The organism is Chryseobacterium sp. II3a, from assembly GCF_057815135.1.
The window spans coordinates 115,344-173,014 of sequence record NZ_JBYPZJ010000007.1; the positions used below are offsets into that span (position 1 = coordinate 115,344).

At 35.7% G+C, this 57,671-nt stretch carries 55 protein-coding genes (2 of these 55 cut by a window edge); 34 read left to right on the top strand and 21 right to left on the bottom strand.

Annotated elements, in window-relative coordinates:
- Positions 1-341, top strand: partial view of a Crp/Fnr family transcriptional regulator gene (locus AC3HD6_RS16895; RefSeq protein WP_488897391.1) — the 3' portion only. It extends 220 nt beyond the left edge of the window; 341 of the gene's 561 nt are visible here — the last part of the coding sequence; the start codon falls outside the window, past its left edge; it ends in the stop codon at positions 339-341.
- A 435-nt stretch (positions 342-776) separates the two neighbouring features.
- Positions 777-1,280 carry a GNAT family N-acetyltransferase gene (locus tag AC3HD6_RS16900; protein ID WP_488897392.1) on the top strand — a complete coding sequence of 168 codons (504 nt, stop codon included), beginning with the start codon at positions 777-779 and terminating at the stop codon, positions 1,278-1,280.
- A 338-nt stretch (positions 1,281-1,618) separates the two neighbouring features.
- Here the strand turns inward: AC3HD6_RS16900 and AC3HD6_RS16905 are convergent, their stop codons facing one another.
- The 9 genes from AC3HD6_RS16905 to AC3HD6_RS16945 form a co-directional block, all read right to left on the bottom strand.
- Complete coding sequence (locus tag AC3HD6_RS16905) at positions 1,619-2,980, bottom strand: MATE family efflux transporter (protein ID WP_488897393.1); 1,362 nt, start codon at positions 2,978-2,980, stop codon at positions 1,619-1,621.
- Between the two features lie 99 nt (positions 2,981-3,079).
- Complete coding sequence (locus AC3HD6_RS16910; RefSeq protein ID WP_488897394.1) at positions 3,080-4,264, bottom strand: sigma-54-dependent transcriptional regulator; 1,185 nt, start codon at positions 4,262-4,264, stop codon at positions 3,080-3,082.
- A 56-nt stretch (positions 4,265-4,320) separates the two neighbouring features.
- Positions 4,321-4,980, bottom strand: coding sequence for a YggS family pyridoxal phosphate-dependent enzyme (locus AC3HD6_RS16915; RefSeq protein WP_488897395.1), 660 nt, complete (start codon positions 4,978-4,980; stop codon positions 4,321-4,323).
- 91 nt (positions 4,981-5,071) lie between these two features.
- The gene (locus tag AC3HD6_RS16920; protein ID WP_488897396.1) at positions 5,072-5,932 is read right to left on the bottom strand and encodes a polysaccharide deacetylase family protein; all 861 of its coding nucleotides are present in this window, start codon (positions 5,930-5,932) and stop codon (positions 5,072-5,074) included.
- Positions 5,933-6,245: 313 nt separating this feature from the next.
- Entirely contained in the window at positions 6,246-6,974 is a 729-nt protein-coding gene (locus AC3HD6_RS16925; RefSeq protein WP_488897397.1) for a DUF72 domain-containing protein, read from the bottom strand.
- Between the two features lie 4 nt (positions 6,975-6,978).
- On the bottom strand, positions 6,979-9,840 hold the full coding sequence (locus tag AC3HD6_RS16930) for a heavy metal translocating P-type ATPase (protein ID WP_488897398.1): 2,862 nt from the start codon (positions 9,838-9,840) through the stop codon (positions 6,979-6,981).
- Between the two features lie 251 nt (positions 9,841-10,091).
- Positions 10,092-10,652 carry a helix-turn-helix domain-containing protein gene (locus tag AC3HD6_RS16935; protein ID WP_488897399.1) on the bottom strand — a complete coding sequence of 187 codons (561 nt, stop codon included), beginning with the start codon at positions 10,650-10,652 and terminating at the stop codon, positions 10,092-10,094.
- The gene (locus AC3HD6_RS16940; protein ID WP_068943083.1) at positions 10,649-11,044 is read right to left on the bottom strand and encodes an acyl-CoA thioesterase; all 396 of its coding nucleotides are present in this window, start codon (positions 11,042-11,044) and stop codon (positions 10,649-10,651) included. Before AC3HD6_RS16940 ends, AC3HD6_RS16935 begins: the two co-directional genes overlap by 4 nt.
- 96 nt (positions 11,045-11,140) lie before the next feature.
- Positions 11,141-11,554, bottom strand: a complete 414-nt coding sequence (locus AC3HD6_RS16945) for a DUF6157 family protein (protein WP_488897400.1) — start codon at positions 11,552-11,554, stop codon at positions 11,141-11,143.
- 421 nt (positions 11,555-11,975) lie between these two features.
- Between AC3HD6_RS16945 and rbp the strand changes: the two genes are divergently transcribed.
- Positions 11,976-12,341 carry an RNA-binding regulator gene (gene rbp / locus AC3HD6_RS16950; protein WP_488897401.1) on the top strand — a complete coding sequence of 122 codons (366 nt, stop codon included), beginning with the start codon at positions 11,976-11,978 and terminating at the stop codon, positions 12,339-12,341.
- A gap of 30 nt (positions 12,342-12,371) precedes the next feature.
- Here the strand turns inward: rbp and AC3HD6_RS16955 are convergent, their stop codons facing one another.
- On the bottom strand, positions 12,372-12,860 hold the full coding sequence (locus tag AC3HD6_RS16955; RefSeq protein WP_488897402.1) for a BlaI/MecI/CopY family transcriptional regulator: 489 nt from the start codon (positions 12,858-12,860) through the stop codon (positions 12,372-12,374).
- 8 nt (positions 12,861-12,868) lie between these two features.
- Entirely contained in the window at positions 12,869-13,471 is a 603-nt protein-coding gene (locus AC3HD6_RS16960; RefSeq protein WP_488897403.1) for a phosphatase PAP2 family protein, read from the bottom strand.
- Positions 13,472-14,007: 536 nt separating this feature from the next.
- On the opposite strand from AC3HD6_RS16960, the gene AC3HD6_RS16965 reads away from it, so the two are divergent.
- From AC3HD6_RS16965 to AC3HD6_RS17015, 11 genes are all read left to right on the top strand, one after another.
- Positions 14,008-14,184, top strand: a complete 177-nt coding sequence (locus AC3HD6_RS16965; RefSeq protein WP_488897496.1) for a hypothetical protein — start codon at positions 14,008-14,010, stop codon at positions 14,182-14,184.
- 317 nt (positions 14,185-14,501) lie between these two features.
- Positions 14,502-15,503: a pyruvate dehydrogenase (acetyl-transferring) E1 component subunit alpha gene (pdhA, locus tag AC3HD6_RS16970; RefSeq protein WP_160138323.1), complete on the top strand. Its 1,002-nt coding sequence runs from the start codon at positions 14,502-14,504 to the stop codon at positions 15,501-15,503.
- A 108-nt stretch (positions 15,504-15,611) separates the two neighbouring features.
- Positions 15,612-17,207: a dihydrolipoamide acetyltransferase family protein gene (locus AC3HD6_RS16975; RefSeq protein ID WP_488897404.1), complete on the top strand. Its 1,596-nt coding sequence runs from the start codon at positions 15,612-15,614 to the stop codon at positions 17,205-17,207.
- 112 nt (positions 17,208-17,319) lie between these two features.
- On the top strand, positions 17,320-17,988 hold the full coding sequence (locus AC3HD6_RS16980; protein WP_068943088.1) for an ABC transporter ATP-binding protein: 669 nt from the start codon (positions 17,320-17,322) through the stop codon (positions 17,986-17,988).
- A gap of 13 nt (positions 17,989-18,001) precedes the next feature.
- Positions 18,002-18,580, top strand: a complete 579-nt coding sequence (locus AC3HD6_RS16985; protein WP_488897405.1) for a murein L,D-transpeptidase catalytic domain-containing protein — start codon at positions 18,002-18,004, stop codon at positions 18,578-18,580.
- Between the two features lie 22 nt (positions 18,581-18,602).
- Positions 18,603-19,280, top strand: coding sequence for a RadC family protein (radC, locus tag AC3HD6_RS16990; protein ID WP_488897406.1), 678 nt, complete (start codon positions 18,603-18,605; stop codon positions 19,278-19,280).
- Entirely contained in the window at positions 19,277-20,191 is a 915-nt protein-coding gene (locus tag AC3HD6_RS16995; protein WP_488897407.1) for a hypothetical protein, read from the top strand. The genes radC and AC3HD6_RS16995 overlap by 4 nt, the downstream gene beginning before the upstream one ends.
- Before the next feature lie 71 nt (positions 20,192-20,262).
- Positions 20,263-21,195: a phytanoyl-CoA dioxygenase family protein gene (locus AC3HD6_RS17000; RefSeq protein ID WP_488897408.1), complete on the top strand. Its 933-nt coding sequence runs from the start codon at positions 20,263-20,265 to the stop codon at positions 21,193-21,195.
- 37 nt (positions 21,196-21,232) lie between these two features.
- On the top strand, positions 21,233-21,745 hold the full coding sequence (locus AC3HD6_RS17005) for a DUF7935 family protein (RefSeq protein ID WP_066699697.1): 513 nt from the start codon (positions 21,233-21,235) through the stop codon (positions 21,743-21,745).
- Between the two features lie 17 nt (positions 21,746-21,762).
- Positions 21,763-22,374: an inorganic pyrophosphatase gene (locus AC3HD6_RS17010; protein ID WP_488897409.1), complete on the top strand. Its 612-nt coding sequence runs from the start codon at positions 21,763-21,765 to the stop codon at positions 22,372-22,374.
- A gap of 374 nt (positions 22,375-22,748) precedes the next feature.
- Positions 22,749-25,475 (top strand): sodium-translocating pyrophosphatase, encoded by a 2,727-nt coding sequence (locus AC3HD6_RS17015; protein WP_488897410.1) that lies wholly within the window; start codon positions 22,749-22,751, stop codon positions 25,473-25,475.
- Positions 25,476-25,698: 223 nt separating this feature from the next.
- Here AC3HD6_RS17015 and AC3HD6_RS17020 read toward each other — a convergent pair whose 3' ends face one another.
- Positions 25,699-26,838: an aminotransferase class I/II-fold pyridoxal phosphate-dependent enzyme gene (locus AC3HD6_RS17020; RefSeq protein ID WP_488897411.1), complete on the bottom strand. Its 1,140-nt coding sequence runs from the start codon at positions 26,836-26,838 to the stop codon at positions 25,699-25,701.
- Positions 26,839-27,058: 220 nt separating this feature from the next.
- On the opposite strand from AC3HD6_RS17020, the gene AC3HD6_RS17025 reads away from it, so the two are divergent.
- From AC3HD6_RS17025 to AC3HD6_RS17050, 6 genes are all read left to right on the top strand, one after another.
- Positions 27,059-28,099, top strand: a complete 1,041-nt coding sequence (locus AC3HD6_RS17025) for a M28 family metallopeptidase (RefSeq protein WP_488897412.1) — start codon at positions 27,059-27,061, stop codon at positions 28,097-28,099.
- Between the two features lie 132 nt (positions 28,100-28,231).
- Positions 28,232-28,675, top strand: coding sequence for a GNAT family N-acetyltransferase (locus AC3HD6_RS17030; RefSeq protein ID WP_488897413.1), 444 nt, complete (start codon positions 28,232-28,234; stop codon positions 28,673-28,675).
- A 1-nt stretch (position 28,676) separates the two neighbouring features.
- Positions 28,677-29,039, top strand: coding sequence for a VOC family protein (locus tag AC3HD6_RS17035; RefSeq protein ID WP_488897414.1), 363 nt, complete (start codon positions 28,677-28,679; stop codon positions 29,037-29,039).
- A 116-nt stretch (positions 29,040-29,155) separates the two neighbouring features.
- Positions 29,156-29,656: an endonuclease V gene (locus tag AC3HD6_RS17040; protein WP_488897415.1), complete on the top strand. Its 501-nt coding sequence runs from the start codon at positions 29,156-29,158 to the stop codon at positions 29,654-29,656.
- Between the two features lie 157 nt (positions 29,657-29,813).
- The gene (locus AC3HD6_RS17045; protein ID WP_488897416.1) at positions 29,814-30,989 is read left to right on the top strand and encodes an acetyl-CoA C-acyltransferase; all 1,176 of its coding nucleotides are present in this window, start codon (positions 29,814-29,816) and stop codon (positions 30,987-30,989) included.
- 315 nt (positions 30,990-31,304) lie between these two features.
- Positions 31,305-32,609, top strand: a complete 1,305-nt coding sequence (locus tag AC3HD6_RS17050) for a T9SS type A sorting domain-containing protein (RefSeq protein ID WP_488897417.1) — start codon at positions 31,305-31,307, stop codon at positions 32,607-32,609.
- Positions 32,610-32,771: 162 nt separating this feature from the next.
- Here AC3HD6_RS17050 and AC3HD6_RS17055 read toward each other — a convergent pair whose 3' ends face one another.
- Positions 32,772-36,110, bottom strand: a complete 3,339-nt coding sequence (locus AC3HD6_RS17055) for a DEAD/DEAH box helicase (protein ID WP_488897418.1) — start codon at positions 36,108-36,110, stop codon at positions 32,772-32,774.
- A 213-nt stretch (positions 36,111-36,323) separates the two neighbouring features.
- Between AC3HD6_RS17055 and AC3HD6_RS17060 the strand changes: the two genes are divergently transcribed.
- The 3 genes from AC3HD6_RS17060 (at position 36,324) to AC3HD6_RS17070 (ending at position 39,250) form a co-directional block, all read left to right on the top strand.
- On the top strand, positions 36,324-37,121 hold the full coding sequence (locus AC3HD6_RS17060) for an SDR family oxidoreductase (RefSeq protein ID WP_488897419.1): 798 nt from the start codon (positions 36,324-36,326) through the stop codon (positions 37,119-37,121).
- A gap of 51 nt (positions 37,122-37,172) precedes the next feature.
- The gene (locus tag AC3HD6_RS17065; RefSeq protein WP_488897420.1) at positions 37,173-38,087 is read left to right on the top strand and encodes a helix-turn-helix domain-containing protein; all 915 of its coding nucleotides are present in this window, start codon (positions 37,173-37,175) and stop codon (positions 38,085-38,087) included.
- A gap of 155 nt (positions 38,088-38,242) precedes the next feature.
- Complete coding sequence (locus tag AC3HD6_RS17070; protein ID WP_488897421.1) at positions 38,243-39,250, top strand: T9SS type A sorting domain-containing protein; 1,008 nt, start codon at positions 38,243-38,245, stop codon at positions 39,248-39,250.
- 84 nt (positions 39,251-39,334) lie between these two features.
- Here AC3HD6_RS17070 and AC3HD6_RS17075 read toward each other — a convergent pair whose 3' ends face one another.
- Together AC3HD6_RS17075 and AC3HD6_RS17080 are read right to left on the bottom strand one after the other, a co-directional pair.
- The gene (locus AC3HD6_RS17075; RefSeq protein ID WP_488897422.1) at positions 39,335-39,952 is read right to left on the bottom strand and encodes a GNAT family N-acetyltransferase; all 618 of its coding nucleotides are present in this window, start codon (positions 39,950-39,952) and stop codon (positions 39,335-39,337) included.
- An 88-nt stretch (positions 39,953-40,040) separates the two neighbouring features.
- Positions 40,041-40,670, bottom strand: coding sequence for a hypothetical protein (locus AC3HD6_RS17080; RefSeq protein WP_488897423.1), 630 nt, complete (start codon positions 40,668-40,670; stop codon positions 40,041-40,043).
- A 274-nt stretch (positions 40,671-40,944) separates the two neighbouring features.
- On the opposite strand from AC3HD6_RS17080, the gene AC3HD6_RS17085 reads away from it, so the two are divergent.
- Positions 40,945-42,102 carry an MFS transporter gene (locus AC3HD6_RS17085; RefSeq protein WP_488897424.1) on the top strand — a complete coding sequence of 386 codons (1,158 nt, stop codon included), beginning with the start codon at positions 40,945-40,947 and terminating at the stop codon, positions 42,100-42,102.
- 50 nt (positions 42,103-42,152) lie between these two features.
- On the opposite strand, the gene AC3HD6_RS17090 is transcribed toward AC3HD6_RS17085, so the two are convergent.
- Together AC3HD6_RS17090 and AC3HD6_RS17095 are read right to left on the bottom strand one after the other, a co-directional pair.
- On the bottom strand, positions 42,153-42,542 hold the full coding sequence (locus tag AC3HD6_RS17090; RefSeq protein ID WP_488897425.1) for a hypothetical protein: 390 nt from the start codon (positions 42,540-42,542) through the stop codon (positions 42,153-42,155).
- Between the two features lie 28 nt (positions 42,543-42,570).
- Positions 42,571-43,950: an MFS transporter gene (locus tag AC3HD6_RS17095; RefSeq protein ID WP_488897426.1), complete on the bottom strand. Its 1,380-nt coding sequence runs from the start codon at positions 43,948-43,950 to the stop codon at positions 42,571-42,573.
- A gap of 74 nt (positions 43,951-44,024) precedes the next feature.
- Between AC3HD6_RS17095 and AC3HD6_RS17100 the strand changes: the two genes are divergently transcribed.
- From AC3HD6_RS17100 to AC3HD6_RS17110, 3 genes are all read left to right on the top strand, one after another.
- Positions 44,025-44,870, top strand: a complete 846-nt coding sequence (locus AC3HD6_RS17100; RefSeq protein ID WP_488897427.1) for an AraC family transcriptional regulator — start codon at positions 44,025-44,027, stop codon at positions 44,868-44,870.
- Between the two features lie 134 nt (positions 44,871-45,004).
- The gene (locus tag AC3HD6_RS17105) at positions 45,005-45,499 is read left to right on the top strand and encodes a MarR family winged helix-turn-helix transcriptional regulator (RefSeq protein ID WP_488897428.1); all 495 of its coding nucleotides are present in this window, start codon (positions 45,005-45,007) and stop codon (positions 45,497-45,499) included.
- Positions 45,496-46,260 (top strand): hypothetical protein, encoded by a 765-nt coding sequence (locus AC3HD6_RS17110; RefSeq protein ID WP_488897429.1) that lies wholly within the window; start codon positions 45,496-45,498, stop codon positions 46,258-46,260. Before AC3HD6_RS17105 ends, AC3HD6_RS17110 begins: the two co-directional genes overlap by 4 nt.
- A gap of 21 nt (positions 46,261-46,281) precedes the next feature.
- On the opposite strand, the gene AC3HD6_RS17115 is transcribed toward AC3HD6_RS17110, so the two are convergent.
- Positions 46,282-47,835 carry a serine hydrolase domain-containing protein gene (locus tag AC3HD6_RS17115; protein ID WP_488897430.1) on the bottom strand — a complete coding sequence of 518 codons (1,554 nt, stop codon included), beginning with the start codon at positions 47,833-47,835 and terminating at the stop codon, positions 46,282-46,284.
- Between the two features lie 404 nt (positions 47,836-48,239).
- Here AC3HD6_RS17115 and AC3HD6_RS17120 point away from each other — a divergent pair, with 404 nt between their 5' ends.
- A complete protein-coding gene (locus AC3HD6_RS17120) occupies positions 48,240-49,196 on the top strand; it encodes a hypothetical protein (protein WP_488897431.1) in 957 nt (318 codons plus the stop codon).
- A 3-nt stretch (positions 49,197-49,199) separates the two neighbouring features.
- On the opposite strand, the gene AC3HD6_RS17125 is transcribed toward AC3HD6_RS17120, so the two are convergent.
- Positions 49,200-49,781 carry an NAD(P)H-dependent oxidoreductase gene (locus AC3HD6_RS17125; protein WP_488897432.1) on the bottom strand — a complete coding sequence of 194 codons (582 nt, stop codon included), beginning with the start codon at positions 49,779-49,781 and terminating at the stop codon, positions 49,200-49,202.
- Positions 49,778-50,734 carry an alpha/beta hydrolase gene (locus AC3HD6_RS17130; protein ID WP_488897433.1) on the bottom strand — a complete coding sequence of 319 codons (957 nt, stop codon included), beginning with the start codon at positions 50,732-50,734 and terminating at the stop codon, positions 49,778-49,780. The genes AC3HD6_RS17125 and AC3HD6_RS17130 overlap by 4 nt, the downstream gene beginning before the upstream one ends.
- A gap of 86 nt (positions 50,735-50,820) precedes the next feature.
- On the opposite strand from AC3HD6_RS17130, the gene AC3HD6_RS17135 reads away from it, so the two are divergent.
- Positions 50,821-51,651 (top strand): helix-turn-helix domain-containing protein, encoded by an 831-nt coding sequence (locus tag AC3HD6_RS17135; RefSeq protein WP_488897434.1) that lies wholly within the window; start codon positions 50,821-50,823, stop codon positions 51,649-51,651.
- On the opposite strand, the gene AC3HD6_RS17140 is transcribed toward AC3HD6_RS17135, so the two are convergent.
- A complete protein-coding gene (locus AC3HD6_RS17140; RefSeq protein ID WP_488897435.1) occupies positions 51,648-51,881 on the bottom strand; it encodes a hypothetical protein in 234 nt (77 codons plus the stop codon). The genes AC3HD6_RS17135 and AC3HD6_RS17140 overlap by 4 nt on opposite strands.
- Positions 51,882-52,183: 302 nt before the next feature.
- On the opposite strand from AC3HD6_RS17140, the gene AC3HD6_RS17145 reads away from it, so the two are divergent.
- From AC3HD6_RS17145 to AC3HD6_RS17165, 5 genes are all read left to right on the top strand, one after another.
- Positions 52,184-53,467: a cryptochrome/photolyase family protein gene (locus tag AC3HD6_RS17145; RefSeq protein ID WP_488897436.1), complete on the top strand. Its 1,284-nt coding sequence runs from the start codon at positions 52,184-52,186 to the stop codon at positions 53,465-53,467.
- Between the two features lie 11 nt (positions 53,468-53,478).
- Positions 53,479-54,507: a ferrochelatase gene (gene hemH / locus AC3HD6_RS17150; protein WP_488897437.1), complete on the top strand. Its 1,029-nt coding sequence runs from the start codon at positions 53,479-53,481 to the stop codon at positions 54,505-54,507.
- Positions 54,508-54,569: 62 nt separating this feature from the next.
- A complete protein-coding gene (locus AC3HD6_RS17155) occupies positions 54,570-55,250 on the top strand; it encodes a MarR family winged helix-turn-helix transcriptional regulator (RefSeq protein WP_488897438.1) in 681 nt (226 codons plus the stop codon).
- A gap of 287 nt (positions 55,251-55,537) precedes the next feature.
- Positions 55,538-57,577 (top strand): hypothetical protein, encoded by a 2,040-nt coding sequence (locus AC3HD6_RS17160; protein ID WP_488897439.1) that lies wholly within the window; start codon positions 55,538-55,540, stop codon positions 57,575-57,577.
- A 68-nt stretch (positions 57,578-57,645) separates the two neighbouring features.
- On the top strand, positions 57,646-57,671 hold the 5' portion of the coding sequence (locus tag AC3HD6_RS17165) for a cupin domain-containing protein (protein ID WP_488897440.1). Its footprint extends 760 nt past the window's final position; only the first 26 of its 786 coding nucleotides appear in the window; the start codon lies at positions 57,646-57,648; the stop codon falls past the right edge of the window.

A 57,671-nucleotide genomic window follows, 5' to 3' on the forward strand; every position in this document is an offset into this window, starting at 1 on the left:
AAATCCTTGGTGAAGTGGAACTGATTAAAAATATACCTTGTTTATGCGGTATTGAAGCGCTGACGGAAGTTGTAGTGTATACTATAAACCTGTCATATTTTAATGAATTGGTGCAAAGAGATCTTATTCTGAATAACTTATTACTGAATTCCTTTGCAGAACGTATTATCAATACCACCAGCAGAGCTTCTTATCAACAGCTTTATACCGTAGAGCATACCTTGGCCCAGTTACTTAAAATGCAGGCTAAACAGAATATTCAGATTTCTAAAGAAGATATGGCTGCATATCTAGGAATTACCGTGAGAAGCTTGAATAGAATTTTGAAAGATTTGAAATAATGTTTGTTGGATAACGCAAGGAAGCAAAGAAATATGATGCTAGCTGTTTTTAAGACGCAAGAGAATCAAAGATTCTCAGCAAGAAAAATAACACTTTTAAACTAACTTTTATTCACATTATTCTATGTATCTATATGGTGAAAATTATTCTTTTTAACCCAATAATCACATAGGTTTTATACGCTGATAAATTATTAGTCCATTCGTAGCATTAGAAGTGGCATTCAAGATAAAATCTTTGCGCCTTAAACATATCCAGACTTATAATTTTATTGCGCCTTTGTGTATCCTAATATAGATTTTTTTATTGTTTTTGTTGTTTATTTAGGGGTGTGTCTAGATTTTTTATTTAAAAATTGATTTTTATTAGTCAAAATTAATAGGGTGATTTTAAAAAAATATTATTTTTGCATCATAAAGTTGAATGCAATACCAATGGAATTACTTAAGTTCAGAAATGCCGAATTAGCCGATCTCAATAAAATTGTAGCTATTTATAACTCAACCATTGCTTCAAGAATGGTGACGGCAGATGTAGAGGAAGTATCTGTAGAGAGTAAAGTGCAATGGTTTAATGAGCATAATGCTGAAACCAGACCGCTTTGGATTGTAGAAGATCTTGATGGATATATTGTAGGCTGGGTAAGTTTCAGTTCTTTCCATGAAAGGCCGGCTTATAACGGAACAGTAGAGGTAAGTATTTATCTTGATGAAAGCTGTAGAGGAAAAGGGTATGGTAAAACAATTCTTCAGTATTGTATTGATAATGCTGGAAAATTTGGGGTGAAAAATCTTGTCGCTCTTATCTTCCTTCATAATGAACCAAGTTTGAAGCTATTCAGATATTTTGGTTTTGAAGATTGGGGAACACTTCCGGATGTAGCTATATTAGATGGAATTGAACGAAGTCTGAAGATTTTAGGGAAAAGAATTCAATAAAATATAAAAGGGTATCTCATTTGGGATAGCCTTTTTCTTTGCTATTGTTTAAAATTCTCTCGCAGATTTAACGGATAATGCAGATGCTTATGGTGAATGTAAATTTGTGTAAGTATGAATTGTTATAAAGCCTAAGTGTATAAGACTCAATAGTGATAGGCTTTAGCTCATTCATCATAAAAGGTTTTCCTTTCATTGGCTTTAGCCAAAACTTATTTAGAAGGCATTGAAACCATTTCTAAAAAACTTTTCTTACTTATTATATTAAAATCTGTGTAATCTGTCAAATCTGCGAGAAAAATAAAAAAGGCTGCTTCAATTGAAACAGCCTTTAAATATTATGAATTCTGCTTAATTCGCTTAGCAGACATATTCAGGAATCGTTTAACCAGGAATACGGCAGAAACCGTTAATCCTAGCCCTAGAGCGATCCACATTCCAAAAGCTCCCATTTCCAATGTTACACAGAAGAAATAGCCTAATGGAATGGTAATCACCCAATAAGCAATAAAGGTATAAATAGAAGGAATCTTTACATCCTGTATTCCTCTTAAAGTACCTAGAGCTGTTACTTGGATTCCGTCAGAAAGCTGGAATAAAGCAGCAATAATCATTAGTTTTGAAGCTAATGTAATGACTTCTACTTCTTCTTTTTTCGTGAAGAAGGTAGGCAGAATATTTCGTCCCAGGATGAAAACCAATCCGCAGATACACATAAAGATAAAAGCAATCTTTAGGTTGTTGATCCCGACTTTTCTTAATTCGACAAAATTCTGTTCACCCAGTTTTCTGCCGATCATTACGGTGGAAGCCACACTAAAGCCAACGCAAAGGTTGAAAGTAAATGAGGCCATACTCAAAGCAATCTGGTGAGAGGCAATGTCATGGGCTGAAATTAATCCGCAAATAAATGCAGCTCCGGCAAAAGCAGTTACCTCAAAGAACATCTGTAATGCTGTAGGCAATCCTAATCTTACCATTTTATCAAACATGGCTTTTGAGAAGTTTTGAATTTTTAATGAAAAATCCTTGATATAACGTCTCGTTCTCTTTTCTTTCAACAATACAAAATAAAGGAAAACTACCATGAAAACTCTGGAAATTAAGGTTGCTAAAGCTGACCCTTTTACGCCCATCGGAGGGAATCCCCAAAGTCCTTTGATAAACACGTAGTTTAAAGCAATATTAATGATGTTGGCAATAATGGTTGCTTTAGTTACTCCGATAGTGTATGAAAGCCCTTCAGATACCTCACGAAGCGTCTGAAATGCCATAAATGGAATCATACTGATCACCATAATACTTAAGAAGTCTACCGTATCAGGAATGATCTTGGCTGGCTGGCCGGAATGATAGAGCAGAGGCATTCCCAGTAAAAGAATAACCATCAGAAGAACTCCAACTGTCATATTAATGATAAAACCATGGCTGAACACGGAATTGATTGTATCATGATCCTGCTTAGAATGAGCTTCAGAAACCAATGGCGGTATCGCAAATGAAAATCCAAGCGCCAATACAAATATGGAGAAAAACACAGCATTACCTAATGAAACAGACGCCAATGCATCAGCGCCTAAAAGTTTTCCGACAATAATATTATCGAATAAATTCACTGAAACTTGCCCTACCTGGGTAAGCATTACAGGTAGAGCCAAAGTCAGGCATTCTTTTGTGTAGTTTTTGTTTAAAAATTTCATAGTATTTTAAGATTCATATAGTTTATATTCAAAATAGTCCAAAAAAAAATTTGCAGTAGTGGTACTGCAAATTTTTATAATATTGTAATAATAGTTGTATTATTTCCTTACAAAACTTGCAACGTCACTTTCAGAAACAGTATTTCCACCAAGAATAATTAATCTTTCCACAACATTCCTTAGCTCCCTGATATTTCCAGTCCATGAAAGCGCTTTTAAAGCATCAATAGCCTTATCATCAAACTTTTTCACAGCAGTACCATGCTCATCAGCAATCATACCGGAGAAGTGTTCAACCAATAACTTGATATCATCTTTTCTGTCATCCAATGGCGGAACATAAATTTCAATCACAGAAAGTCTGTGGTAAAGGTCTTCTCTGAATTTCCCTTCCTCAATCTCTTTCTGCATATTTTTATTTGTTGCTGCAATTACTCTTACATCAACTTTTATTTCTTTATCACTTCCTACAGGAGATACTTTGCTTTCTTGTAAAGCTCTTAATACTTTAGCTTGCGCGATAAGGCTCATGTCTCCAATCTCGTCAAGGAAGATAGTTCCTCCGTTAGCTTGTTCAAATTTTCCCTGCTTATCTTTAATAGCACCGGTAAATGAACCTTTTACGTGTCCGAAAAGTTCAGATTCAATAAGTTCAGATGGGATTGCAGCACAGTTTACCTCTACCATTGGCCCTCTTGCACGCTCACTTTGGTTATGAATCGCATGAGCTACCAATTCCTTTCCAGCTCCGTTTGGACCTGTAATCAGAACTCTGGCATCAGAAACAGCTACCTTTTCGATCATATCCTGAATCTTCTGCAGGGCAGGAGAATTCCCGATCATCTGGTATTTTTTATTGACTTTTCTCTTTAACGTTTTATTTTCTGTTTGAAGGTTTTTGTTTTCTTTCTTCAGTGTTTCTTTAGCTAAAGCATTTTTTACACTGGTAATAAGCCTGTTGATATCAATAGGCTTAGAGATAAAATCATACGCACCCTCTTTTAGGCAGGAAACGGCAGAATCAATATCGGCGTGACCTGAAATCATGATAAATGTAGTTTCAGGCTTTAATATCATGCTCTGCTTCAAAAGCTCAGTTCCTGAAAGTTTAGGCATCTTGATATCAGAGATCACCAAAGCGAAATCTTCTTTTTCTACCTGTTTGTAACCTTCAAGGCCGTCTTCGGCGATAACAAATTCATAATCTGTAAGTTCGTCAGAAAGAATACTGTGAAGTACTCCTGAGATTGCTTTTTCGTCTTCTACTATAAGGATTTTTTGCATAGTCGCAAATTTAAATTTTTTGTTTCAATTATTAGCAAAAACCATACCTAAATATTCTATTGGGAATAGTCTCTTCTTCCGAAAATGGCAGAACCTACCCTTACAGAGTTGGCGCCACATTCAATAGCCACAGGGAAATCATCACTCATTCCCATTGATAAGGTTTTTAAAGGTTTTAGTTGATTTAATTCATCAAAAAGTGCCTTTAAAGTTAAAAATTCTTTTCTGATCTGCGCCTCATTATCTGTGAAAGTTGCCATTCCCATCAATCCGGTAATTTCAATATGAGGAAATTCCCCATCAATATACTGTTGGAAAAGAGTTTTTGTATCTGAAGTATCAAGCCCGAACTTACTTTCTTCTGCTGCAATTTTTACCTGCAGCAACACTTTAATAGACCTGTTATTCTTACCTGCCTCTTTGTTGATTTCAGCCAATAGCTTTTCTGAATCTACACTTTGTATAGTATCTATGAATGAAGCAATATACTTTACCTTATTGGTTTGCAGATGCCCGATCAGATGCCATTGGATATCCTGAGGCAGGAGAGGAGCTTTTTCCATCAATTCCTGAACCTTGTTTTCTCCAAAGACTCTTTGTCCAAGATCATAGACCTCCTGAATCGCAGAAACCGGATGCGTTTTTGAAACAGCAACCAGTTGAACATCTGACGTAAGTTTATTTTGTATCGCTTTATAATTTTCTTTAATACTCATGCGTGCAAATTTCTGAAATTTAGTTTAAGGTTCAAAGTTTAAAGACATTGAAATATGGGGAACCTCTATTTTTTTCTTTTTAATTTTTAAACTAATTCAATACTTCATTAATTTTTGGATACTGGGAAATCTTTCTGAAAACAAACTTGTTGCTTTTCTGCAGCTTTTCAATAAACAAATCCAATTCGTTAATAGAATCGGTATCTCTCAGGTATTGGTCATGAGTAAGGAAAACAAGGTGTCTTGAAGTCTTTTCAAGATCATTTAGGAAGATACTGTCTACTTTTTTCAGCATCGCTTCATGGCTTCCTTTCAAAGTCATTTTGTGGGTAGGTCTCCATTCCAGATCCCAGCCAATAACTTTGTACCCTGCTCTTTTAAGGCCATCCGCGGCAGCAGTAGAGCTTTTGATATCTGTTACATTAATATTGCTAAGCCTCCAGATGTTCCTTCCAGGAGTTCTTGCTATTTTATCGTGAAGTTTCAGGCTATCTTTAGCAATATCAAAATCGCGGACAACAGCATCTGCTGTTTTATAAAAATCAGAATACTTATTATGAGCATGAGTGAAACTATGGTTGGCAAGTTCAATGAGGGGGTTCTCCTTTAAAAGCTTAAAATCATTTTTTTGTTTTGTGCTTCCATAAGCGTGTTTTCCCACTAAAAAAGCTGTGGCACAAACATTTCTTTTGTCAAGGATTTTTAAAAGATTTTCGGTTCCCTGGTTAGGGCCGTCATCAAAAGTAAGGTAGATCACTCTTTTATCAGGATCTACGCTCTCGTCGTCCATTTTGGGGGCGGTTTCTGCGGTAGGATGTTCCTGTGAACTGAGCGTTTCGTTCACATCATTTTTAAAATTACAGCTGTTTAATAGTACTGAAGTTGCACTCATCAATGCAAACATCCCGAGAAAAGTCTTATTTGTTGACTTTCCCGCAAAAATTTTTCTCATAAAGGTAATTGAAATTGTGTTGTTAAAAATTGTTAAAAATAACAAGTGAATGTTAACAAATTATATGCCATATTTCGCTGTAATTTTTCTTTTTAAGATTATTTTAAGAACTTTATTTTAAAGTCTTTTTTTTATTAAAATACTGATTGTTTGCTTATAGTTTTGTTTTCAGTAAATCTTAACATTTATAAATGCCAAAGCGATAGTTGTTTTCTATTTTTGTTGAGAGAATGATATTCTTCCTTTGTTTGGGAATTATTTTATTTTAACAACTATGAAAGTATATTAGTGAACTTTGGGATAGATTCAGCTTTTACATTAAAATGCTCTTCAGATACATCGCATTTTTTATGGCAGCAGTTCCCCAGGTATTATTGAAAAATATAAAGGCTGTTTGTGGGGTGTTTTTAATGCTTTTAGCAAGATGATCGAGAAAATCTTCATTGTATTCAGATTTGTAGAGGATAGGCTTTCCGTGGAGTCTGTAGTATATTATTTCAGAATGATTAGTGATCATATCTTCAGGAAGATTTCCCGGGAAACTTACTCCAGAGAAAACAATACCTTTGTTTTTTAGCAGATCGAAAATTTCCTGTTTCCACCAGGATTCGTGACGGAACTCGATGACATTTAAAAAGTTGTTATCAACATTATTAATTATTAAATCAATATTTTCAGGGGTGTTTTTAAAAGAGGGAGGAAGTTGGTATAGGAATCCGGAAAGCTTTTGTTGAAGATGTTGATGGATATGTTGGCAGAATGCTGTAATCTCTTCTTTTGAATCTGCAAGACGTTTTTGATGTGTAATCGCTTTGGGTATTTTGATAAAAAACCTGAATGATCCAGGAGTTTCATCATGCCACTTTAAAAGTGTTTTAGCAGTAGGAATTCTATAAAATGTAGCGTTGATCTCTACTGCATTGAAAACTTCAGCATATAAAGAAAGAAAATCTTTACTTTGGGCATTTTCAGGATATAAAGACCCTTTCCAGTCATTATTGTAAAACCCTGAACATCCTATGTAAAGATTTTCTTTTGTCATATTATTATTTTATATCCAGATCTACTGAGTTTAATCTCAATGAATTCAGAATCACGGATAATGAACTGACACTCATGGCAGCCGCTGCAATCATCGGTGATAACAGAATTCCAAAGAATGGATACAATAATCCTGCCGCAACCGGAATTCCTAGAACATTATAAATAAAGGCAAAGAACAGGTTTTCTTTAATGTTTTTAAGAAGTTTTTCGCTTAGTAGCTTGGCTTTTGCTACTCCTAAGATATCTCCTTTTAATAAGGTAATCTCAGCACTTTCAATGGCTACATCAGTACCTGTTCCCATTGCGATTCCTATATCGGATTGGGCAAGAGCAGGGGAGTCATTAATTCCGTCTCCGGTCATAGCAACGATTTTACCTTGTTGTTGTAGTTTTTTTACTTCATTAAGCTTATCCTCAGGAAGGCAGTTGGCTTTAAAATGCTTGATGCCTAATTCTTCAGCTACAGCTTTTGCAGTATGTTCATTGTCTCCAGTCATCATAATAATGTCAACACCTTCACTCATCAGTCGGTCTACTGCTTTTTTAGAACTTGTTTTGATTTTATCTGTAAAGCTGATAAATCCTAACACATTCTGATTATATGCCACATAAGAAATAGTGTGAGCTTTTGACTGTACTTCTATAGCTTTCTGTTTTAATGTATTGGGAATATGAATCTGATGAGAAGTTAACAGGTTTTCATTTCCAAGATAAGCTGTTTTTCCGTTAATATTTCCTTTGACTCCTTTTCCAGAGATATTTTCAAACTGTTCTACCTTTTCAGCAGATAGATTTTCTTCCTTTGCTTTTTTGATAACGGCATTGGATAAGGGGTGCTCAGAATTTTGGTTTAATGAAAAAGCAAGCTGTAAAATCTGGTTTTTATCTTCGTTATTTACGGTTTCAATATATTCTACAGAAGGTTTTCCTTCCGTTAAAGTTCCTGTTTTATCAGTAATCAGAACGTTTACTTTATTCATTTGCTCCAGGGCTTCTGCATTTTTGATCAGAATACCGTTTTTAGCACCTTTTCCGATTCCTACCATTAAGGACATGGGAGTGGCAAGGCCTAAAGCACAAGGACATGCTACAATTAAAACGGCTACAGCATTTACGAAAGCAAATAAACTTCTTTTTCCTTCCGGCCCAAAGAACTGCCAAAGAACAAAAGTAAGTACTGCAATAAGGATAACTACAGGAACGAATACCTTAGAAACTTTATCTGTCAGTTTCTGGATAGGCGCTCGGCTTCGGCTGGCATCGTTCACCATTTTAATAATTTGCGAAAGAAGGGTTTCGTCACCTACTTTTTCAGCTTTCATGATGAATACCTGATTTCCATTGATGGTTCCTGAAGACACTTTATCGGCAACTGTTTTTTCAACGGGAACTGGCTCTCCCGTAATCATACTTTCATCTACAATAGAATTCCCCTCTGTGATCTTTCCGTCAACTGGAATTTTTTCACCTGGTTTTACTTTTAATAAGTCTCCAATTTTTACTTGTGAAAGCAATACTCTTTTTTCTTCACCATTCACCATAAGATTGGCTTCATCCGGTGATAAATTCATCAATTCTTTGATGGCATTTCCTGTTTTTTTATGAGCAGCAGCTTCCATCAATTGACCCAAAATAACAAGCGTAAGAATAACACAGACTGCTTCAAAATATAATGGGATTTCATGGTTATGACCACGGATTTCATGGGGGATAATATCAGGAAAAGCCAATGCGGTAATACTAAAAATAAATGCAGCTGCAACTCCTAATGCGATTAAGCTGAACATATTAAGATTCCAGGTCTTGAATGAAACCCAGCCTCTTTTTAGTAAAAACCAACTGGAATAAAACATAACCGGAAGCGTTAATGCTAGTTCAATAAAGCCTTGAATCTGGTGGGAGAAAGGGAAATCAATAAACATTCCACCCATAGATAGAATAAAAACAGGAATGGTGAATACCAGTGAAATCAAGAATTTTCTTTTCAGAATGTTGTAAGTTTCATCCTCTTCATCGTTTCCACTGTCAGGCATTCTGACCAGATCCATTCCGCAGATTGGGCAGCTTCCTGGCTCATCGCTGATGATTTCGGGATGCATAGGACAAGTGTATTTCGCGGTTTTCTTTTCCGGATATTTTACCAGATCCATTCCGCAAACCGGGCATCCTACATTAGAATCATAAGTTTTATCTCCTTCACAATACATGGGACAGTAGTATTTCCCTGCCATTTCATCAGTAACCTTAGGTGCTTCATGATGATGGTGATGACTGTGATGATGAGTATGAGCATGTGAATGGCTGTGATGTGAAACTGCATTTTTAACCATATCTTCAGAGATTTCCTCTAAATGCATGTGGCAAACAGGACAATCTCCTTTTTCATCATAGACTTTATCTCCTTCACAGAACATCGGACAATAGTATTTTCCTATGCTGTCTTTAAAGTTTTCAGGAAGATGGCTTGATGAATAAGCTGGTTTATGATTAGGATCTTTGGCCAGTTTTTCTTCAATCGGAACCAAATACATATTACAGTCCGGACATCTTTCTCCCTGTTTGAAATATACTTTCTCGCCTTCACATTCCATGGGGCAATAATATACTGAAGATGGAGAGACCCGGTCCTGAGGTTTTACAAAAGCTTTTTCAGGGCTGTTGGGGTCTTCCAGTCTGTATTTCCCTATTTCCGCAAGGGAATCATTCAAAACGGAAAGAGCAACTGTATGATCAGAGGTGATTGTAGCGGTATTGTTTTCCAGGTTGACATCGGCTGTAACTCCTTCAATGCTGTTCAGTTGATTGGATATTTTTTTCTGGCAACCGGAACACGTCATTCCGAGTATTTTATACTGTTGTTCCATGATTCTTAAATTTATACTGCAAATTTCCAAAATGAAAATCTAAGGCTGTTATAAATTTAAGGATAATAGTTATAGAATTTGGATTTGGGAGTTTGGGGGTGGGAGAGTATTAGAGTATTAGAGTATTAGAGTATTAGAGTATTAGAGTATTAGAGTATTAGAGTGGCGGGGTGAACGATTGTTTTCTGATATATCAGACACTATCACCCTCCGACCCTCTAACCCTCAAACTCAAATACTCTCCAACTCAATTAAAGGCTGTCAAGAGGCTTCCGGTGATGATCTTTAAGTTTTTTAAACTCAGTAGGAGTAAACCCTGTGACGTTACGAAATTGGGTAGAAAGATGCTGAACACTTTTGTAGCCTAGCTTTCCTGCGATTTCTGTAAGATTGAATTCATTATATAAAAGGAGCTCTTTTACTTTCTCTATTTTTTGAAGAATAAAAAACTGTTCTAGGGTGATGTTTTCATTCTGTGAGAATGTTTTTGAAAGAGAACTATAATCTTTATGGAAGTTGGTACTTAAAAATTCAGAAAGAAGAAAATCTTCATCAATGTCAAGTTCACTGACTTTTACAATAATCAGATTCTTAATTTTCTCAACAAGCTGATGGGAAGAATCCATAATTCTTTCGAAGCCTGTTTCAAGCAGTTTCTCTTCAATAGATTTCATGATTGCCGCAGAAACATCAGATTCCGTTTCCACTTCTCCCAGAATAATAGTACTGGTCTTTACATTGGCATTATTGAAGATTGTTTCTACTGCGGAAATACACCTGCTGCAGACCATGTTCTTGATGAAGATCTTCATAGTTCACTGTTTAATCTGTCTTTTACAAATTCAATCCTGGTTTTACCATGCGGAGCTGGATTTCCGTCGCTGTCCAGATTCACCATGACAATTTTTTCAACAGTGATAATAGTTTGATGAGTCATTTTATTACGCACGTCACACCTTAATGTAATAGAAGAGGAACCAAAGTGAGTGGCTTCAATACCAATTTCTATGATATCTCCCTGCTTTGCAGAACTTACGAAATTGATCTCGGAAATAAATTTTGTAACCACTTTTGTGTTTTCAAGCTGGATGATCGCGTACAATGCGGCTTCTTCATCAATCCATTGTAAAAGTCTTCCTCCGAATAGTGAGTGATTGGGATTTAAATCTTCAGGTTTTACCCATTTTCTTGTATGGTAGTTCATGTTCTTAATAATTTGCAGTACAAATTTAGCGTTAAAAGCTGGGTTTTTCAAAAGAATCGTATTTATTGATCTGAAGAGAATTATTCATTTTCTCAATCATTTTCTTTTGGAACGCATTGCTTTGGTCTTTGTGATGGCGGGATCCTTTAAGAACTTTTGATATTCTTCACTTTCTATAGGATATAGGGCTACTTTTCCTTCCTTATCATGATGAGATCCAAATCCATATCTTTTGGCAAGGGGAGAAGATCGAAGGCATGCCTGACCTTTAGAAAAGAATTTTTCTCTTTCCGCTTGTTTTTCATTTTCTGAAATATCATTCTTAAAGGCGTAGCAATCAAAAATAATATCATCAGACGAATATTGGTAAGGATTTTTACTTATCTTTTCATAGTGAAGATTAGCTAATGTCTTTTCTTTTTTCTCAGGGGGAATTTGTGCCTGGGAAACAGGGCAGTCTTCAGCGACTTCTATAAAAGTATTGAGGTAATTGGTGGTGTGTTGTTTCATAATAAAATCCGGTTATATGCCCTTATATATATGATGTTAAAAGTGATCTCTAAATATACTACTATTCAGGATATTCTGAAATATTATAATTCCGGCAAATAAAAGCTTGAATAGGGTTTAAGGTTATTCAGAATAATTATTTTTTTAAAATAATAGGAGGGTATTTATTATGTTAACTAACTTTAACTTTTTATTATATCTTTGGGTTAATGTGTTGTTTTTCAGAGTTATGGGTGTTTTTATTGGTGTGTTGTATAAATTAAATTCAAACTAAAGTGAGAAAGAGATAAAAAAAAGCTTTGATTTGAAATTTTTAATTGTATCTTGCATACGTTTATATTTGGAATCAATATTTGTTCATTAATTTATGTTGTTTTTCTTTTATATACCAAATTTTTATTAATTTTTTAATTTATTCAAAATGAACATTTTTGTTTCAAACATCAATTACGCAACTAAAGAGTATGAGTTGCACGATCTATTTGCAGAATTTGGTGATGTATCATCAGCTAAAATCGTAACAGACAGAGAAACTGGCCGTTCTAGAGGTTTTGGTTTCATCGAAATGGGTGATGAAGAAGGACAGCAGGCTATTGAAGCTCTTAATCAAAAAGAATTCAACGGAAAAACATTAAACGTATCTGAAGCTAAGCCAAGAGAAGAGAAGCCAAGAAGAAGCTTCGATAACAACAGAGGCGGAGGTTACGGTGGTAACAATCGTGGAAATGGCGGTGGCTACGGCGGTGGAAACAACCGTGGTGGTAACGGCGGTGGAAATCGTTGGTAAAAATATAAAGCGGCTTTTAAGCCGCTTTTTTTATGATTTCTTTTTCTTCTTCTTTTTCTCTTTTTCTTTTTCCTTGCTGGCTTTTACCTTTTTCTCTTTCTTTGGATTTAAGATTTCCTCAGCAACCTCAAATTTCGGTTCTTCAACTTTCGCAGGCTTAATTTCAATTTTAAGATCAAAGTATCCTTTGAGATCATCCTGGGTGAGGAGTTTTTCACTGAACAAAAACTCAAGAATTTCTTTTCCTGAATCATTGAAAAAGTTGTGCGTAAGTTCCTTTAATAGAAATTTTCTGTATTCTTCAGACGGAACAAGGACCGTATATTTGAAGATTCTTCCTTCTTTTACAGTAGATAAATACCCTTTTTCAACCAATATTTTCAAATATGTGGAAACCGTATTTTGGTGTGGTTTGGGTTCCGGATGCTGCTCCATAACGTCCTTCAGATAGAAAGATTCCATTGTCCAAAACAGCTTCATAAAGTTTTCTTCTGCAGCGGTAAGATGATTGATTTTCATATATTCTTCTAATGTTGAAATTGTATATTGCAATAAAGGTAAATAAAAGATACCACAAAAGCTATTCCAGCTCCCATAAATACTTCTTTTACCGTATGCCTTTTTAAAATAATTCTGGTGAGTCCTACCAGGCTGGCAATCCCCAACCATAAAAGACCCATTCCCCAATCTAAAGTGAAAAATAATGCAGCTACAAATATATTAAATGCAGTATGCATAGAACTTTTAATGAAAAAATTGCTGATCTGAAGGGCAAAAAGCAAGATTAAAATAAAAAGCATAACCAGATCGATATATCCATTTCTAATGTAATTGAAAACAAGATAAATGACAACACAGACTGCTATAAATACATAAAGTGTCTTTCTCTGAACCCGGTTAGATACATCCATATTGGTATACCTGCCAGTTTTTACATTCCATACCAGCCAGATAACAACCGGTGCAATAATCATTAATAATAAAGGAAGAAAATAAAGAAGAGATTCTTTAAAAGAATACTCCCTGATGCTCATATACACAAAAAAAATAATCAGAGAAACCAACGGATTGAAGAAATCTGAGATGACCTTTGAGATATTGTGGAGAAGCGAAGATTTTTTTTCTTCCATATTTCAGTTTAAAAGCCAAATATAAGATTATAAGCCCAAAAAACAAATGCAGACCGCAAGATCATGTCGTTTTTAGGATGTTGAAAATATAGATAAGTGTGGGTGATCTTTGCTAAATCAAATGTTTATTACGTTTTTGATGAAAATAATGCGCGTTATTTACAAAAATATTTAATTTTAATTACTTCTGCTTTCAAAGAGAAAAGGAGTGGTTTAGCGTTGACTATTTTTTTAATATGAAATGAGCAAAGCTCAAAGGATTGATCAATTAATACCAATACTTAATATAATGAAACAGTTATTTATACTATCCTGTTTGTTCTGGGTAGTTTTGCTTTTGCACAAACTTATTCTTCAAAAGATTCACCGCCAGCATTATCTCCTGTTCATCAGTTGAGAATTTATGAAATTCCAAAAGAAAACAAACAAGCCTTCTTGGACCGATTTAAAGATCATGCATTAAGAATTATGAAAAAGTATGGATTGTCTCTATCTGGGAGTCTGAATTTGAAGGAAAAACAGAGTTTGTCTATCTGCTGCAATGGAAAGATGAAAATACAATGACAATTGCATGGCAAGACTTTATGGCGGATAAAGAATGGAAAAAGATCAAGCTTCAAACGTCAAAATTACATGGTGATTTTGTGAATAATATTGAAGACCGAACTTTAAAACTTACTGATTTTTCACCCAAAAAGGAGCTATTGAAATAACCAAAAGACATGTTAACAATAATTAAAGATGAAGAGAGAAGGAGAACAAAACATTATATTTTATTGATGCATCATTTTGTTGATTGTTTTCGGGAAACTACACAGAGAGGCCGATTTCTCAGATATTGCAATAAGAAAATAACAGTCAAAATGCTGTTTCATCAGCCTTCACAAGGGTCGAAAATTAAGAATAATCCGTTCCGCCTGCAAGTAGATTTTAGAGAAAAAACGAAAAGTTACTTATGCATACAATAAAAACAAAGTTTTTTTCATAATTTTGCTCAACTATTTCATCATAAAAAAGCAAGAGCTAACACATGAAAGAATTTTCTAAAGAGGTATACCTGAAGTGGTATGAAGATATGACAATGTGGAGAAGGTTTGAAGACAAATGCCGTTCTCTTTACCTAAAACAAAAGATCAGAGGATTTTTACATTTGTATAATGGCCAGGAAGCAATCCCTGCCGGATTTACACATGCAATGGATCTTACAAAAGACAGTATGATTACTGCTTACAGATGTCACATCCATCCAATGGCGATGGGAGTAGACCCTAAGAGAATCATGGCTGAGCTTTGTGGTAAAGCTACAGGTACATCCGGAGGTATGGGTGGATCTATGCACATTTTCAGCAAAGAGCACCGTTTCTACGGAGGTCATGGTATTGTTGGAGGGCAAATTCCTTTGGGAGCAGGTATTGCTTTTGCAGATAAATATTTTGACAGAAAAGCTGTAAATATCTGTTTCTTCGGAGATGGTGCTGCAAGACAAGGTTCATTACATGAAACATTCAACATGGCGATGAACTGGAAACTTCCTGTAGTATTTGTGGTAGAAAATAACCAATACGCAATGGGAACATCTGTAAAAAGAACAGCTAACCACGAAGATATCTATAAACTAGGATTAGGATACGAAATGCCTTGTCTTGCTGTAGATGCAATGGACCCTGTAAAAGTAGCTGAAGCAGCTTACGAAGCTATCGAAAGAGCAAGAAGAGGAGACGGACCTACATTTATCGAGGCAAGAACTTACCGTTACAGAGGACACTCTATGTCTGATGCCGAGCCATACAGATCTAAAGAAGAAGTAGCTGTTCACAAGAATGATGACCCAATCGAATTGGTAAAACACAGAATTCTTGAAAACGGTTGGGCTACAGAAGCTGAATTGGAAGCTATGGATAATAAATCAAGAGATTTCGTTGAAGAGTGTATCGAATTTATGGAGAATTCTCCATATCCGGATGCTGAGAAAATCTATGAGTATGTGTATGCTCAGGAAGATTATCCATTCTTAGACAAATTAGAAAACTAAAAGATAATGAGTTAATTTGACAATTTGAGAACTTGAAAATGTGATAGAGTATGTCCTTTTTTAATTTTCAAATTTTCAGATTGCTAAATTTTCAAATTAAAATAAATTATGGCAGAAGTAATTACGATGCCCCGCCTTTCCGATACTATGACGGAAGGTAAAGTGGCGAAATGGCATAAAAAAGTAGGAGATAAAGTAAAGGAAGGAGATATTTTAGCTGAAATTGAAACTGACAAAGCTGTTCAGGATTTCGAATCTGAAATAGAAGGTACTCTTTTATACGTTGGTGTAGAAGAAGGTGCTGCAGCTGCTGTAGACTCTGTTTTAGCAATTATTGGTAATGAAGGAGAAGATATTTCAGGATTAACGGGTGGGGCTGCTGCTCCCAAAGCAGATTCTGAAGAAAAAAAATCAGAAGAACCTAAAGCAGAAGCTGTGGAAACTGCTTCAGCAGAAGTTCCTGCAGGAGTAGAAATTATTACAATGCCAAGACTTTCTGATACAATGACAGAAGGTAAGGTTGCTAAATGGCACAAAAATGTTGGAGATACAGTAAAAGAAGGTGATCTTCTAGCTGAAATTGAAACAGATAAAGCAGTACAGGATTTCGAATCTGAATTCAATGGAGTGCTATTGAAGCAAGGGGTAGAAGAAGGGGATGCCGCTCCAGTTGACTCTGTATTGGCTATTATTGGCCCTGCAGGAACAGACGTTTCAGCAGTAGGAGCTCCTAAAGCTGCAGCTCAGGCATCAGAAAAACCAGCTGAACAAAAGACAGAAGCTAAAACTGAAGAAAAAGCTGCTCCGGCTGCTAACACTTCATCTTCTGACAGAGTGGCCATCTCTCCATTAGCTAAGAAAATGGCTCAGGACAAAGGAGTTGACATCAACAGTGTTCAAGGTTCAGGAGAAAATGGAAGAATCGTTAAAAAAGATATTGAAAACTATCAGCCAGCTGCAAAACCAGCTGCTTCAGCTCCGGCTGCAAGTGCTGCTGCTCAGGTTGCTGTAAGTTTCGTACAAGGAGAAGATACAGAAACTCCAAACTCTCAGGTAAGAAACGTTATCGCGAAACGTCTTTCTGAAAGTAAATTCTCTGCTCCTCACTACTATCTGATGGTTGAAATCAACATGGATAAAGCGATCGAAGCTAGAAAAGAGATCAACTCTATTCCAGATACAAAGATTTCATTCAATGATATGATCATTAAAGCAACAGCCATTGCTTTAAGAAAACACCCGCAAGTGAACTCAAGCTGGGCTGGAGATAAGATCATTCACAGAGGAAATATCAACGTTGGAGTAGCGGTAGCTATTCCTGACGGATTAGTAGTTCCTGTATTGAAGAATACAGATCAGATGTCTTACACTCAGATCTCTGCCGCTGTAAAAGATATGGCATCAAGAGCTAAGAACAAGGGGCTTAAGGCTAACGAAATGGAAGGATCTACATTCTCTATTTCAAACCTTGGAATGTTCGGAATTGAGACATTTACAAGTATCATCAACCAACCTAACTCTGCTATCCTTTCAGTAGGAGCTATTATTGAGAAACCAATCGTTAAGAACGGTCAGATTGTAGTAGGTAACACAATGAAGCTTTCATTAGCATGTGACCACAGAGTAGTAGATGGTGCTACAGGCGCACAATTCTTACAGACATTAAGAACTTATTTAGAAAATCCATTAACTTTGTTACTGTAATTTCTAGAATAAAAATAATGAAACCTCCCCATCGGGAGGTTTTTTTGTTTTAAAATCAATATTGTTGATATAACCTGTTGTAAAATCGACAATATGTTACTATTTTTGAATCATGATTAAAGCGAGAAATATCCATAAATCTTATGGGAATTTAGAAGTACTGAAAGGAGTTGATATTCACATCAAAGTAGGAGAAGTAGTTTCTATTGTAGGGGAATCTGGTGCAGGTAAATCAACATTGCTGCAGATTTTAGGAACGTTGGATCATCCTACTCAATCTGGGAAATATGACACTGAAATTGAGATTGCAGGAGAGTCATTTATCAACATGACTGATAAACAGTTATCAAAATTCAGAAATCAGAATATTGGTTTTGTATTTCAGTTTCACCAGCTGCTTCCGGAGTTTACCGCTTTGGAAAATGTACTGCTTCCTACTAAAATTGCAGGAGCTAATGAAAGAGAAGCTCTTGAAAAAGCCTACGCTTTATTTGAAGATCTTAAAATTGAACAACGATTGAATCATAAACCCAATCAGCTTTCCGGTGGAGAAGCGCAAAGGGTAGCCGTTGCAAGAGCTTTAATCAATTCACCGAAAATTATCTTTGCTGATGAGCCTACGGGAAACCTGGATTCAAAAAATGCGGATGATCTTCACAGGTTGTTTTTTGATCTTAGAGATAAGTATAATCAAACCTTTGTGATCGTTACCCACAACCCGAATCTTGCTGAAATTACTGATCGTAAGCTCGTAATGAAAGATGGGATGATTATAGAATAAATTTCTGACACACATGATGAAACACTTTATCTTTCTTTTTATACTTTTAGTTTCCTGCTCAAAAGCTAAATCGCAGCAGGCAGAGGTGTTGGGAGTTCCTCAATCCAAAATTTTAGAAATTAAAAGTTTTATTAAAGATAAAGCCTATAATCAGGACCTTGCCATTTTTATTAATTTTAAAATTCCATCAGGAAAATATCGTTATTTTATTTACGACCTGAAAAATAATAAAATAGTACAAAAGGCTATTGTTGCTCATGGTTCAGGATCTGTAATTTCAGGATCAACGGCTTTGAAGTTCAGTAATATTGAAGGATCTTATCAATCTTCTCTTGGAAAATATGCTATTGGAGGAAGCTATATGGGGCAATTTGGAAAAGCCTACCGCTTAAAAGGGCTGGATCCTACCAATGATAATGCCATGCAAAGAGCTATTGTTCTTCATTCTTTTAGCAGTGTTCCCGATGTAGAGTCTGAAAAACCAGCATGTTTGAGTCTGGGCTGTCCTATGCTTTCCATTAAAGCTTTTAAAGAAACAGCAAAATATATAGACCAATCAGAGAAACCGATTATCCTATATACTTTCTACTAATTTATAATTAATAATCCACTCCATGTCCTTAAAATTTCTGGCAGAAGACGATAGACCACGGGAGAAGTTCTTGCAAAAAGGTAAGAATGCACTTTCCGATTCTGAGCTTCTAGCCATTATTATGGGAAGTGGCAACAGAGAAGAGAGTGTGGTAGAACTGGCTAGAAAAATTTTAGCATCTGTAAACAATAATTGGCATCAGCTAAGTTTACTTTCTGTTCAAGATCTGATGAAATTCAAAGGAATAGGAGAGGCTAAAGCTATTTCTATCATTACAGCGTTAGAAATCGGGAGAAGAAGAGCAGGACAGGAAATCCCGGAACGTTCTGTTATTGGGAACAGTAATGATGCTTATTCAATTCTGAGAAATCAGCTGTCGGATCTACGAACTGAAGAATTTTGGGCTATTTTTCTTAATAACAGCAATAAAGTAATATACACTTCACAATTGACACAAGGCGGAATCAGCCAGTCTATTGTAGATGTAAGAGTTTTGTTTCGAACTGCCCTTGAACATTTTTCAACAGGAGTAATTGTTGCCCACAATCATCCTTCAGGAAGCCTGAAACCAAGCAAAGAAGATATTACGATTACACAAAAAATAAAAGAAGCTGGAAAAGTATTGAACATTCAGCTTCTAGACCATATTATCATTACACAAAATTCATATTTTAGTTTTTCGGACACAGGAATATTATGATTAGAAGATTGAAATACCATGAAATTGATTTTGTAAAATATTCTCAATGTTTAGAAAATTCTGAGCAAAGAAAATACTCTGCTACAAAAGACTTTTTAGATACTACAGCTCCTAAGCAATGGGAGATACTCGTATATAAGGATTATGAAGCTGTAATGCCTGTTCCTTTTGTGAAAAAATATGGAGTGAAAATCGTTCATAATCCTAAACTTTGCCAGCAATTGGGAGTTTTTTCGGGTAAAGATGATGTCAACCTTAACGAACAGTTTCTAGCGTATCTGGAAAACCACTATCTGATAAGAGCTTATCCTTTTAATGACGGGAATGAGCTTCGCACAAAATTCAGAATGAAGAAAAACTTTCTCATTTATCCTGATACATATGAGAAAGTATATGCCAGATATTCGCCTAAAAGAAAGAGAAAACTAAGATTGGATGAAGAAGTCTTGAAACATTCAGAAGTAAGAACTGTTTCTTATGATGAAGTGAAACCTTTTATAGAAGCCAATATTGTAGGACTGAGCAAAGAAGATGATCTGGCTGGTTTTATGGAGATTTATGAAACATCTTATCGTTTGAAGTATGTAAGCTTTTTAGCTTTTTATTATCATGGCAAAATGATCAATGCTATTGCTACATATTCGGATTGTGGTATGGTTGCACTTTTGGGAAATTTCAGTGATAAAGAATATGTAAAATTATCCGGGGCTTCTCTATTGATTGACAGGAAAATTAAAGAAACGATTGAGAATCATATTTTTGACTTTGAAGGAGGTGATATTCCAAATATTGAAGAGTTTTTCAGAGGATTCCGCCCAGAGCTGAAACCTTATGGGATCATAGAACGTTCCAAGAAAGATCTGTTTAAAAAATTAGGATCATTACTTTTAAAAGGAAGGATTTTTAAATGATAAAAAGCATTGTTTAGATTGGTTCTAATTTAGTATAATTCCGTACCTTTATACAACTTACAATAGCCATTATGTTACAGCAAATTCGTCATTATAAATTATCCTATATGCTTTATAATTTCTTTAAAAAAAGTAAATTAAAGCATAATATTCCATTATATAAAAAGTACGGGATCAACAAGCGTTACTTTTCGAGTATTTCAAGTAAAGATTTTGCCCATCTTCCTCAGACAGAAAGGAGTATTGCTGAAGAGAAGCTTTCATCCACTGCTTTTTTTAACAATTTATCGGAAGAAAATAAAGAAAGTGCTCTTCGTTATGATGACAACGGGTATATGATCCTGAGAAATTTTATCAGCCCGGAAACCGCAGAAAATATCAATATTGAGATTGAAAAGCTGATGAAAGACGGAACTTTAAAATTCCGTTATGGTGGAAAACTCATGTTTGCTATTCATCATTCTGAAATTATTAGAAATATAGGCAGCGATAAAAACCTGCTGGAGTTTCTGTCAGTTTTATTAGATGGCAAAGCGAAACTATTTCAAAGTATCAATTTTATAAATGGAAGTCAGCAGAAAACCCATTCAGATAGTATTCATATGACAACATTCCCATTGGGAGGGCTTTTAGGAGTATGGATTGCTTTGGAAGATGTGGATGAGAATAATGGAGCATTACATTATATTCCGGGAAGTCATAAATTACCCTATTTTCTCAACTCTGACTATGATAACGAAGGAACAGCTTTAAAAATAGGAAAGAAAAGTTATAAAGCTTACGAAGAGTTTCTGGAAGATAAGGTCAAAGAATTGGGATTGAAAAAAGAAGTTTTTAGAGCTAAAAAAGGAGATATGCTGATCTGGCATGCCAATATTCTTCACGGCGGAGAGCCGCATACTGATAAAAACAGAACCCGAAAAAGCCTGGTATACCACTTTTTTGATGAAAACAGTGTTTGCTACCATGAAGTTACACAAAGACCTGCATTATTTGAACTGTAATATCAGAAAATATTAGTAATTTTGCAGTCATAAAATTATGACGAGTCTTTCAGGATATTTACCCTATGCATTTGCATTGATTATTGCAATTCCTTTTCTGGTTTTGCTGAGACAATTTGTACACTCGTATATTACCCTTAAAAACCAGGAACTCAAATTACTTACCGTGAAGTCGAATTCGGAGAATAAAGCCCATTCTTACGAGAGAATGACTTTGTTTCTGGACAGAATAAAGCCTTCTAACCTCATTCAGCGATTTGATAAAGGACTGGCAGTTCATGAGTTTATTTTCCTTACCGAAAAAGCGATCAATGAAGAGTTTGAATACAATTCTTCTCAACAGCTTTATGTAACAAAAAACTCCTGGAAAAATATCGTAGACTCTAAAAATGCCATTATAGATCTTCTTCATAAGACCTATGACGGATTGAAAGGTGAAGTGAAGTTGGATGAGTTCAAAACCATCTTCATTATGAACTATATGGAAAGCAATGATTATGTTGCTGAAACGATAGAAGATTTAAGAAAAGAAATTTTAATAATAACTTAAAAAATAACAGATAAATAATGATTCCAAATTTTAAAGCACATCCATGGCACGGAATTTCTGCAGGAGAAGATGCGCCAAATGTTGTAAATGTATTTGTGGAGATTGTTCCTTCAGATACTATTAAATATGAAGTAGATAAAGAAACAGGATATTTAAAAGTAGACAGGCCTCAGAAATTCTCTAACATCATTCCCGCTTTATATGGTTTTGTTCCAAGAACATATTGTGATAAAGAAGTAATGAGATTAGCAGTAGAATCTGGAGCTGATGATGTGACAATGGGAGATCATGACCCGCTTGATATTTGTGTTTTAAGTTCTCACAATATCCACGCTGGAGGTTTATTGATGGAAGCTATTCCAATCGGTGGTTTCAAAATGATTGACGGTGGAGAAGCAGATGATAAAATTGTAGCAGTAATGATCAATGACCATGCTTTCGGACATTTCAGAGATATTACTGAGTTACCGGAAGCAGAAGTAAAAAGATTGATGCACTATTTCCTAACTTATAAAAACTTACCGGATGAGCCTGCAAAATGCAGAATCCAGGAAGTTTACGGTGCTGAGCATGCAAGAAAAGTGATTAAAGCTTCTCAAACAGATTATGCAGATAAATTCGGAGGATAAGATTCTCTGATGTAATAATACAAAAGGATAAACGGGAAACTGTTTATCCTTTTTTGTTAGATAAGAAGCTGAGGCTGGTAAAAGCAAGTAATTGAAGTCTTTAATATAAAAGACTGGCCCAACTTTGACATTTTTTACTACTTTCCTTACTGCTTTTAAAACCTTAATAAACCTTAATGGTTTACAAATTAAAATCATTCAGGCGTGATTCCATAAGCTTTTGTATCAATTTTCAGGCTGCAGTATTTTCAGAAAAATGATCATTGATAGATAAGATTCTTTTGTGTGGTAATGAAAAGTCCATGTTTTTTTTAATGCTTTGGTGATAATTATTTATTATATTTATTTTTCTATTACCAAAAAAATATTAAACTATGGATCTATTTATGTTAGTGCCAATTTTTGGTGTCATCGCTTTGCTCTATACATTTCTTCAAAGCAACTGGGTAAGTAAACAGAATGCTGGAAATGAAAAAATGAAAATAATCAGCGGACATATTGCTGATGGTGCAATGGCTTTTTTAAAGGCCGAATATAAAATCTTAACCTATTTTGTCGTCGTTGTGGCCATTCTTTTGGCAGTGATGGGATCAAGTAATGCCAACTCACATTGGAGTATTGGAATTGCTTTTGTAGTAGGCGCCATTTTTTCAGCTACTGCTGGTTTTATAGGGATGAAAATTGCAACCAAAGCCAATGTAAGGACTGCGGAGGCTGCAAGAACTTCCTTATCTAGAGCACTTAAAGTTTCTTTTACGGGAGGTTCCGTAATGGGAATGGGAGTAGCAGGACTTGCTGTATTAGGATTAGGAGCCTTGTTTTTAATTATTAAACAGATTTTTGCACCGGAAGCTGCAGTAGATTCTCATGAAATGGAAACAACCATAGAAATTCTTACCGGATTTTCCCTTGGCGCAGAATCTATTGCTCTTTTTGCAAGAGTCGGTGGTGGTATTTATACAAAAGCAGCTGATGTTGGCGCTGACTTAGTGGGAAAAGTAGAGGCTGGAATTCCAGAGGATGACCCAAGAAACCCGGCAACCATTGCAGACAATGTAGGTGACAATGTAGGAGATGTTGCAGGGATGGGAGCAGACCTTTTTGGATCTTATGTAGCGACTGTATTGGCAACAATGGTATTGGGAAGAGAAACCATTTCTGATGATTCATTTGGAGGTTTTGCGCCGATTCTTCTACCTATGCTGATTGCAGGAACAGGGATTATCTTTTCAATGATAGGAACTTTATTTGTGAAAATTAATGATAATGAAGGTTCATCTACTTCCAGTGTACAAAATGCCTTGAATTTAGGGAACTGGGGCAGTATTGTGATTACAGCAATAGCCTCTTATTTTCTAGTAACATATCTTCTTCCTGAAAAAATGATCCTAAGAGGTCATGAATTTACCAAAATGGGTGTATTTGGTGCCATCATGGTAGGGTTGGTTGTAGGAACTCTGATGAGTATTATCACAGAATATTATACTACTATGGGGAAGAGACCGGTTTCCAGTATTGTGAGACAGTCTTCAACCGGACACGCTACCAATATTATCGGCGGACTTTCTGTCGGAATGGAATCCACATTACTTCCGATCATTGTATTGGCAGGAGGAATCTACGGATCTTATCTATGTGCCGGATTGTATGGGGTAGCGATTGCTGCTGCCGGAATGATGGCTACTACAGCGATGCAATTAGCAATTGATGCTTTTGGTCCAATTGCAGATAATGCCGGAGGTATTGCTGAGATGAGTGAACTTCCTAAAGAAGTTCGTGAAAAAACAGATATTCTGGATGCTGTAGGAAATACAACTGCTGCTACAGGAAAAGGATTTGCTATTGCTTCTGCAGCATTAACGGCATTAGCACTGTTTGCAGCTTTTGTTGGAATCGCAGGTATTGATGGTATTGATATCTACAGAGCAGATGTTCTAGCAGGTCTCTTTGTAGGCGGGATGATTCCATTTATATTCTCTTCATTAGCCATTACCGCTGTTGGACAGGCTGCTATGGCCATGGTAGAAGAAGTAAGAAGGCAATTCCGTGAGATTCCAGGAATCTTAGAAGGAAAAGCCCAGCCGGAATACGAAAAATGTGTAGCGATTTCTACCGATGCATCCATCCGAAAAATGATGCTGCCAGGAGCTATTGCCATTATTTCACCATTATTAATTGGGTTTATCTTTGGACCTGAGGTGCTGGGAGGTTTCCTTGCAGGAGCTACGGTAAGTGGTGTATTGATGGGGATGTTTCAGAATAATGCTGGAGGAGCCTGGGATAATGCTAAAAAATCATTTGAAAAAGGAGTTGATATTAATGGCCAGACCTACTACAAAGGTTCAGAACCTCATAAAGCTTCTGTAACTGGAGATACAGTAGGAGATCCGTTTAAAGATACTTCAGGTCCATCAATGAATATTTTGATTAAGTTGATGTCGATTGTTTCATTAGTAATTGCACCTACTTTAGCAGTGATACATAAAGATAAAATTGAAGCTAATAGAAAGGCGAAAATTGAAAGTTTAACAGGAATTTCAGGAGTTGCTGCAACTTCTTCAGGCCTTAAAGTTCCGGTTGTTCCGGGTGAGGTGAAAGGTCATCTTAACGAAAGTGGAGACTTTGTATACGAAACCGGGAATCTGCAAAAAATAAAACTGAAAGGTGGAAAAACAATAGAATTAGGTGAAACCAGCCAGTTATATCAGTTATATAACTCAGTGAATCAAAAAGATAAGGCAATCATGGATCCTAATAAATGGTATACGATTGAAAATCTTTATTTTGAAACAGGGTCAAGTGATCTGAAAGCAGGATATGAGTTGCAGCTGAATAACCTGGCAGAAATTCTGAATGCTTATCCTGATCTGAAAATAAAATTAGGCGGCTACACTGACAATAGCGGTAATGAAGAAAGCAATCAGAAATTATCTAATCTGAGAGCACAAACTGCAAAACTTAAGCTGTTGGAATTAGGAGTATCGGCTGATAGGATAGAAGCAGAGGGATATGGTTCCCAGCATCCGATTTGTGAAGCCAATGATACTGACGAATGTAAGGCCAAAAACAGAAGAATTGATGTAAGGGTGCTGTCTCTCTAAAGTCAATATAGATAATAGTAAAGCATCGCATTGGCGATGCTTTTTTTATGTTTTTTGGATAAGGATTTAAGTCATTACAACCTGCCTTTTAATACACGATTATTTTATTTGCCACAAATGCGCGAATGATTTTTATTTTTGTATTCGTGGCTAAAATATCTTGTGTCCTTTACTAAGAATCCTTGTATCCCTGGGATATGTTCAACCTAAAAAAGCTGGTTTATTATAGATTTTTTTTAAGATGTTCCAGTGCCCGGATGATCACTTCATCCTTTTTAGCAAAGCTGAAGCGAATATAATCTGAATTGTCTTTGGAATTATAAAACGCAGAAAGTGGAAGGCAGGCGACCCTTTTATCAATCGTTAGCCATTTTGAAAATTCTACATCAGTCATCTTCTGGGATACATTTCTGAAATTGACAATCTGGAAAACACTACCCTCAGTTTTTTGTTCGATGTGTAATGGGGTTTCCTTTAGCAATTCATTGAAAATATCACGTTTTTTCTGCATGATTCTTTTATTTTTACACGGATCAAATACTTCCAGATACTTTGCTAGGGCATATTGAGCAGGAGCATTGGCACTGTAGGAAATATATTGCTGATACTTTCTGAATAAAGCTGTAAGGTCTTCTGATGCCAGCATATAACTTACTTTCCACCCTGAAGTATGAAACATTTTCCCAAATGAGAAAATACAGAATGTCCTGTTTCTAAGCTCAGCATGGATAAATGAACTGTAATGTTCTGCTTCGTCATAGCAATAAGTATCATAAATCTCTTCTGAAATCAAATAAATTTCCTGATGGTTTATTAAGTCATACAATTGTTTCCAATCATCCTTATTCCAGATTTTTCCGGTTGGATTTTGTGGTGAATTGATGATAATAGCTTTGGTTTTTTCAGAAATACAGGACTTAAACTGATCCCAATTGACGGTGAAGTCATAACTCAGGTCGTAATAAATAGGAATGCCCCCATTCATCACCACGGAAGGGGCATAAGTATAATATGAAGGCTGGATAATAATCACTTCATCTCCTTGATTTAAAATAGATTTAAGTGCAGTATGTAAAGCAAAGGTTGCACAGGGTACAACGGTTACTTCATTTACCTGTAAAGAAATACTGTTTTTCCGTTTGCTGTTAAAAAGAATGATATTTTCAATTAATAAAGGATTTCCTGCAAGAGGTTCATAATGATGGGTGCCGAGATTTGCGGCTTCTTTTAAAAAAAAATTAAGACGTTCATCAATATCAAAATCCGGCAGGCCCAATGAAAGATCGAAGCTTCCATACTTTAAGGCGAGTTCAGACATTTCTGTGAAAAATGAATAATGAGTAAATCTATCAATTTCTTTCATCTATTTTGTATTTTAATCAAAAATAATAAAAAATTGATATCGTATGTAATATATGTTTTTAAATATGTTAATTTTAATCGTTGTTTTTTCAATATTTTATGTGCTTTATGAGTTTGAATAATCACTCATATGTATCTAAAAGCTGATGATACCTCTGCATACTCTTTTTTCTGTGTTTTAAATTCAATAAAAATTATTATTTTTAAGAAATTTATTCTGTATGAAAAAACTACTTATACCGCTCATTGCCCTTGCTATGACGACGAGCTGCGGAACAGCACAAGTTGCTGATGGCCCATCTACAAAACGCACGGCTGAGAAACCAGATAAAGCATTTATGAATGCTTACAAAATGATTAAAGCCGATGAGTTAAAGAAAAATCTGTATGTGATTGCCTCAGACGAGATGGAAGGGAGAGATACAGGGAGCAAAGGCCAGAAAAAAGCGGGTGAGTATATGGTCAATTATTATAAAAACTTAGGAATTTCTTATCCAAAAGCTCTAGGGTCTTATTATCAGAAAGTTCCTTCGGATTTTATGAAAAAAAGAGGCGGTGGTAATCTTCCAGACTCAGAAAATATTCTGGCTTTTATAGAAGGAAGTGAAAAACCTGAGGAAATTGTAGTGGTTTCTGCACATTATGACCATGTAGGAACCAAAAATGGGGTCGTATACAATGGTGCTGATGATGATGGAAGTGGAACTGTTGCTGTGATGGAGATGGCGAAAGCTTTTCAGGAAGCTAAAAAAGCTGGGAACGGTCCTAAAAGATCTGTTCTGTTTCTTCATGTAACCGGAGAAGAACATGGTTTATTTGGTTCAGAATATTATACGGATAATCCTGTTTTTCCACTCGCTAATACTGTTGTGGATCTTAATATTGATATGATCGGACGTGATGATCTGGATAACAGAGGAAAACAGTATGTCTATGTGATCGGTTCTGATATGCTAAGCTCTCAACTTAAGGTAATTAATGAAGAAGCTAACAGAAAGACCAATAATTTGGAGCTGAACTATAAATATGATGATCTTAATGATCCTCAACAGCTATATTATCGTTCGGATCACTATAACTTTGCCAAAAATAATGTTCCGGTAGCATTTTTCTTTGACGGAATTCATGAAGATTATCACAAACCTACAGATGATCCTGAAAAGATTGATTATAAGCTTTTGGAAAAAAGAACCCAACTTGTTTTTACTACGGCATGGGATATTGCGAACAGGGCAGACAGAATTGTGGTAGATAAAAAATAACAACTGGTTTAAACTAACATGCAGAGGTGCAGGATTTCATAGATTCAAATTTTTAAAGTGAGATAATCTTCCTTATATGATTTGAAAACTGTGTTTTTGCACCTTTGTCTTATTTAATACTCCATTTTATCTATGAATATAATCATCCGTGAAGCCAGGTTAGAAGATATTCACCAAATTCAGTTGGTAAGAAACTCAGTGAAGGAGAATACCTTATCAAATCCCGCTCTGGTTACAGACAGAGATTGTGAATTGTTTATGTTTGAGAGAGGAAAAGGATGGGTAGGTGAAGCAGATGGCCGTATTGTAGGCTTTTCGATTGTTGATTTGCAAGAAAATAATATCTGGGCATTATTTGTACATCCTGAGTTTGAAAATCAAAAAATTGGAAGAAAGCTCCACGATATCATGCTTGATTGGTATTTTGAACAAACAAAAGATAAGGTCTGGCTTGGAACCTCGCCTCAGACAAGGGCAGAAACTTTTTATCGAAAATCAGGCTGGCAGGAGAGTGGAATGCATGGAAAAAATGAGATTAAGTTTGAGATGACCTATGACAACTGGAAAAATAAATAATATGAGAACACCATTGAGATCCATCAGACCTTTTATCGGTGCACAGGACTTTGAGATAAGCAGAAACTTTTATAAAGATTTGGGATTTGAAGAAATTGTTCTTGAACCTAAACTTTCATTGTTTAAAAAAGAAAAAATAGGGTTTTATCTTCAGGATTATTATGCTAAAGATTGGGTTGATAATACCATGATTTTTATGGAAGTCGCCAATACAGATGAATTCTGGAAAGAACTTTTGAGCTTAAGACTTACAGATAAATACGAAAACGTAAGACTTACTCCTGTAAGAACCATGGATTGGGGCAAAGAATGTTTTGTACATGATCCATCAGGAATTTTATGGCATTTTGGAGAGTTTTTTTAAGACTTTATATTTAACGATTGGTAACATTTGAGAAAAGATTTATATTCAAATTAGTTCTATAGGCTTTTGTTTACAATCAATATATACTTTATCTTGGCTGTTTAATTTTGAACAAAATGATTTACGCTTTTGATACTTATTATTATGAAGATTATGCCAATACGGTATGTATTGCATTTGAAGACTGGACATCCGATCAGGAATTAGAAGTCTTTACAGAGCAGACACCCATTACTTCAGAATATGAAAGTGGAGCCTTTTACAAAAGAGAATTGCCATGTATTTTGAGTTTACTGAATAAGATTGTGGTAAAACAAGGAGATATTATCATTGTGGATGGCTATGTTACTCTTGATAACGCAGGGAAAATTGGTCTTGGTGGATACCTTTATGAAGCTTTACAGGAGCAATATCCAATAGTGGGAATTGCAAAAAATGAATTTACGACACCAGATTCTCAACGAAGAAGTGTACTCCGCGGTGACAGTAAGACCCCTCTTTTTGTGACTGCAAAAGGAATTGATGTAGACCAGGTTAAGCTCAATATAGAGCAGATGCATGGTTCTTACAGAATTCCTACTTTATTTAAAAAACTGGATCAGCTTAGCAGGGCATAAATGTTAGTCTTACTTTTTTAAGCAGGACGTTTTTTTGATAATTAATATACCGATAGGTATATTTTGCTATATTTGTATATACATCCGTTTTGAAATATAAGCGGTTATTTTTTAATCTTAAATATACCAATTGGTATATTTTAAAATAATCAATACTATGAAAGAAGCATTTATCATTGCAGCAAAAAGAACACCTATAGGTGGATTTATGGGAAATTTGTCAGGATTTACTGCTCCTAAGCTAGGGGCTATGGCTATACAGAAAGCTTATGAAAGTGTAGAGGTTTCCCCGGAGAATATAGACAGTGTATACATGGGAAATGTATTAAGTGCAGGAGTAGGACAGTCTCCGGCAAGACAGGCGGCTATTTTTTCAAACATTCCTGTAGATAAAGATGCTGCTACAGTGAATAAAGTATGTGCCTCCGGAATGAAGGCCGCCATAATCGGGGCACAGCAGATCCAGCTCGGATTAGAACATCTTGTTATGACAGGGGGAATGGAAAGTATGAGTAATGTACCGCATTATCAAAATCTTCGAAAAGGTCAGAAATTAGGCAATACGATCTCTACAGATGGTCTGATTAAAGATGGTCTGTGGGATGTGTATCACGATTTTCATATGGGAAGTGCTGCTGAGTTAGGAGTAAAAAAATATGGTTTAACAAGGCAGCAATTGGATGATTATGCACTAATGTCTTACAAAAGAGCTCAGGAAGCAGCAGTTGGGAACAAATTCAATGCAGAATTATTCTGCATCTCAATAGAAGGAAAAAAAGAAACTGTAACGATGGATAGAGATGAGGACATAGATAAACTTATTCCTGAAAAAATATCTTTATTAAAACCAGCTTTTGAAAATGATGGGATGCTCACTGCCGCCAATTCAAGCAATCTGAATGATGGCGCTGCTGCAATCCTGATTGGCTCTTCAGAGGCTCTTCAAGAATTTAATCTTAAACCATTGGCTAAAATTATAGCGTATGCGGATGCCGCTCAATCTCCTGAGTGGTTTACGACCTCTCCATCGGTTGCCATTCAAAAAGTTCTGAAAATTGCAGGGCTTAGCCTTTCTGATATTGATTACTTTGAAATCAATGAAGCCTATTCTTCTGTAATTCTATCCAATCAGCAGATCCTTGGGTATGATCTAGATAAAGTAAATGTGTATGGTGGGGCTGTGGCATTGGGACATCCAATTGGAGCTTCAGGAGCAAGGATTGTGGCAACCTTAGTAAATGTATTGCGTCAGGAAGGAGGTCGATACGGTATTGCAGCGATCTGTAATGGTGGTGGAGGAGCTTCAGCGATCCTTATCGAAAATTTAAATTAAATACATAATTTTATAGAAAAAAGGTAATTTAAAAGGCTGAATTTAAAATTTAAGTCTGATATCTTTTGCTTTTAAGGCGCATTTTTCGTTTTTAAATTTGCCATGCCTACTTTTATAAGCTAAGTTCAAGTCATTATTTCGATTTAAGTAATGACTTGAACTTATTGATAATTATATGTTTAAAAAAAAGATTCTACTGCCTTTTTTATTAATTAATAATGGGTAAATGTCTTTAAACTGATAAAAATCATTGTGTTCTTATTTTTATTGATTCTAAATAAATATAAATTTGTATCCATAAAAATTAAGAATTCTATGAAAAAAATAACTACTCTTTCTGTTATCCTATTATGTGGACTTGCCAAAGCTCAATATTGTACTCCTACATTTCAGTATGGGGCAGGAAGTAATATGATAAGCAATGTTACTTTTGGAAGTATCAACAATAATTCATCTACCAATTCATCCACCACACAGGAATACGAAGATTTTACTTCATTGTCAACTGATGTGGCGGCAGGAAATGCATATCCGATATCCATAAAAGGACCATCAAGCACTTTTCCCAGTGATGTAATGGTTTATATCGATTTTAATGGAAATGGCAGCTTCGATGATGCAGGGGAGCGCTTTTATATAGGAAGGTTGGAGGCTGCCAATCCGGCCAATGCCCTTACTATTGATAATACCATTACAATTCCAGCTAATGTGGCCAGTGGCAGTAAGAGAATGCGAGTGCTTAAAAATACAAATGTCCCTGCGTATTCGGATTCAAGTGCTCCGAATTCCATTTCTTCCGCTTGTGATTCGGGATTAAGAGCCGGACAGACTGAAGATTATATGGTGAATATCCAGGGCGGGGTATCTGCTTTTCCTTTTCCGTATTGTGGATCTGAAGGGATAACAAGCCTTACAGTCAGTGAAATAACTAAGGTGGAGTTTGCAGGACTTACTAATGAAAGTTCAATCGATGGAAATTCATTGGTAATTGAAGATTTTACAGGTACTGTTTTTAATGTCAGTCGAGGAAACGGATATCCGATTACGGTAACCGGAGGAACTCATGGACAAACAACCGTTTCTGTCTATGCTTATATCGACTTTAACCATAATAATCAGTTTGATGCTGATGAAAAGTTTAATCTGGGATATCTGGACAATTCAAATCCTGTTTCCGGCCATGAATCAGGAGTGACTTCAGAAACCATTACTATTCCAGCTAATGCATTACTGGGAAATACACGTTTCAGGCTGGTGAAAGCCTATGAATCCAGTTCATGGATGGGAACGCTGGAAAATCTACCATGTCTTTCAGGCTGGGTTATTGGCCAGGCAGAAGATTATACCATCAATATACAGCCGGAAAGTCTTTCTACAACAGAGGTTTCTAAGGATAAATCTATTAAATTGAAAATGTATCCCAACCCAACCTCCGGAAATGTAACGATCAAAATGAAAGAAAGATTGGAGAAATATGAAGTGTATAACATTTCAGGACAAAAGCTTTCAGAAGGAAATTCCGATACTGTGAATATGAACAGCTTTGTTCCGGGAAGTTACCTGATTAAAATCCAGACGAAAGATAAAAAAATAATTACCGAAAAAGTAATTAAAAAGTAAAAACACATATCTAATCATATCCATATCAATTTTTGTTTTTTACCGGCAGATTATATCTGTCGGTTTTGTTTTATATCGCTGATAATAAATGTGTAGTAGGGGTAAAAAATTGAGTGAAAAACACGATGATTTTAAACTGGTTTAATCAAATAATTTAATCCTTTATTTTTGCTCCAAAATATCCAGAAGATCCTGCTTTGAGAGCCCCTGAAATTTTGTTCCTTCTGTTTTAAGAAGGTTTTGAGCCAATAGTGTTTTCTTTTTCTGCAGAGTAAGGATTTTCTCTTCCACTGTATTGGAGCAGATCATACGTACGGCAATCACATTTTTAGTCTGCCCGATACGGTAACTTCGGTCAATCGCTTGGTTTTCAGCAGCAGGATTCCACCATGGGTCAATTAAATAAATATAATCGGCCTGGGTAAGATTAAGGCCTACACCACCAGCTTTTAAGCTAATTAAAAATACACGAATGTCCTCATTTTCCTGAAAATTGGCTACTTTTTTACCTCTTTCCTTCGTTTGTCCGGTGAGATATTCAAAAGGAATTCCATGACGCTCCAGTTCAGGCTTCAATAGATCCAGCATTCCAACAAATTGTGAGAATACAAGGATCTTATGGTCTTTTGATTTTCCAAGAATCTGTTCCATCAGAATCTCTATTTTTACAGCATGTTCACCGGAATAGCCTTCTTTTATCAGTACCGGAGAATTACATATCTGTCTGAGCCTTGTAAGACCGGTAAGAACGTGCATACTGTTTTTATTAAGGTCATCGTCATCATTGGCCGCAATGAATTCACGAAGCTCTTTTTCATAAGCATCATAGATCCTGCGCTGCTCAGCATTCATTTCGCAATAAATAACCGTTTCTGTTTTCTCCGGAAGTTCTTTGGCTACTTGTTTCTTCGTTCTGCGAAGGATAAATGGTTTTATCTTCTGCTGAAGTTCCATAGCCCGTTTATTGTACTCGAATTTATCAATAGGAATAGCATAGATGTCTTTGAAAGACTGTTTGCTGCCCAATAAGCCGGGGCATGCAAAAGAAAGCTGGCTGTAAAGATCAAAAGTACTGTTTTCAATAGGAGTACCTGTTAAAACAATTCTGTTTCTGGCCTGGAGAAGTCTTGCGGCTTTATATCTTTCCGAATTAGGATTCTTGATGGTCTGAGATTCATCAAGGAAAATATAATTGAAATTAAAGGTCTTGAGGAAGCGGATATCAGAAAGCAGCATTCCGTAGCTGGTCAGCACCACTTCGTAATCAGAAAAGTGAGTAGTCACTTTCTGCCGATCCGGGCCATAATGTACTAAAACCTTTATGGAAGGGGCAAACTTGCTGATTTCTTCCTGCCAGTTGAAAAGAAGAGAAGTAGGAACGACTACAAGATTTGTAGTATGCCCTCGGTTTTCCCTTTGAGAAAGAATAAATGCAATGATCTGAAGTGTTTTTCCCAGTCCCATATCATCAGCAAGGCATCCGCCGAAGTTGAAACCATCCAGAAAATTAAGCCAATTTAATCCTTCGTGCTGATAATCTCTTAATTCAGCATTTAATTCAGCCGGAATATTGACTTGGGGGATTTTTTTATTTGTTATAAGCTGAGTAGAATAAGTGGTGATCTCATTCTGAACTTCTGTACTCAGCACTTCTTTTTCAAAAAGAGAAGAGACTTCAGTAAAGTTGATTTTCGGAATTTTTAATAGCTCTTCATCAATTTCACCAGCTTGAAAATAAGCGGCAATTTTGTCCATCCATTCTTCAGGGAGAATGCCCAGGCTGCCGTCGTCCAGCTGAACGAATTTACTTTTATTGCGAATGGCTCTGTGAAGCTGTTTCAAAGTGGCTTCTTTTTGCCCAAACCCTACTTTTAATTTTGCATTAAACCAATCCAGTCCACTCGTAATCTGGATATTGATCTTGGCGCGGTGAGGGTTTAGCTTGTTGTTTTTCAGGTCGCTAAAGCCTAAAATAACAATGCCTTCATTTCGCCATACTTCAAAAGCATTCAGGAACCAATTGTTATCAAGGAATTTTTCCCTGTGAAGATAGAAATACTGGTAACCATCCATCTGCTCTTCAAAGTCAGGATGCTCTTGCATCACCAAAGAAGTAAAGCGTGCTTCTGCGGCATCATTTCTTTCTATCTTGAAAGGGTTTCCATTCTGGTCGGTATCGAAAATCTGCTTTCTGGAATATACAGGAACTTCTACTTGACCATATTTCATGACAGGAGTAATTCCAATATAATTTTCCTGCTGACGGAGATAAATAACTCTTTCTATCTGAAAATTCTTTTCTTCAAGCTGTACTTTCGTTGCAGTTTGTATATATCTGTAATTTATATGAATACGTTCTTCAAGGTTAGATAGAATTTGCTTCATGAAATCCTCGTATTTCGAAGAATGGATCAGTAATATTTCATTGTTAGCTTTGAAAAATTTGATGATCCTGAGCAGGTCAGGATGGTCTATGAGGCTGAATGTGTTATTGTTATATATAAAATACTCATTTCTTAACATTACATTTTTAAAAGAAACCAGCAAGTCATTTAAAAGTAATTCTCCAGTGATTTCGAAAAATGGATCTTTCTTAAAAACAGATAGTTGTATATCCGTATTTAAAGTATTAAGTTTAACTTGTGTCAGAGATTTTGCAGAGATCGTTTCAGCAATTTCACGATCATGATAATACACATCAAGCTCTAGAGGATTCTTTACAATAAGTTTTAGAGCTTCCATTTCAGAAGCATTATACTCATCATTGTAATTGTTTTGAAAAGAAGAAATAGCTGTATAGAATTTTATATCCAGAGGTTTTTCAGCTTTCCAAATCAATTGCATGACATCTACAGCAGTAACAGGATTTTTCAGCTTTCCGGTTTGTGTAATTTCGGCTTCCATGAGAGAAAATACCAGATGATTGTAATAACGGTGTTTACCAATAACCAGTATTTGTTTCTTTCCTGTTTCTTGTACTGCCAGTTCATCAAGTTTAGACAGAACCTGAGGCAGAAGGTCTCTCTGAAACATCTGCTCATCCATAGGAAGCATTTCTTTGATCTTGGGTAGAATTTCCAGTTTCCCTTCTGTCAATTCCAGTTGAAAATAGTGATCGAGATCCGGTTCATTTTCTAAACCATAACTTTTGGCCTTAGATAAAAATGTCTTTTTACGTAGAATATCATCAAAGAAAATCCGGTATTTCTTTTCTTCCAGAATACAATGGATGATTTCTGCCTGGTGAGCACAAAGCTGAGGCTTAGAATTGTCGCAAGTACAACTGCAAATCAATGAATTATGCATGCGGCTTATAGTTACTATGGGAAAATTCTGTAGTGAAGATTCTTTGGTAAAGATTCCCATATTATTTTCAATGGTAACAGGATATATTTCATAAAAATCAGTGATTCCCACAAACGAACTTTCTGCGGTATGCTTTAGCAGGTCGTATACGGAAAGTGTACTGATATTGATGTTTTCAAGAATATATTCTGCCATAAAAATTGATCAGAGCAAACTTACAAAAAAATGATAAAATGAAAGAGTGATTGAGGCTTTCACACCTTATAAAATATTTTCAATGTAAGAGATTAACAATGTCTGTGATTTCTAAATTAATGATATCCATTTTGGCTACAGCTTAGTCCGTTTTGGCAACTCTTATCTTTTTTCTGATTCTGACCTTTGTCCTGTAATTTTAAACAAGAAAAAATGAAAACAATTTTTATAACAGGAGCTTCTACAGGATTAGGTAAAGCAACTGCACAATTATTTCAACAGAAAGGATGGAAGGTAATTGCTACCATGAGAAATCCTGAAGCGGCTTCAGATCTTACTGCTTTGGATAACGTAACAGTGCTTCCATTGGATGTGACGAATCCTGAACAAATTCAGGCTGTTGTTAAACAATCACTTGAATTGGGGGGTGTAGATGTGGTTTTTAACAATGCAGGGTATGGTCTTCTAGGACCTTTGGAAGCTTTGAATGATGATCAGATTGTGAGACAGCTGAATACAAATTTATTGGGTACTATCCGGGTTACTCAGGCATTCACTGCTTATTTTAGAGAGAAAAAGAAAGGAATGTTTATTTCTACAACATCTATTGGAGGATTAATGGCCTTTCCTCTGAATTCTATTTATCATGCTACAAAATGGGCGTTAGAGGGCTGGAGCGAAAGTATGGCTTTTGAATTGAATAAGTTTGGAATAGATATTAAAACGGTTTCTCCCGGAGGAATAAAAACGGATTTTATAAGCCGTTCTCTTGATTCTGCATCAAGTCCTGCTTACGAAGAGATGATTAATTCTCTGTATTCTGGTATGGAAGGAATGATGGAAGCCGCTTCTACACCGGAACAGATTGCTGAAGTAGTTTATGAAGCCGCTACAGATAATAAAAAACAATTAAGATATGTAGCAGGTGAGGATGCAAAAGCTTTGTATGCAGAACGTCAGAAATTAGGAGCTGAAGTATTTAGAGAACAATTAGGCAGTCGGTTTATTTAATGGTCTGTCAGTTGTACACGGAGCTTCATGAAAAAATCATAACTTTATAATATGGAAAAGAAAGAAAATTCTTTAGTAAAAATTTCCTCTATATCGGAGTTACACAGTTTGTTGCAGCTTCCGGGGCCGCTTCATCCGCTGGTAAGTCTTATAGATAATGAAAAAATGAGCATTAAAGAGGATTGGGCAGGAAGAAGTTTTATGTTCAATTTCTATAAAATTTCTTATAAATATTCTACAAACGGGAAAATGGGATATGGACAAGGATATTATGACTTTAATGAAGGAGGAATGATGTTTACAGCTCCCGGACAGATACTTTCTCCTGAAGAGAATGCAGAATATTGCGGCTATACACTTTTGATACACCCGGATTTTATCAGAAATTATCCTTTGGCCCAAAATATAAAAAAACTGGGGTTCTTTTCTTACGATACAAATGAGGCTCTTCATTTGTCTGATCAGGAAAAGACGATCATGCAAGGACTTTTGAACAGTATTAAAAATGAATTGAATACTGCGATTGATGAAGTAAGCCAGGATGTGATTATTTCCTATACTGAAGTTCTGCTCAATTATAGCAATCGTTTTTATAAAAGACAGTTCATCACAAGAAAGGCTGTGAATAGTGACCTGTTGACTACCATGGAAAAAGTGCTGGAGAACTATTTTAATGATCAGAAAACATTGACAGCCGGTCTTCCTACAGTGGACTTCCTGGCTTCAGAGCTCAATCTGTCACCTCATTACCTCAGTGATATGCTGAGAAATCTGACAGGACAGAATGCGCAGCAGCATATTCATGAGAAGTTGATTGAAAAGGCAAAAGAATATCTTACAGCTACTAATTTCTCTGTATCGGAAGTTGCTTATGCGCTAGGATTTGAGCATCCACAATCTTTTAATAAATTATTTAAAAAGAAAACAGATCAAACCCCATTAGGTTACAGACAGCTATTTAATTAGTATAAAAATGCCCAGCTATTTCTGCTGGGCATTCTCTTTGTGTCATTCGTAGAAGAAATAAAGTTTTAAATAGATAAATGATTGCCAAAAGGAATTTGTTATTTATCTTTATGTTGTGAAATATAGTATTTAACTAATCTTAAAATCAGCATAATATGAAAAATTTAAACTTTGTTTTATTCCTTCTTTTAGGGATAATGTCCTATGCACAGCCATCCATAACAAGAGCTGGGGTTGACCGTCTGAATACTGTGATTAATCTAAAATCCGAGGATGTAAGTGGAACGTCTATTACTGCAGGTTCTGCAGGAGCAAATATTACATGGAATTTTTCAGCATATACAGGAACTAATCCTGTTTCTTATACTGCTAAAGAATGTCCCGGACAGGCCAATTGTTTTAGATTTCCTGGTGCTAACAGGATTACTTCGATGGCTAATATTGACACTCACGATTTTAATTCCATGACAGATGTTGAAGCGACCATGTTGGGATCTTATTCAGGACCTGCATTGGGAGATGTTACAGTGACCTACGTTAATCCTTTGATTGAGTATAAGTTTCCAATTACGTATCTTCAACAGTTTGATGATACATATGAGTTTAACAGTATTTCTGCTGCCATAGGAAATACCAATGAAACAGGGCAGGTGAGTGTTACTGTAGATGGCTACGGTACGATCACTACTCCTAAAGGAACTTATTCTAATGTATTGAGAATAAAAAGAATGAGAACTGCAACACAAACTATTGCCAGTTCACCTACACCTAATACGGCCACTTATACCAATGAATCTTATCAGTGGGTAAGCCAGACTGATGGTATGGTGTTTAGTTTTGCTATCAATACATTTGTGTTTAATGGAGTTACTAATGTTTCAAAAACGGTATCTTATCTTGATAGCACAGTATTATCGACTGTTGATTTGGATAGCAAAAAAGCGACGATCTCTGTCTATCCTAACCCAAGCTCAGATTTTATTGCAATAACTTCAAAAGAGGATCTTAAAAAGATTATAGTAAGCTCTTTGGAAGGTAAAGCCGTTATCACAGAAGGTACTTCAAGAAATATTGACATTTCAAAACTTCCAAAAGGAGTTTATATCCTTCAGGGAGAATTGAAGAATGGGACCATAATTTCAAAGAAGATTATTAAAAAGTAAATGACTATTGAAAAAACGGACGTAAAATACTTGATTTTACGTCCGTTTTTTTATTTTATCATACTGCTTCTCAGAAAATTGGTTTTAGCTCAGGGTAGAGGCTTCTTTTTCTTTGATTAAGGTTTCAATTTTAAGTTTTGCATTTTGCCATTCATCATCAAGGATACTGTAATAGGCCGCATTTCTTGTGGTCCCGTCATTCTGAATTTTGTCTTTTCGTAAGATTCCTTCAAATACGCCACCTATTTTTTCAATCGCTTTTCTTGATCTGAAGTTGTTATCTTTAGTTTTCAGTTGTACACGATTGGTTTTTAATACATCAAAACAGTAGCTGAGCAGAAGGAGTTTGCATTCCAGATTGACAGATGTTCCCCAAAATTCTTTTGTGATCCAGGTCCAGCCGATTTCTAATTTTTTATCAGATGGATATATTTCAAAAAACCTTGTGGAACCTATCAGTTTCTGAGTTTTCTTATGCCTTACGACGAAAGGATATTGCCTTTCTGCTTCTCTTTCTGATAGGGCAAGTTCGTAGTTTTGATAAAATATTGTTTGATCAGAACCATCAGTAGGGATCAATGTCCAGAGGTCTTTATCTGCTGCTGCGGAATAGAGTTCTTCAAAATGCTCTTTTTCCAAAGGGATGAGCTCTACATTTTTTCCTTCTAAAATAGTTGGATGGGATATCCATTTCTCCTTCATATAATATTTTTTGGAATAGCTAATTTAATCAAAAATAAGATATTGTTGTATTAAATCAAGCGTATTTTTAGTTTTATGTGAATTAAATTTATTTGCTGATGTTTTCAATGGAATCAATTTGCCATTGATGGTTTTTATTCTTGCTAAGAATATATTGATAAGTCATCCCTGAGTTTTTCAGATGAAATTGTACATAAGATAGCTGAGGGCTGGTTTGCCTTACAGTGAATTTTACAGCTTTAATATCCCTTAAATCCGATTGATAATCATCCTGAGTTTTGAAAAAATAATCATAGTCGAAACCATGTGGAGGACCGTCATTAGCAGGATTCTTTTTGAAGTATTCATCACCTTCCACATAATTTTGTTTGTAAGCGGCCAGAAACTTTTCAGATAAAAATGTATTGCTTTTCAAAAAAGAAATTTCTTGATCTACCTGGTCAAAGTCTATGGCATAATCTGTTGCCGAACCATTTTCCTGAGGTCCGCCTTTTATGGTATTGAAACGGGAGAGATTATCCTCATTGTCTCTGTACCAGATCATAAATGATTTTACAGTTTCAATGGCAGAATGATCTTGAAGTTTGGGTGTTGCGGATACTGTATTCTTTCGGTTGACGGTATCCTGAATAATAGAAGGCTTAGATACTTCTTCCTTTTTGCAATAGATTAATAACAGACATGCTGCTGATAATAATAATGGCTTCCTTGGCATCATTTGTTTTCGGTTTCTTTTTTGATGGGCCTAAATTACAAAATAATCGAGGGGTTTCGTTTGAATGACCGAGAATACACAAATTTTTATTTAAGAGGAATCGAAAATAATGGTTGATAACTTGTCAATTTTATTCAGTTGATCAAATGTCAGTAGTTAATTTGTCTTTTTAAAAGCCTTGTTTAAAATGGAATATAAAATATCAAAAATGAAATGTATTTTATTCATTAAGTGTTGCTAACTTCGCAAACGGAAATTTTAATCAAACACAGTTTTAATGCACGATAGAGAATCATTCAATGCAAAAATGCCTACAGCCTGTTTTTTACTTTTCTTTGCCCACGGGCTTGTTTTCTCGTCATGGGCCAGCCGGATTCCCATTATTAAAGATGCCCTTTCTATCAATGAGGCACAGCTTGGAACTCTTTTGCTTCTGATGCCGATAGGCCAGCTTTCTACCATGATGTTATCCGGGAAATTAATCAGCAGATATGGAAGCAGTACGATTATTAAAAGCTGTTTTTTGCTATATCCGGGCTTTCTTTTACTGATAGGACTTTCTCCATCTTACTGGATTTTAGCGGCTGTTCTGTTTTTCTTTGGAGTAACAGGAAATCTGTGCAATATTGCGGTCAATACACAGGCTATTGAAATAGAATCTATCACCAAAAGAACACTTTTATCTTCTTATCATGGAGCCTGGTGTTTTGCAGGATTGATAGGAGCGCTTGTAGGAATGCTTACGATTAATCTACATATAGAAACTTTTCATCACTTTGTGCTGACTTTCATTCTCGTCACTCTGATATGGATGTATAGCAGGAGCAACCTTACCAACATTATTCATAAAGTTCAGCCACAAACGCAATCTATTTTTAAATATGTAAATCCAACATTGGTAGGATTAGGAATCATTGGATTTCTAAGTATGGCGATTGAAGGAGCTATGTTTGACTGGAGTGGAGTGTATTTTCAAACGATTGTAAAGGCACCGAAAAGTCTTGTGATATTGGGGTATACAAGTTTTATCTTAATGATGACTTTAGGAAGGTTTATAGGAAACAGGATCATTGAAAGACTGGGAAAAAGAACCGTATTACAGTTCTGTGGAATCCTGATGAGTTTCGGTCTTTTCCTGAGTGTTTTCTTTCCTGAGTTATGGATTTGTATTATTGCCTTTATGATCATCGGGCTTGGAGCTTCTTTAAGTGTACCATCAGTATACAGTACCATTGGGAAAGTAAATACGGTAGCTCCCAGTATAGCGTTGTCATTCGTTTCCAGTATTTCATTCTTAGGCTTTCTGATTGGCCCTCCTTTGATTGGATATATCGCAGAAAGTTTTGATTTAAGATATTCTTTCGGACTTTTTGCCTGCTTTGGAATTCTATTGAGTATGATGGCTGGAAAAATGAAGGTATTCCGAAAGGATTAATAATCCTTGTTAAAATAAAGCGGACCGTTGAAAAACAGTCCGCTTACTTTTTATATCCAGGTTTCTACAAGATGAAACCATAAAGCTTTCTCTTCATTAAAAAAGAAAACAGCTGAACCCTTTCGTTGGTTTATTACCCCTTCTGTAATCTGAATTTCCGTATAAGTAGCCAGGCCATGGTACTCAGAGCAATGAATTTCTACATTTTCGATCTGTACACTACGATCCGGGAATTTTCCAAAAACGGTAGGAAGCCATTCTGAAAATAGGTGTAAGCTAATAGGGTTTCCGTCTCCATTAATCATATTGAATTCAGGAGAGAATCCGGAAAGGATCTTTCTGGATAAAGCATCCTCGTCATGCTCATTCCCCTGAAACCATTTTTCGATATTTTCGCAGAAATCTTGTAATTCTTTAGTGATTTTTTCTTTGTTATTCATGAGATTTAAAATTTATTATTGATAAAAATTAGGTGTTACTATATTGACGTAATCTGCTGCTGATTAATATCCCAATTACCTGAACGGCTCCAATCATAAAGATGGATATCGCAAAGGCCTTTGGAAAACCTAGTATTTCAATCAGATTAAAAAATAAGGTTCCAATTACGGCGCCTCCAGTTACGCTTCCTACCTGTATTCCGATACTTATCAGGCCTGAAGCCTGGCCAGCCTTTTCTTTGCTGGTAAAAGTAATAGCTGTCCGCATCATCACCGGCATAATAGTACCATGTCCTAAACCTGCTATAAACAAAGTAATATTTGTGATGAAAGAAGGCTTTTGCTGGAAATAAAAACACAATGCACTGAGGATAAAACCTCCCATTAATAATCCTAGACCAATATAAATCAGGGTATGGGAAGATCGTTTTATTTTAGATACTATCAATGGTCCCAGGAAAAAAGCAATTCCGTAAGGGACAATAGCGAGTCCAGTCTGTATGGAACTCTGATGAAGAAACTCCTGGAGGTAATAAGGATAACAAATGAACAGACCTGAGGTGAAATTGTAAAAAAAGAGAATGACAAGGCTCAATGCAAAAGGTTTGTATTGAAGGAGTGTAGGATCTATAAGTATCGGATGGTTGTTTTTTAACAGATACATTTCGTATCTAAGGAAAATAATTAATAGAGATACCCCTGATAGCATCACTGCAAATATCCACCACGCCCATTGGTATTTTTGCCCGAAAATAAGTGGACATATCAGCATAAGCAAAGCGAGAATCAGTAATAATGAACCTTTAAAGTCAATTCCAGAGTCAGATTCTTTGTGGCTGTTGTCCATTGTAAAATGAATTCCGGCAATACAAATGATCGTGACAGGAACATTCACAAGAAACACCAGTTCCCATGAAAAATATTCCCAATGCATGCTGAGAAGGAACCCACCAAGTAATTGGCCTACGACAGAAGCTAAGCCAAATACTGAACTGAAAAGACTTACTGCCTTTGGCTGTTCCTGGCTGCTGAATAATACTTTTATAGAAGCCAAAACCTGTGGAGCAAGCAACGAAGCCCCAACTCCCTGGAATAATCTTGCTATAATAAGCCATGTAACGGTAGGAGAAAAAGCACAGGCCAGAGAAGATAATAAAAAAATATATAATCCCAATGTGAAAATTTTCTTTCGCCCATAGAGATCACCCAGCCTGCCGCCACATACTACTAAGGCTCCATAGGTAAGGCCATAAATAGCTATAACCATTTGTAACTGGTGGTCACTGGCTTTGAAAGCATTTTTTATAGAAGGTAAAGCCATATTCACAATAAAATAATCCAGGGGTGAAAGAAAGGCTCCGGCAATCAGAAAATTGAGGGCCTGCCATCGTTTCGGATACGTGTTCATATTTTTTTATGCAAAAATAACCTCCTTATGTTATGGTAAAATTGTACTTTTGGAGGAAAATATAGTGTGCATATATGAAAGGGCTCCATCTTGAAGGAATTACAGTAAAAGAAATAAAACTTAAAGGAGAGACCGTTTTTAAAACAGCTGTTTTTCTCTCATTTGTATATATTGTAAAGGGAAAAGGAAAGCTGCTTTATGATGATCGGTATATTGATTTTATGGAAAGTAAACTTTTTATTATTCCCCAGCAGGAATCCTATCGCTTTGAAAGTGACAATGCTGATTTGATTAGTATAGAATGTCCCATTGAATTTATTGATAAGATTCGTCTGGAAGCAGACCGTATTGAGAGTTGTGAAAATCTGTATAAGCTTCAATATATAAGTAATAATTATCATGCCCGCGCCGGCTGTGTATTCCGTAATAAAAATGATGAAGATTTTGCAAAAACCCTTATTCAGCAGATTGCTTATGAATTCAGGAATAGAGCAGAGGATTATCTTGTGATCCGTAATTGTATTTCAATTTTGCTTAATCTTATTGCCAGAAATATCATTCAGAGTGAAACTTCAGATTTACAGGAGAATAAAAAGGCCTTTTCCATTATGAAGATCATTGCCTACATTCAAAAGCATATAAAAGATAGAGAAAAGACCGGAATCCAGACCATTGCAGATCATTTTGGGATTTCAGGAAATTATTTCGGCGAATATTTTAAACAACAGACAGGAGTTTCTTACCAGGATTATTTGCTGGATTATCGACTAAAACTGGTGGAAACCTATTTGAAATACAGTAGCATAAGACTAAGTGAGATTGCTTATGAACTGCAGTTCAGTGATGAGAGCCACCTTTCCAAACTCTTTAAAAAATACAGAGGTGTTACTCCAGGTGAATACAGAAAGAAACATAAGTAGCAAATAGCGGAATAAGTTTTTTTTATAATTTAAACTGTTGATTTATTAACGATTAAGTCCGTTTTTAAAAATTAACATAGTTGACTATATAGTTGACTATGTTTTTTTATATATTTACATCAAAGATTTTTAAGATGGATTTTGATTTTATTAAAGAATTGGGATACAAAGCATTAGATAGTAGGCTGAAAAGAATCAGTGACCGGATGTCCCATGACGTAAGGAAATTTTATAAAGAGTTTGGTATTGATGTAGAACCTAACTGGTATCTCATTTTTATGCTGCTTCAAAAGAAAGGGGAGGTTTCTATTACAGATATTGCAGAACCTCTGGGGTATTCTCACCCGTCTGTAGTAGTTATTGTAAAGAAAATGACAGAAAAAGGATATCTGACCATTCAAAAGGATGGTGAAGATAAACGCAAACAGATGATCTCATTATCTCCTAAAGCTATTGAAATGCTCCCCCAATTGGAACAAATCTGGGACAGCTGTGAAAAAGCTATTCTAAAATTACTGTCAGAAGATTTATCTATTCTTTCTTACCTCAACACCATAGATCTGGAACTGAAAAACGAATCTTTCCACCATCGCTTCAAACAAGAATACTTAAAAACAATACAATCATGAAAACATTACTTCTTTTTACCGCATTATTTTTTTCTAACCTTATGATTTTTGCTGCCGAAACTAAAGTGATGATAAGAGCAAAAGCTAAGGATGCCAAATTTATTGGAAGCTCATTGGGTGGTGCTCATATCATTGTCCGGAATAAATTAAACCAAAGAATTTTAGTAGAAGGAAAAACAATCGGGAGCACCGGGAACACTGATCTGATTATGAAAACTCCTAAAGTGAGAGGGAATTCAATTGCTGACGATCAGACAGGTGGTTTTGTAGCAACAGTTGATATTGACGAACCTACATTTGTGACGATTGAAGTTATTTCTCCTGTGAACAGCAAGCAGGCACAGGCCGTTGTGAGTACGGAACTTTGGCTGATACCGGGTAAAAATATTTTAGGAGAAGGTATTATCCTTGAAATTCCTGGTTACATTATTGATATTTTAAAACCAAGAACCCATCAATATATTGCATTGAATACCATTAAGGATAAACCTTTCCTGTTTCAGGCGAATATCGTAATGATGTGTGGCTGCGTCATCGAAAAAGGCGGAGTTTGGAACTCAGATGAGATTGAAGTGAAAGGGATCCTTAAAAAAGATGGGAAATTCATTAAGAATATTGACATGCCTTGGGTTTCTACGAACCTATTTGAAGGAAATTATGTGATCAATACCCCAGGCAATTATGAACTTGTTCTCTATGCTTATCATGATAAAACAGGAAACACGGGAGTAGATAAAGTAAACTATGTAGTTTTTGAATAAAGTAAGCTGTTTAAGGAACATTTATTGATTAACTTCCTGAAGGATAATTCCCCAGAAAAAACCATCTGGAGGCAAAGAATCCCAATGATTGTAGGCGTGTCCGGCATCTGATTGATAGTGAAGCGTGTATTTTCCCTCAGGGAGAATGATGACTTGACTTACTTTCTGATTTTTTAGAGCACCTCCTGCATGAGAAGAAAGTTGATTCTGCATTTGCCAAACTATTTTACCCGAAAAATCTTCAATCCATCCATAATCACACCATGAAGTTCCATTTCCTGAACAGTTTTCTCCAATGCCCAGTACTTTCATCAAAGTAGGTTTTGGAAGAGTAAAAGAACGACTCAGATGCTTGTTAATTCCAGCCTTTTGTATTTGCGCAATTATTTTTCCTGTTGGGATTATGGATGGAGTAAATTTATTTTCTTTACTGTATATTTCATAAAGCCTCTGTGCTTTTACGCTATCTCCATTCAGGAGGGCTATAGAGGCTTTGCTGATTAGTTCTTTATTTTCCAGATTATGATCCGGAAGTTTATCATGATCTATGAAGTAATGATAAAAAAGACTTCCCACTGGAGACATCATCAGATCTCCATCACCAAGTGGGAACGGCTGGCTAAGTTTATCAGTGTTGCACATTACGGCTAAGGTTAGTTTCAGAGAAGGTACCTTTACAAAGAGAGCAGATTCGCCTTTGGTTTGGCCATAATGCCAATAATATTCTCTTCCTTTATAAGATTGTACAAACCATCCCAATCCATAAGGAGTGGCTGAGCCTGTATTGGTTTTGTTCGGGGTAAAAACCAGTTTTTGAGATTTCTCAGAGATCAGCTGATGATGATCAATAGCATCTGAGTATTTTAATAAATCTCCAACACTTGTAGCAAGACCACCAAATGCTCCAAATTCATGAAGATATTCTATTCGATTAATTTCATTTGAAGAAGTGAGTTCATACGGTTTTGCAAGCCGGTCGAAAGTTGTAATGAAAAAGGGTAAAACTGCCGGGTTTATAGACGTATATTCCTTCAATTGTTTTGGGGTGATGGAGGGTGCAGATGATGTCATTGCAAGGGGGATCAGTATATTCTCTGTTAATAAGCGATAAAAAGGGACACCTGATACTTTCTCTAAAATAGTTCCTAATAGTCCAAACCTATATCCATTATACTGAAAATGAGTTCCGGGAACTTCCTCAGAAGTATGAGTCAGTAAGTGTTTTACCGTAATTCTTGAATCGTTCAGATTGATTCCATATTTCTGCACCGGGTCATCCAATTTCAGTTTTCCCTGTTCTACAAATTGCATAACCAGAGTGGAGGTAAAAGTTTTGGTTACTGATGCTACGCGAAAGGTAGTTTCAGAGGTAGCCGGAATATGCTTTTCCAGGTCAGAGAATCCATACCCGCTTTGAAGTACTACCATATTATTTTGTTTTACAGCAACAGCTATTCCTGGTATTTTTAGTTGAGACCGAACAGAATCCAATGCTGCACTAAATTGCTTTACCTTTACCTGCTGAGCATGAAGTACACTGACAATAATCAGAAACAAAAAAGTAAATTTTTTCATACAGTAAATCTGAACAGGTTAAAGAATACAATATTTGTCTAATAAAACTAAACAGATTTTTCTGACTGTACAAGTGTAATTCTTTGTTTTACAGTTAATAAAAATGCAGAAAGCTTTTTATGAATTCCTTTATATATTTTCAGACTATATTGTACTCCCAACTAAATGTATATAGATATATTTTTCGTCGTTGGAATAAGCATAATAACCAGATTAGTATCAAAAATATTCTTATTTTTATCGGGCTCATAAAATAATTCTTTTGAAAGTAATCCTTCTTTTATTTAGTAATGAAATTTTTCTCTATTTAAAAAATGGAATGAGCAAAACAGCTTTTCTTAATGTATTGGTATAGATTCTGAAAAGAGACCTTCATTTTGGAGGTATTATACAAAGTAAAACTTATGAAAAAATATATTTTATTAGGGTTGATATTGCCTTTTTTTGCTCATGCTGAGAAAAAAAACGTATCTATTCTCTCTCATCAGAATATTTCTGCAACCGTTAAAGATATTAATTACTTAGAGAATGAATCTCGTTATGGCGTTTATGTCTATAATACGAATTGTTCTTTTGAAATTTTAATTAATGATATTCCTGTTATAAACTATAGTGATACTTCAGGGAGTGGTTTGGCCGGTTCTTATTTTCCACTGAATGAAGGAATCAATAAAAAAGGGACTCAAAGAATCAGTATTAGAATGACTCCAGGATTTAATAAAGATCAAAATACTTTAAACACTCAGTTTTCTCCCGACTCAGGAATGAAGATGAAGATTGTTAAATCATTGAAAAATAAGACAGGTAGTTGGGAAGAAAGTGATGTACAAAGCTATTCCACGTTTAAAAAGAAAATGGCGGCTAACAATATATTTGAAGATAAGTTCACCTTCTTTGCTGATATTCCTTATGATATAAAAACTCTTGATAATGCTGAGGTATTATTTACTGATGATAAAGATAAGCTGCAATTTCTTGAACAACAAGTATTGGCCAAATATGATAAAATAAGAAATATCTATGTAAACGGTTCCTGGAGTGCATTGGCTAACATTTATTATAACAAAGAAAAAAGAGTAGCTAAACAGCTATACTTATTACCAGAAGAAATAAAGCAGAGATGGAATGAATATGTATTCAGAACCAAAACTGATATTGCCTCTTTTGATGTAAAGCCAATAGAAGATTATAAAATGACTTTTTATGCTAACGGCAAAATCGTATGCCTGCAGAAGATTGATGACGGAAAATCAGCACTTTGGGGCAATTTCAAAAGAAAAGGGAAGGATAATGCAGAGGTTACTTACATTACCCTTTACCTTTATCGTCTTAAGGGCAGCAAAGAATTTGAAGTATATTAAAGTTTATAGAGAATCGGTAATGGCAAGTTCTGTGATGGTATCTAGCCATTGTTTACGGTTCTTTTCCGTTAATTCATATAAAGGACCTATAAAATGGTTTTTAACAGATGAAACTCCACAATATTCCAAAATACCTTTCTTTAGCTGAATAAGGCCGCTTGATTGGTATTCGTCTTCATAAGCTTTAAGAGATAGGTCGCCGGCTGTGGTAATAATCCTTGCTGATTTCGCATTGAGTAATCCTTCACTACTTCCTTTTTTATCCGTTTTAAAAACAATTCCGGGAAGAAATGCCCTATCAAAGAATCCTTTCATTACAGCGGGCATACCCAGCCACCAAACAGGATGGATCCATATCTGATGTTCACTCCACTGAATATCTTCAAGGGCCTTTATAAGGTCAGGTTCCAGTTCCATTCTTTGTCGATAGCCAAATTGCAGATTAGGATTAAAATTCAGGTTTCCAATGGCAATATACCGTACCTCAGCACCGGAAGCTGAAGCAGCACTGATATAGGATTCTGCAATGGCAGAGTTAAAGCTGTTTTGATCTGGATGACCATTGATAACTACAATTTTTTTCATGATTTTTGGGTTAAAATAGATTTAAATAATTCGACTTGCTGTCGGTAAAAAGCTTCAGATAAATGACATGGGAAGAAGTCAAAAGCATGTACAGCACCTTCCATTTCTATTAGGTTCACTGAAGTTCCGGCATCCTGCAGCTTTTTTGCATATTCCTTTCCTTCGTCTTTTAAGGGGTCCAGTTCACATACAATGATGGTGGCATCTGGAAGGTTTTTGAAGTTTTTCTCCTGGAGTGGTACAGAATACTGAGGAGGTTGAATCATTTGGTCTTGTAAATAATGTTTCCACATCCATTCCGCCGCTTTTTTAGTCTGCATAGGTGCCTCTGCCAATTCATTCATGGATGAGGTTGCCAAAAGATGGTCCATGGGCGGATATAATAAGTATTGATGAAGGATATTGATTTCTCTTTTATCTCTTGCATAATGAGTGACAGAAGCTGCAATTGCAGCGCCGGCGCTGCTTCCGCTGATCATGATTTTATTTTTATTGCCACCAATATGTCCGGCAAAATAAGATAACCATAGTAAGGCATCATAACCATCTTTCATGGCGGCAGGGAAAGGATATTCTGGGGCTAGCCTATAATCCAAAGAGACAATTACAGCCTCAATATCAAGTGCCAATCGATAGAAAATAAAATCATATTGTTCCGGCGCCCCATATATAAAAGCACCACCATGGAAATAAAGCAATACAGGTAAATTTTGTTTTCCTTTTGGTTGGTAAATTCTCGCCCCGATTTCTCTTTGAGGTTCTGAAGAAGGAATAGGGATGTTCTCTACAGAAAGTGATGGAGGAACAGGCAGTGGCTCTTCGAGTGCCATTATCTTTACTTCTTCATTCCTGATTTTTGCCGGCTGATTGGCCAGTAAATATTCATAATCAATTTGGTTGAACGGGCTGTCAATAATAGCTTTTAACAGCTCCGAGTCTATTCTTTCTTGCATTACAGATAAATTTTGTATCGCAAAAATAGACTGATAAAATAGGTGAAAACAGGTATATTTAAAGCTTGTTTAGGTATCTTTGCAGTATGGCAAGAGAAAATATATACCAATCCCTTGAAGTTTTCTATGAAAAGATCGATCAATGTCCATTAAAGGACAGGCAATTCAATTTTTTTGAACTGGTCTATGTGATTTCCGGTATTGGTGATCATATCGTTAACGAAAATACGATTGCCTTTTCCGCAGGAGATCTTTTTTTGATTACACCCAATGACTGTCATGGCTTTCATCTGAATGGAATCTGTGAGTTTATGGTAATTCGTTTTGGTGAAAACTATATCAAAGAATACCAATGGAAAAGTATAGATCATATTGAATGTCTTTTGTACTATGCTTCTCATCTGTCAGGTTCTGTACTTGTGAATAATGAGGATAAAAAGATGATAAGTCTGCTTATCCTGAATCTACAGCAGGCTTTAGAACATGAGTCAATATACAATGAAGACCTTACCCGTCATTTGGTGAATGCCATCATAGTGATTGCAGCAAGGAATATAGCGGTGGTCAAGCCTCAGAATATCTCTTCTAATGCAGATGTCCGTATTCTTCAGATGTTGGATTATATTCAGGAAAATATACGCCAGCCCAAACTTCTGAAAGTAGAAACTATTGCCAATGAATTTGGATTATCTCCAACTTATCTTGGAAGCTATTTCCGTAAACAATGCAATGAATCTATCCAGCAATATATTTCTTCCTATAAAATCCGTTTGATAGAGCATAGATTACGCTTCAGTGATAAAAGGGTTCATGAAATTGCTGATGAGTTTGGTTTTGCCGATGAAAGCCACATCAACAAATTCTTCAAAAGACATAAAGGGAAAAGTCTTAAAGCATATAGGCTAGAAGTAGCTTAGAGAGTATTAAATACTTCCATAATTGCCTCAATAAGCCCTTTTTCTACCTTAGACTCCGATGAGGTATCCTGAATCATAGCCCTCATATTGCCTTCATCATCACGTTCAAAAACGACTTCGTTACCATTCACATCTACATAGAATTTATAACCATAGGTGAACGTGGCTAATTTTACATTAAAAAGTTCTTCTTTTCCTTTATAGGTTACAGGGAGTTCAAATTCTTCCATTACGCTGAGTGTTGCACATTTAATGCAGGCAAATTTCGGAAATCTTATTTACAAATGCTAATGATTGTGAGGTTTTCAAGAGAAATCAAAAGGTAAAATGATATTGTTTTAGTTTATCTATATAGCCCTTTAAGATAAATTTCTTGTCTATTTCTTGCTTTTTTATCCGTCAATAAGGTTCAGAGTATATTTTTTAATTCATTTTAAACCTAAATTAGTTTATTAATATTCTTTTTACTGGTTTTAAATAGTATATTTGTATTTATTTTAATTGCAAATATTTATATTTTAAAAGAGAGGTCATGAATAGAGTGAATATTTTTTGGTTCAGGAGAGACCTTAGGCTGGATGATAATATGGGGCTTCACCATGCCCTCAATGCTGGGAGAAATGTTATTCCCATTTTTATTTTTGATACAGAAATACTGAATCAGCTTCAGAATAAGTATGACAGAAGAGTAGATTATATTCATCAGGCTTTGCAACAAATTCATAAAGAGTTGAAGGAACATAACAGCGGGCTTCGTGTCTACTATGGAAGTCCATCGGATGTTTTTAAAAAAATAGCGGAAGAATTTATAATTGATACAGTTTTTTGCAATAGGGATTATGAACCGCAAGCCATAAAGCGGGATCGGCAGATAGCTGATCTGTTATTAAAATACCATATTCAGTTTAGGGATTTTAAAGATCAGGTCATCTTTGAAAAAAATAATATTCTGAAAAATGATCTTTCTCCCTATACTGTTTTCACTCCATACTCCAAGAAATGGAAAGAAAATTTTAAAAATATAGAGACTGTTACTACAAACTGGGATCACTTTGCAGGTTATAATGGACCTTCAGAAATTATTTCATTAAAAGAAATAGGATTTGAGAAAACAGATCTTAAACTGGTAGAACCGAAGTTGGATAGAGATATCATAGATTCCTATGGTGATTATAGAGATTTCCCAGCTATGGATCGTACGACTCATCTTGGCATTGCGCTTCGTTTTGGGACAATTTCCGTCAGAAAATGTGTACAATATGCTGCTAAGCACAATGAAGTATGGCTTAATGAACTGATCTGGAGAGAATTCTTTATGCAGATTCTTTATCATTATCCAAGTGTTGTACATTATTGTTTTAAAAACAAATATGAGAATATCTCCTGGAGGAACGATGAAAATGAATTTAAAGCATGGTGCGAAGGCAAAACAGGCTATCCGATTGTGGACGCCGGAATGAGAGAGCTTAATGAAACCGGATTTATGCACAATAGGGTAAGAATGATCACTGCAAGCTTTCTTACCAAACATTTGCTTATTGATTGGCGGTGGGGAGAGGCCTACTTCGCAGAAAAACTCTTAGATTATGATCTGGCAGCTAATAACGGGAACTGGCAGTGGGCTGCAGGATGTGGATGTGATGCAGCACCTTATTTTAGAATATTCAATCCCTATGAACAGGCTAAAAAGTTTGATAAAGACGGTCAGTATATTAGGAAATGGCTTCCTGAAGATTATATTGAAGAACCTATTGTAGAGCATACAAGAGCCAGAGAACGAGCATTGATGGTTTATAAAGAAGCATTGGCAGAATAACAAATAAAAAAATGACTAAAAAAGGAATTTTATTAATCAATCTTGGGTCTCCAAGATCAACGGCAGTAGAAGACGTCAAAGAATATCTGGATGAATTCCTGATGGATGAAAAGGTAATTGATTATCGGTGGATTTTCCGCGCACTTTTGGTTCAGGGAATAATTTTAAAAACCAGGCCTGCAAAATCAGCAGAAGCTTATAAAACGGTGTGGACAAATGAAGGATCACCGCTTATTGTTATCACAAAAAAGATACAGCAAAAGCTGCAAAAGCTAGTCGATATACCGGTTGAGATCGGAATGAGATATGCGGAACCAAGTATTGAAACAGGCATCAGAAATCTTGTTGAACAAGGAGTCACAGAAATTGTATTGTTTCCTCTTTATCCACAATATGCAATGAGTACCACAGAAACGGTTATTGAAAAAGCAGAGGAAATCAGAAAGAAAAAATTTCCCAATGTAAGAATCAATTATATTCAGCCTTTTTATAACCGAGACCTATACACAGACTGCCTAGCAGAAAGTATTCGTGAGAAGCTTCCGGAAAACTTTGATGCCTTACTGTTTTCTTATCATGGGGTTCCTGAGCGGCATATCTATAAAACAGACCGTACAAAGACTTGTAATATGAATGATTGCTGCCATAAAGATACTCATCCCAGCCATTCGTTTTGTTATCGTCACCAGTGCTTCAATACTACCGATCGGGTAATTCGCAAGCTTGGATTACCAAAAGATAAAGTCATTGTTTCTTTCCAGTCCAGATTAGGAAAAGATAAATGGATAGAGCCTTACACGGATCATACATTAGAAACAATCCCCGGCAAAGGCATTAAAAATCTTGTCATTGTTTGCCCGGCATTTGTTTCAGACTGTCTTGAAACGCTGGAGGAAATTTCGGTAGAAGGAAAAGAATCATTTCTGGAAGCCGGAGGTGAAAATTTCACCTATATTCCTTGCCTCAATGATGAAGACCGCTGGATTGAAGTTATCCGAACGCTGTGTGAAGAGCAGCTTAATCAATTCTATTTAGTATAGTTTTGAGTATATTGTAATTATTTTTTATAAAATTAAGTATTTTTGTAGACTATTTGAAACGAATGAATTATACGCTTATTAAAGATTTCATAGATCTGCTGCAGGACTTTGAAAGAGAAGGCCGCATTTATCCTGATGTGTATCCGGGAACGATTCAGGGTTTTAAAGCATGGATTTCCGATAAGGAGAATACCGGAAAAGAAGGCCATTCTGAAGAGCCTTACTGGGAAGGCAAAGAGAATGGAAGAACCCCGGAAAGTGCCATAAGTACATTGCTTGTTCATCTTAACCGATACGCAAAAACCTATTCAAAGTCTGCCATATCAGACTCTGAATTTTCTACTCAGGAAGACTTTATTTATTTAATTAATCTAAAAGCTTTCGGAGAGATGACCAAAATGGCTCTGATCAAGAAAAATATCCAAGATAAACCTGTTGGAATGCTTATTATTGCAAGACTTTTACGCCAGGGACTTATTGAGCAGATGGATTCTGATATAGATAAACGCAGTAAATTAATCCGGATTTCTGAAAGAGGGCTGATGGTTTTGGAAAAACAAATGGAGAAGATACGACAGGCCACTAATATTGTTGCGGGAAATCTTAATCATCACGAAAAGATGGAACTTATCCGTATTCTTAATAAATTGGATCGTTTTCATTATCCCATTTTTTCACGAAATATCAATTCTGAAGAGCTTATCACTACTGTGTATGATGAATATTCATTTAAAGATGAGTAGTATCTGAAATTTCTTCTAAAGCTGAATTGTATTAAAAGGCTTTATTAATTTAACTCTATAAATCGCTGACTGTTTTTTAGTTGGCGATATTTTTTTTGAAAATCAATCAACAATGAGGAGATGGGTTTTTTAGGAAATAGTGATAAGATATAATGTGATTATTTCATACTAATTATTGATTATATGTATAAACTCGGTACCACAAATTAGGTATAAATACTTAATTGATATCGTTTTGAACCTATTATTTTTATCCCATAATATTAATCCATAAAAAAATAATAACCATGGGAAATTTTGCATCATCTAGAAACTTGGGTAATGGATATCCAACTCCGGGTCCTCAGCGTCCTGATATTCAGGACATCATGAATCACGCTTATTTTTTGACAGAAGGTCAATGGAAAGAAGCTAAAGAAAATAATTCTTACGACTATATCGTTATTGGCTCGGGTTTCTGCGGATATGCCTTCGCTAAAAGAATTTTGGAAAAAGATAAAGAAGCTACAGTTCTAATGATTGAAAGGGGAGGCTTTTTATTGCCAACCCATTTTCAGAATTTAGGAGCAAGCTATAAAAAACTGGTCGGGCCTATTTCTGAAACTTTCCCTTGGAGCTTATCTCAATCTACAATGCTTGAAAAGGCCCCTTATCGGGTAACACAGCATGGTATGCTGCCTTATTTTGGGGGGAGAAGTTTCTTGTGGAGTGCTTGGTGCCCACAACCAGAAAAAGAACAAGCTGCTAAGTGGTCCCCAGTTTTATTTAAATCTTTAACAGAAAAAAATGGTGAAACATCTTATTTTGAAGATGCTATCCAGTTATTGCATGTCCATAAGTCTAATAGTTTGCCTTTTGTGAAGAACTTAAAAAAATTAAAAGGCCTGGATTTAGAAGACAATTTGAGTAAATTACAATTACCAGAATATGGAGGATTGCAAGATGCTATTTACGAAAAATTTAATAGCAATAGAGAAAAATTCAACTCGAATGTTAATGGAGGAAATCATACCGGAGCTCAGCTGATGAAGGTTGAATACGCTTCTCTGGCTTGTGGTGATGGTGAGAATAAGGGGATTGATTTTAATAAGTTCTCTACTCCAACTGCTATTCTGAATTTGGTAGACAGTACTGCATTTGGCACTGAAAAAGATCCTATTGTAGAAAAAAAGAGAAAAGAAAGAAATAATATGTATCCAAACAGGTTGCATATTGTTACAGAGTGTGTTGTAGAAGAGATCTTGAATGAAGATAATAAAGCTTATGGCTTATTAACAACAAGGGGTACAATTGCATTGAATGATGCAGAATTAATATTAGCAACCGGAGCGATGCCACCTGCTACGCTGATTCAGAAATCATTCAATCATGAATTGGCAGGTCAGCATTTTACAGCTCATACGATTTCTGCAATAACAGCCAGAGTAGAGAAATCTAAATTTATGGAGCTTTTAGGAAAAAATTCGATTTCAGAAAATGATAATTTGCAGATGGGGGCCATCTATCTGCCATTCTTTGCTAAAAATAAGCAGCAGTTTCATATTCAATTGTCCATTATTCATGATCCTCACCCGGATAAGAATAGAGAACTTGCCATGCGCTATATGCCGGATGTGGTTTCTACAGCCTCTCCGGAACAATTAGCAGACTCGGAAAACCATGTGATATTAGTATGTGCTATTCTGGGTGAATTAGATATTCATAATAAAGAAGCATCTTTTCATGCTAATAAAGACCATGATGCTACGACTGCTAGTATTCTTCGCTGCAATCCAAGCTTGATCGATAAAGAAACATGGGATGATATGGGTAAAGCAACCTACGATATACTTGATTACCTGTTTGGTGACCCGGAATACTGGTATAGTGATTTGAATTATTATCAAGAGTCTCAATTAGGTAAAGAGGTGGTTAAAGATTTGGAGAAGCGTTCTACAATGCAAAACTCTTGGGTAAAGAAAGATGAGCGTACGGCTTACCCGCATGTTCCGGCAATGGTGCACGAAGGTTCTTCACTTCCTATAGTTAATAACAATGATATTGAGGCTGTAGTAAACTTAGATTATCAACTGATAAACCAAGGAAAACCTGTAGCCAATTTATTTATAACAGGAGCATCATTATGGGCACAGAGCGGTGCCTGGAATCCTACTTTGACCATGACGGCAATGGCACTGCAATTAGCAGATAAAAGAATTGCTGCAAAAAACGCAGGTAAACCGATTAATGCTAAAGAAAAAAGTATCAATGGTAAAAAAGAACATATTAATGATAATAGTCTTGAGTTTAATGAAGTTTTTTCTTTAATGGATCAATCTAAATTTTAAGCGGCATGGATAATAACGAAACGGCTACACTTGTAGAAACTGGATTGGATTTAAGTCCAGTATTAAATATGGATGGTGTCTACACTTGCGTAAA

What these genes read in the sequence shown, in the direction of transcription:
- AC3HD6_RS16900 (WP_488897392.1), top strand. Translation starts at nt 777, where the DNA reads ATGGAATTACTTAAGTTCAGAAATGCCGAATTAGCCGATCTCAATAAA.
- AC3HD6_RS16905 (WP_488897393.1), bottom strand. Translation starts at nt 2,980, where the DNA reads ATGAAATTTTTAAACAAAAACTACACAAAAGAATGCCTGACTTTGGCT.
- AC3HD6_RS16910 (WP_488897394.1), bottom strand. Translation starts at nt 4,264, where the DNA reads ATGCAAAAAATCCTTATAGTAGAAGACGAAAAAGCAATCTCAGGAGTA.
- AC3HD6_RS16915 (WP_488897395.1), bottom strand. Translation starts at nt 4,980, where the DNA reads ATGAGTATTAAAGAAAATTATAAAGCGATACAAAATAAACTTACGTCA.
- AC3HD6_RS16920 (WP_488897396.1), bottom strand. Translation starts at nt 5,932, where the DNA reads ATGAGAAAAATTTTTGCGGGAAAGTCAACAAATAAGACTTTTCTCGGG.
- AC3HD6_RS16925 (WP_488897397.1), bottom strand. Translation starts at nt 6,974, where the DNA reads ATGACAAAAGAAAATCTTTACATAGGATGTTCAGGGTTTTACAATAAT.
- AC3HD6_RS16930 (WP_488897398.1), bottom strand. Translation starts at nt 9,840, where the DNA reads ATGGAACAACAGTATAAAATACTCGGAATGACGTGTTCCGGTTGCCAG.
- AC3HD6_RS16935 (WP_488897399.1), bottom strand. Translation starts at nt 10,652, where the DNA reads ATGAAGATCTTCATCAAGAACATGGTCTGCAGCAGGTGTATTTCCGCA.
- AC3HD6_RS16940 (WP_068943083.1), bottom strand. Translation starts at nt 11,044, where the DNA reads ATGAACTACCATACAAGAAAATGGGTAAAACCTGAAGATTTAAATCCC.
- AC3HD6_RS16945 (WP_488897400.1), bottom strand. Translation starts at nt 11,554, where the DNA reads ATGAAACAACACACCACCAATTACCTCAATACTTTTATAGAAGTCGCT.
- rbp (WP_488897401.1), top strand. Translation starts at nt 11,976, where the DNA reads ATGAACATTTTTGTTTCAAACATCAATTACGCAACTAAAGAGTATGAG.
- AC3HD6_RS16955 (WP_488897402.1), bottom strand. Translation starts at nt 12,860, where the DNA reads ATGAAAATCAATCATCTTACCGCTGCAGAAGAAAACTTTATGAAGCTG.
- AC3HD6_RS16960 (WP_488897403.1), bottom strand. Translation starts at nt 13,471, where the DNA reads ATGGAAGAAAAAAAATCTTCGCTTCTCCACAATATCTCAAAGGTCATC.
- pdhA (WP_160138323.1), top strand. Translation starts at nt 14,502, where the DNA reads ATGAAAGAATTTTCTAAAGAGGTATACCTGAAGTGGTATGAAGATATG.
- AC3HD6_RS16975 (WP_488897404.1), top strand. Translation starts at nt 15,612, where the DNA reads ATGGCAGAAGTAATTACGATGCCCCGCCTTTCCGATACTATGACGGAA.
- AC3HD6_RS16980 (WP_068943088.1), top strand. Translation starts at nt 17,320, where the DNA reads ATGATTAAAGCGAGAAATATCCATAAATCTTATGGGAATTTAGAAGTA.
- AC3HD6_RS16985 (WP_488897405.1), top strand. Translation starts at nt 18,002, where the DNA reads ATGATGAAACACTTTATCTTTCTTTTTATACTTTTAGTTTCCTGCTCA.
- radC (WP_488897406.1), top strand. Translation starts at nt 18,603, where the DNA reads ATGTCCTTAAAATTTCTGGCAGAAGACGATAGACCACGGGAGAAGTTC.
- AC3HD6_RS16995 (WP_488897407.1), top strand. Translation starts at nt 19,277, where the DNA reads ATGATTAGAAGATTGAAATACCATGAAATTGATTTTGTAAAATATTCT.
- AC3HD6_RS17000 (WP_488897408.1), top strand. Translation starts at nt 20,263, where the DNA reads ATGTTACAGCAAATTCGTCATTATAAATTATCCTATATGCTTTATAAT.
- AC3HD6_RS17005 (WP_066699697.1), top strand. Translation starts at nt 21,233, where the DNA reads ATGACGAGTCTTTCAGGATATTTACCCTATGCATTTGCATTGATTATT.
- AC3HD6_RS17010 (WP_488897409.1), top strand. Translation starts at nt 21,763, where the DNA reads ATGATTCCAAATTTTAAAGCACATCCATGGCACGGAATTTCTGCAGGA.
- AC3HD6_RS17015 (WP_488897410.1), top strand. Translation starts at nt 22,749, where the DNA reads ATGGATCTATTTATGTTAGTGCCAATTTTTGGTGTCATCGCTTTGCTC.
- AC3HD6_RS17020 (WP_488897411.1), bottom strand. Translation starts at nt 26,838, where the DNA reads ATGAAAGAAATTGATAGATTTACTCATTATTCATTTTTCACAGAAATG.
- AC3HD6_RS17025 (WP_488897412.1), top strand. Translation starts at nt 27,059, where the DNA reads ATGAAAAAACTACTTATACCGCTCATTGCCCTTGCTATGACGACGAGC.
- AC3HD6_RS17030 (WP_488897413.1), top strand. Translation starts at nt 28,232, where the DNA reads ATGAATATAATCATCCGTGAAGCCAGGTTAGAAGATATTCACCAAATT.
- AC3HD6_RS17035 (WP_488897414.1), top strand. Translation starts at nt 28,677, where the DNA reads ATGAGAACACCATTGAGATCCATCAGACCTTTTATCGGTGCACAGGAC.
- AC3HD6_RS17040 (WP_488897415.1), top strand. Translation starts at nt 29,156, where the DNA reads ATGATTTACGCTTTTGATACTTATTATTATGAAGATTATGCCAATACG.
- AC3HD6_RS17045 (WP_488897416.1), top strand. Translation starts at nt 29,814, where the DNA reads ATGAAAGAAGCATTTATCATTGCAGCAAAAAGAACACCTATAGGTGGA.
- AC3HD6_RS17050 (WP_488897417.1), top strand. Translation starts at nt 31,305, where the DNA reads ATGAAAAAAATAACTACTCTTTCTGTTATCCTATTATGTGGACTTGCC.
- AC3HD6_RS17055 (WP_488897418.1), bottom strand. Translation starts at nt 36,110, where the DNA reads ATGGCAGAATATATTCTTGAAAACATCAATATCAGTACACTTTCCGTA.
- AC3HD6_RS17060 (WP_488897419.1), top strand. Translation starts at nt 36,324, where the DNA reads ATGAAAACAATTTTTATAACAGGAGCTTCTACAGGATTAGGTAAAGCA.
- AC3HD6_RS17065 (WP_488897420.1), top strand. Translation starts at nt 37,173, where the DNA reads ATGGAAAAGAAAGAAAATTCTTTAGTAAAAATTTCCTCTATATCGGAG.
- AC3HD6_RS17070 (WP_488897421.1), top strand. Translation starts at nt 38,243, where the DNA reads ATGAAAAATTTAAACTTTGTTTTATTCCTTCTTTTAGGGATAATGTCC.
- AC3HD6_RS17075 (WP_488897422.1), bottom strand. Translation starts at nt 39,952, where the DNA reads ATGAAGGAGAAATGGATATCCCATCCAACTATTTTAGAAGGAAAAAAT.
- AC3HD6_RS17080 (WP_488897423.1), bottom strand. Translation starts at nt 40,670, where the DNA reads ATGATGCCAAGGAAGCCATTATTATTATCAGCAGCATGTCTGTTATTA.
- AC3HD6_RS17085 (WP_488897424.1), top strand. Translation starts at nt 40,945, where the DNA reads ATGCACGATAGAGAATCATTCAATGCAAAAATGCCTACAGCCTGTTTT.
- AC3HD6_RS17090 (WP_488897425.1), bottom strand. Translation starts at nt 42,542, where the DNA reads ATGAATAACAAAGAAAAAATCACTAAAGAATTACAAGATTTCTGCGAA.
- AC3HD6_RS17095 (WP_488897426.1), bottom strand. Translation starts at nt 43,950, where the DNA reads ATGAACACGTATCCGAAACGATGGCAGGCCCTCAATTTTCTGATTGCC.
- AC3HD6_RS17100 (WP_488897427.1), top strand. Translation starts at nt 44,025, where the DNA reads ATGAAAGGGCTCCATCTTGAAGGAATTACAGTAAAAGAAATAAAACTT.
- AC3HD6_RS17105 (WP_488897428.1), top strand. Translation starts at nt 45,005, where the DNA reads ATGGATTTTGATTTTATTAAAGAATTGGGATACAAAGCATTAGATAGT.
- AC3HD6_RS17110 (WP_488897429.1), top strand. Translation starts at nt 45,496, where the DNA reads ATGAAAACATTACTTCTTTTTACCGCATTATTTTTTTCTAACCTTATG.
- AC3HD6_RS17115 (WP_488897430.1), bottom strand. Translation starts at nt 47,835, where the DNA reads ATGAAAAAATTTACTTTTTTGTTTCTGATTATTGTCAGTGTACTTCAT.
- AC3HD6_RS17120 (WP_488897431.1), top strand. Translation starts at nt 48,240, where the DNA reads ATGAAAAAATATATTTTATTAGGGTTGATATTGCCTTTTTTTGCTCAT.
- AC3HD6_RS17125 (WP_488897432.1), bottom strand. Translation starts at nt 49,781, where the DNA reads ATGAAAAAAATTGTAGTTATCAATGGTCATCCAGATCAAAACAGCTTT.
- AC3HD6_RS17130 (WP_488897433.1), bottom strand. Translation starts at nt 50,734, where the DNA reads ATGCAAGAAAGAATAGACTCGGAGCTGTTAAAAGCTATTATTGACAGC.
- AC3HD6_RS17135 (WP_488897434.1), top strand. Translation starts at nt 50,821, where the DNA reads ATGGCAAGAGAAAATATATACCAATCCCTTGAAGTTTTCTATGAAAAG.
- AC3HD6_RS17140 (WP_488897435.1), bottom strand. Translation starts at nt 51,881, where the DNA reads ATGGAAGAATTTGAACTCCCTGTAACCTATAAAGGAAAAGAAGAACTT.
- AC3HD6_RS17145 (WP_488897436.1), top strand. Translation starts at nt 52,184, where the DNA reads ATGAATAGAGTGAATATTTTTTGGTTCAGGAGAGACCTTAGGCTGGAT.
- hemH (WP_488897437.1), top strand. Translation starts at nt 53,479, where the DNA reads ATGACTAAAAAAGGAATTTTATTAATCAATCTTGGGTCTCCAAGATCA.
- AC3HD6_RS17155 (WP_488897438.1), top strand. Translation starts at nt 54,570, where the DNA reads ATGAATTATACGCTTATTAAAGATTTCATAGATCTGCTGCAGGACTTT.
- AC3HD6_RS17160 (WP_488897439.1), top strand. Translation starts at nt 55,538, where the DNA reads ATGGGAAATTTTGCATCATCTAGAAACTTGGGTAATGGATATCCAACT.